The sequence below is a fragment of the Pseudomonas sp. EL_65y_Pfl1_R83 genome (assembly GCF_963970695.1).
In the GTDB taxonomy this organism is placed as follows: domain Bacteria; phylum Pseudomonadota; class Gammaproteobacteria; order Pseudomonadales; family Pseudomonadaceae; genus Aquipseudomonas; species Aquipseudomonas tritici.
Genome location: NZ_CAXAQI010000001.1, coordinates 339,808 through 397,305, shown reverse-complemented (window position 1 = coordinate 397,305; position 57,498 = coordinate 339,808). Strand labels below are relative to the sequence as shown.

Genomic DNA, 57,498 nt, shown 5'->3' with positions numbered 1-57,498 from the left:
TCAGCAATGCCAGAGGCAGCAGGCACGGCATTATGTAGGTCGGCAGCTTGCCGTTGCTCAGGCTGAAAAAGCCCAGCGGTAGTAGCAACCACAGGGCCAGGAAGGTGATCGCCGGCTGGCGCTTTTCCTGCCAGGTCTTGCACAGGGTGGCGGGCAGCAGACCTGCCCACGGCAGGCAAGACACCGCGATGATCGGCAGAAAGAACCACCACGGACGCACGTGTTGCGCGTTGTCGGCGCTGAAGCGGCGGATGTGTTCATTCCAGAAAAAGAAGCGCCAGAAGTCGGGTTCCTGAAGGTGGATCGCCAGTGCCCACGGCAGGCACACCAACACCGCAACCGCCATCGCCAGCGGGCCATAGCGCAGCAACTCGCCCAGGCGGCGTTGCCAGAGCATGTAGGGCACTGCAATCAGCACTGGCAGGGCCCAGGCCAGGAAGCCTTTGGTCAGGAAACCCAGGCCGCAGGCCAGGCCCAGCACGGCCCAGGCGTATAGGCGAGCACGCGTCGTGGCGCTTTCAAGTGCAAACCACAGGGCGACCAGGCTCAGGTTGACCCACAAGGTGAATTGCGGATCAAGGTTGGAGTAGCCCGCTTGCCCGGCCACCAGGCCGAAACTCAGGTAGAGCAAGGCGCAGGCGAAGCTTTTGCGCGGATCATTCCACAAACGGCGGGCAACCAGGTAGGCAAGCAGCACGCTCAGGCCGCTGGCCACGGCTGAGGCGATGCGCACACCGAACAGGTTTTGGCCAAACACTGCCTGGCCCAGGGCGATCAACCAGTAGCCGCCGGCGGGTTTTTCGAAGTAGCGGATACCCATGAAGTGCGGCGCCACCCAGTTGCCGCTTTGCAGCATCTCCTGGCTGATCTGGGCGTAGCGGGTTTCGTCCGGGGTCCACAAGCCGTGCAGGCCCAGAGGCAACAGGTAAAACGCGATAAAGGCCAGCAACACTACCGGCAGGGGCTTTAATCGATTCATGAACACGTCGCTCCCTGACGCTTAGTGGCGGATGTTTGAAGTAATGAAGTAATAACGGAAATGGCCACAGCCTTCATTGAGTTACGGGAAATAGTCATGACGTCCTTAATGAACAGGCGCAACTAAACATGCCAGAGCAGGGCTGTCTTTTTGCTGAACAGGCCGAAGGGTAAGTTAATAGAGTTGTTTCAGCGCGGCGGGCCAGTCGGGATTGTTGACGATGCCCAAGGTCTTGAATTTACCGTGGGGCAATACCTGTACGAACAGCGCACTGCCGTACTGGGGGAACGTGGCGTGGGGAAAGCCCAGGGTGGCTTCAAAGTCGGCAATGCAACCGCTATGGGTGACGAAAACCAGATTGCGTCCTGGGGTTTTGTGGCTGAGCAGTTCTTCACCCATCGCCGCGCCGCAGACGGCTTGCTGGCCGGAGGTTACTTCGTTTTTGCCAAACATGAAGCGCAGCGTCTGAGCCGTGCGGATAGCGGGGCTGGCCAGTGTGTCGCTGCCCTCCATGCCCAGTGCTTTAAAGGCGTTGCCCAGGGTTTCCGCCTGTTGGCTACCGTTGATCGTCAGGCCTTCCACGGGGCCCAGGCAAGGGTTGGTCGAGCGGTCGCAGCGCTCTTCGTGACGCACCAGCACGATCAGGTCACCGTCGCGCCAGAGGGGCAACACGTGGGAAGTCAGCAGGCGATCACTGACGCCCAGGTCGCGTGGCGAGGCGTGCCAGAGCAGGTTGCCGGCGACCAGCAGGCCGACCACGAATAGCCCCAGCCATAGCGGTCGCAGGCGCTTGATAAAGGCCCGGCGCGAGCGCGGTTTGGTCAGGGTAAGGTCAACCACTTCATTCACCATGGGCATTGTTGGCAGTGTCGTGTTAGTTGGTCGCAACGTGTTGGCGAATGCCCGTAGTGGTGCCGGAGGCTGTCACAGGTGGGCTGTCTTTTCGCTGAACATGTTGTGGTTAAACGTTGTCAGGCGTGGCAACTAACAAGTTGCCGACGAATGACCCATGGCCGGCAATTTAAAGTGCAGTGAGTGGGCAGCCGGTGAAATCAATGTGAAAAATTTGCGTGGCTGGGAGCCGCAACCGTTATTCTCGATTGCCGCCCATCAAACGAGTGTTGCCATGTTGCAGGTGCAAGGAGTGTCTAAAAGCTACGCCACCCCCCAGGGTTCGTTAGCGGTGTTGGCCGGTGTCGATCTGCTCCTGGCCGAGCGCAGCAGCCTGGCGTTGATGGGCGAATCGGGCAGCGGCAAGAGCACCCTGTTACACCTGGTGGCCGGGCTGGATCGGGTGGATGGCGGCAGTATCCAGGTGGGTGAGCAGCGCCTCGATCAGCTCAGCGAGGCGCAACTGGCCCATTGGCGGCGTACGCAAATCGGATTGGTATTCCAGCAGTTCAACCTGATCGGCAGCTTGCGGGTCGAGGACAATCTGGCGTTCCAGGCGCGGCTGGCGGGGCGGTTTGACCCCCAGTGGCAGGCGCAACTGGTGGAACGCCTGGGCCTGGGTGATCTGCTCAAGCGCTACCCGGAACAACTCTCCGGTGGTCAGCAGCAACGGGTCGCGGTGGGGCGGGCATTGGCGTCAAGGCCGGGCCTGTTGTTGGCCGACGAACCCACCGGCAACCTTGACGAAGCCACCAGCGATGAAGTCCTGCAACTGCTGCTCGACTTGCTGCGCGACAGCCCCACCAGCCTGTTGATGGTCACCCACAGCCCGCGCATTGCCGCACGGCTGGACCGGCAGGTGGTGCTGCACCGCGGCCGTGTCGTACCGGCAGGCGCCGCTTGAGATGGCGGTGTTTTATTGGACATTACGCGCGCTGCTCAGCCACTGGCGGCGGCATCCCGTGCAGTTCTTCAGCGTGCTCACCGGCCTGTGGCTGGCCACCGCGCTGTTGATTGGTGTGCAAGCGCTCAACAGCCAGGCGCGTGACAGCTATGCCCGCGCCAGCCAATTGATCGGGGGTGAACCGCAGGCCAGCCTCAGTGCACCTGACGAGGCCGCTTTCCCGCAGGCGGTGTTTGCCCAGCTGCGTCGTGCCGGGTGGCCGGTGTCGCCGGTGGTGCAGGGGCGCGTGCAGCTCAAGGGGCTGGAAGATGTTCGCTTGCAGTTGATGGGCATCGACCCGGTGTCGTTGCCCGGCAGTGGTGCGGTGGCGGGTCAGCGCTTGAGCCAGGCGCAGATGCTGGCGTTTTTCGAGCCGCCGGGGCGCACTTGGATCGCGCCGCAGACCTTGCAGGGCCTAGGGCTGTACGAAGGTCAGCAGCCGACTACCTTGAGCGGTCATACACTGCCGCCGCTGCAAGCCCAACCGGATATGGCGCCCGGCTTGCTGCTCACCGATATTGGTTTTGCCCAACCTGTGCTGGAGATGCCCGAGCGCCTGTCGCGCCTGCTGGTGGACAAGGCTTTTGCCGCCGGCCACCCCACGCCGCCCGCCGGATTGCAACTCAAGCAGGGCGAGGACAACAACCTCGCGCGCCTCACCGAAAGCTTTCACCTGAACCTCGATGCGCTGGGCTTCCTGTCGTTTGTGGTGGGGCTGTTTATTGTGCACGCCGCCATCGGCCTGGCCCTGGAGCAGCGGCGCGGGCTGTTGCGTACCTTGCGTGCCTGCGGGGTCAGCGTGCGGATGTTGATCGTCAGCCTGAGCGTCGAACTCGGCGTGTTGTCATTGCTGGGTGGCGTGCTTGGTGTGGCGAGCGGCTACCTGCTGGCCAGTCTGCTGCTGCCGGATGTGGCGGCCAGCCTGCGCGGCTTGTATGGCGCCGAGGTGGCGGGGCAGTTAAACCTGAGCCCGTGGTGGTGGGGCGCGGGGTTGGGCTTGAGTTTGTTCGGCGCTTTGCTCGCTGGCGCCAGCAGCTTATGGCGGGCGGCGCGCCTGCCATTGCTGGCGCTGGCCAACGCCCAGGCCTGGCATGAGGCGCATGGGCGCTGGTTGCGCCGTCAAGGTTGGGTGGCCAGTGCGGCGCTGCTGATCGCGGTGCTGGCGCTGTGGTTGGGCAATAGCCTGGCCGCCGGCTTTGTGCTGATGGCCGCCTTGTTGCTTGGCGCTGCACTCGGTTTGCCGGTGGTGCTCAATGGCCTGCTCAAGGCCGTGTTGGGGCGCAGCCGTTCGGTGCTCGGCCAATGGTTTCTGGCGGACTGCCGCCAACAGTTGCCGGCTTTGAGTCTTGCGCTGATGGCATTGCTATTGGCCCTGGCCGCGAATATTGGCGCGGGTTCCATGACCTCGGGGTTTCGTCACACATTCAATAACTGGCTGGAGCAGCGTCTCACCGCCGAGCTGTACCTCAACCCGCAAAACCCGACGCAGGCGCAGCAGCTCAGTCACTGGCTGGCGCAACACCCGTTGGTACAAACGGTGTTGCCCACCTGGCAGGTCGCGGTGCAATTGCAGGGCTGGCCGGCGGACTTGTTTGGCGTGGTCGACGACCCGACCTATCGCCAGCACTGGCCGTTGCTTGAGGCGACGAATGATCCGTGGGACCAGTTGCAGCGTGGCGATACCTTGATGCTCAGCGAGCAATTGGCGCGCAGGCTCGGTGTGCAGCTCGGTGATAGCGTGAGCATCCCCACGCCACACGGCGTGTGGGCGCCCAAACTGGTGGGGATCTACGCCGATTACGGCAACCCCAAGGGCCACGTGCTGGTCAATGCCCAGCACCTGTTGGCCCACTGGCCGACGCTGTCACCGGCGCGTTTCAACCTGCGGGTTTCACCGTCGGACGTGGCGCCGCTGGTGCGTGAGGTGCAACGCGCCTTTGCCCTGGAAGACAGTCGCATCATCGATCAACAGCAACTCAAGGGTTGGTCGAGCCAAGTGTTCGAACGCACCTTCGCCGCCACGGCCGCGCTGAACAGCCTGACGTTGGGCGTGGCCGGTGTCGCGCTGTTTATCAGCCTGTTGACCCAGAGCCAGAGCCGCCTTGGCCAACTTGCACCGCTGTGGGCATTGGGTGTCACGCGTCGGCAACTTATGCTGCTCAACCTCGGCCAGACCTGGCTGTTGGCGGTGCTCACGCTGGTGCTGGCTGTGCCGCTCGGCCTGCTGTTGGCGTGGTGCCTGGACGCCGTGATCAATGTGCAGGCCTTTGGTTGGCGCTTGCCGTTGCAGGTGTTCCCGTGGCAGCTGGCTCAATTGCTCGGGTTGGCGATGCTTGCGACCTTGCTGGCCTCGGCCTGGCCGTTGTGGCAGTTGTACCGCAGCCGCCCGGCGGATTTGTTGAGGACGTTTGCCAATGAAGATTAAGTGCCTGTTGTGGGCGTTTTTAGTGTTATTGGGCGCTTGCGACAAAGTCCCAGAGCCGCAGGAAAGCTTTGCCGGGCTGGGCAGTGACGCGGCAGATTTCGCCCAAGTGGTGCCCGGCAAAGTCTTCAGCTTCCCCGAAGACCATGGTTCCCACGCCGGCTTTCGCATTGAATGGTGGTACGTCACCGCGAACCTCAAGGATGAACAAGGCAATGTATTCGGCGTGCAATGGACGTTGTTTCGCAACGCCCTCAAGGCCGGGCCGACGCAAACGGGCTGGCACGACTCGACCATTTGGCTTGGGCACGCCGCTGTCACCTCCGCCACCCACCACTACGCCGCCGAGCGCTACGCCCGAGGTGGCGTCGGCCAGGCCGGCGTCCAGGCGGTGCCGTTCAACGCCTGGATTGACGACTGGAGTTTCGCCACCCGCCCCGGTGCCGCGAGCGCGTTGGCGGACATGCAGCTCAAGGCCAACGGCGCGCAATTCGCCTATGACGTGCACCTCACTTCCAGTCGCCCATTGGTGCTGCAGGGCGACGGCGGCTACAGCCGCAAATCCAACCAGGGCCAAGCGTCGTACTACTACAGCCAGCCGTTTTTCAACGCCAAGGGCAGCGTCAGCATCGACGGCAGGACCTATCAAGTCACCGGCGCCGCTTGGCTCGACCGCGAGTGGAGCAGCCAACCGCTGACCGCCAGCCAGACCGGCTGGGACTGGTTCTCGCTGCACCTGGACCGTGGCGAGCAGTTGATGCTGTTTCGTGTGCGACAAACCGACGGTGCGTCGTATATGACCGGCACTTGGATTGATCACGAAGGGCGTACGCAAACCCTGCACAACGCGGATATCCAGCTGACACCGCTGGAAACCACCCACATTGACGGCCGCAACATTCCTACACGCTGGTCGCTGAAAATTCCTGGCAAACAGCTGGATATCACCCCCCAGGCCGTCAACCCCAAAGCCTGGATGAACCTGAGTATTCCGTACTGGGAAGGCCCGGTGCAGTTTGACGGTGGGGTAGGTTATCTGGAGATGACCGGATATTAGCGTGGTTTTTGTAGGCTCTATTTCTTCGCTGTGTAGGTAACTTCCCAAATGTGAATCGGCCCCCCTGGACTTGTGTTCGGGGCGTGGGCGCTTGCTTATATTTCGACGCCATCTCTATTGCATCCTGGATGTAGGGCATGGCGCAGAGCTATATCAACGACCGCGCGACGGACTACCAGAGCTTGAAAATCCGGTTGATGGGCGGCGCCCTGAGCCGCCAGCGTTCCGACCATTTTGATGTGTTGAACCGGCATTTGCGCACTGGCTTTGTGGCTCAGGGCCAACTGGTGATTATTCCCGACAGCCACAGCGTGAGTTGTTCGGTCGAGGAAGCCTGGCTGATGCGCCATGCCGAAGAAGTCCGCCGAAATCTGGAGCTGAATGCCGCGGCCGGCACGGTGTTGCTCGAGAACTATGACTTGCTGCAGAGCTTCCTGGCGAATGGCTCGATGGGTATCGGCAGCGCGACATCGGCGTGGGCGCGGCACTTGAATGAAGTGGCGCAAACGCTGGAAGAAATCGAGCGGCTGCATCAGCGGTTGAAAGACGGTCGTTTGGACAGGGCGATGTTTATCCAGCAGCGCCAGGCGGTGTTTCGACGCTTAAATGTACAGCTGCAGGGTGCGGCACGTTTTGGTACGGGATTGCGGGGCAATGAGTCGTTGAAAAAGGTGTTGGGGATTTCGACCAAGAGTTATCTGCACAAGGGTGAAATCGCGGGGTATGCGAAGCGGATTCGGGAGATAGCGCAGATGTCGAAGTGGTTGGGTAAAGGGACTTATGTGGGGTTGGTGTTGGATACGGGGGCGGCGGGGTTGGAGATCAAGGAGGCATGTGTGGCGGGAAGGGAGGCGCAGTGTCGGAGGGCGAAGTATGTGGAGACGGGGAAGTTTACGGGTGGGGTTTTGGGGGCAGCGGGGGCTGGGGCGTTGGGTGCTGATCTAACTCGTCGTGCATGCAACATTTTTTTAGGTGTCGCGACTAGAGGAAGCGGTGCTCTGAACTGTGCAATTGTTGGGGGCGCTGCTGGAGGGTATGCAGGAGGCAATCTAGGGGGAGCAGGTGGTGCGTTCTTGGGCGGCAAGGTCATAGAGATAGATGGCGATTTGATCTTTCAACCAGAGGGAGCTTAACGATGTCTTGGTTTTTCACCTACACCATCGTGATGGTGATTGGGACGTTCGTTGTTGTGGGACTGATGTGTTATGCCACGCGTGCAAAACTCGACGAGCTGGAAAGTTACTTCAGTGAAAATGTAGAGGTGCTCAAACTTCAGCAACGCTGGAGAAACCGGCGGCTCGCTAGATTTAATCGTATGTGCCTCATGATCAGTATCCTGACAATGCCAAAACGCCACGTGAAAGACGGTTTTGTGACTGAGGCAGAGTTGGCCGCTATACCTTTAGCACTCAAGCGCTGGGCTGTATGGCTGTATCGTCTCGCGATATTTTTGGCCTCCTACTGGGGTCTTTGGATTACTTGGCTCTAAGAGCGTGTCCTTTTTTACACATTTCCCTGAAAAATACACTGTACATACATCCAGTAATATCATAGATTCCATCCCAGGTGATCGGATGTCACCTGAGCTTCACTTTTTAACTATGGATGGATAAAAAATGAAATCGAAAAAAGCCTTTATGCTGGGCGCGGCCATGGCGGCCTCCTGCTTCGTTTCGGCCTTTGCCCTGGCCGAGCAATACCCATCGCAACCGCTTCCAAAACTCAGTGCCCAGGCCGTCAAACAGGCTGCCGAGAAAGCCCTCAAGCCCGGTGGCAAGCTTGAGTCCAAACAGGTTTCCCCGCAGCTCCAGCAAAAGCTCAAGGCGGCGATGACGGTGAAATCGGCCGCTAAGTCCAAGGTGGCAGCCAGCAAGGCGGCGAAAATCACCACGGTTGCTACCGCCGACAGTGAACTGAAGAAACCCGATCAGGACAAACTCAAAGTCGCCGCTGCCGATTTTGTACCGCTGTTTCCGACGCTGGATGTCAACACCCTCTACACCATCACCGACGTGCAGACCGGCCAGGACTTTCCCTATCACTTCAACCTGCCACAAAGCGCCCGCGTGCTGGTGCAATTGATTGACCAAAGTGCCGGCGCCAACATGTCGCTGACCCTGTTCCGCGATGATGGCCAAGGCGACCCGCAACTGATCGATACCTCCGACAACCCGGGCAATGCCGATGAGTACCTGAGCGGTGTGCTGCCGGCAGGGGATTACTACTGGTACATGGTGGCCAACCAGGCCGACAACGCTCAATTCAGCTTTGGCGTGGGTGTGGAGACCAACATCGATGCCTATGAGCCCAACGACACCCCACAGACGTCGTTCGTACTGCCAGATGCCCTGAACAGAGTGACGGGCAACATCGACAACCCCAACGATATCGATTACTTCGCTTTTCAGGCCACTCGTGGCCAAAACGTGGCGATCGCCTTGAGCGACGACAAGAAGGGCGTGCGGGACCAATGGATCTTCGAGCGTCTGGAGGGGAACAACTGGGTAGTGGTGCCGGCTGATACCAGCCTGACGACCTCCGGTATCGCGCCGGGCTATGTGGCCCAGGTTCGTGTGCGGGCCAACCCTGCTGTGGTCCAGGACCCTACGGCTGAGTACAAGCTGACCTTGGGTTCGGCGCCGCACTTGAACGGCTTTGAGGTGAAGGGCGACAACGTGGTGCGGGTGCCGAACAACGTATTCTGGATGGCGACGCAGGCGGCACGGACCTTGACCTGGTCCACCAATTGGTTCGACTCCACTGGCGTGCCGCTGCTGGGGGTGACCCCAGTGCTACGTGTCGACAAACGCTTTGAGGGCACCGAGTTCCACTGGACCGACTTCAAGGCCACCACCAACAGTGCAGGTGCGTCCCTGTCCAGTGCCGCGCTGGGCGATTGCTTCGGCGAGTACCGTGTGGAGTACCCGGACAGCAGCTCCGGCGTCAAATACAACTGGGCCACTACCTTCAACTTCGGTGGCTGGCGTATCGAGCTGGAGGAGTTCCCAGGTGTGGGCGTGGGTGGCGACAACGTGCCTTACGTGACCCTCGGGCATATCTGCACACAGGACATCCTGCACTGATTCAACGTCGTAAATGAGAAGGGGTAGCCATAATGGGCTACCCTTTTTTTCGCTAACGGCCGTTTTATTGACCTGTTAATGCGAGCGCCAACGGCAAGCGCGCCATGCTCGTGCGCTTCAATGAACCCAGGTAAAGCCAGTCGCCATACTCCCGAGCGGTAGTGATGGGCGAGTAATTGCCTGCACTGCCATCCTGCAGATTGGCGATGACGTTACCCTCAGTATCCAGCCCCAGCACAAAAGCTTTGCGCTCGATGGGTTTGGGCACCACCAGCAGCGCGCGCACCATCACCTTGCGCAGCAGCGGGTAGCCGGCAAAGCTGTCCAGCAGTGGATTGCGCGGCGAGTACAGCGCCACCCAGAAACGGTCCCTGCCGTTGAAGCTGAGGTTGTCCGGCAAGCCGGGCAGGTTGTCGATGAACAAATCATGGGTGCCGGCTCGTTCGCCTTTGAGCCAATAACGGCTGATGCGATAGGCGCCGGTCTCATTCACCAGCACATAGTTTTCATTCGGACCCAAAGCCACGCCGTTGGCGAATTGCAGCTGGTCCAGCAACACATCGGTGTTGCCGTTGCTGAAGTCATAGCGCAGCAGCCGACCATCGCCGCCATGCTCGATCACCGCTTCACCGTCCTGCCCATAACCCCAGCGACTCGATGCATCGCTGAAGTACGCATAACGTCCGCTGGCGTCCACGATGACGTCATCGGTGAAGGCAAACGGCAGGTCATTGGCGCCGGTGCTGAGGGGGGTGAGTTGGCGTTGGGCATCCAGTGCAAGCAGTCCCTTGATCCCATCGGCAATGATCAGGCGACCATCCGGGTGTAGCGCCATGCCCAGGGGGCGCCCGCCGGTATTGGCCAGCACTTCCAGGCTGCGGCTGTCGGGTGAGGTGCGGATGATGCGTCCGTCATGCAGGCCACTGATCAGAAATCCCTGGGCATCCAGCAGCAAGGCCTCGGGCCCGGCGATGTCCTGGGCGCCGATCTTCTGCACACCCCTGAGACGCTGGTTCTCAGCGTAGGGACCGTCTTTCATCGAGGGCGCCTTGGGCGGCGTCCAATTCACCGGTTGCACCTTGGTCGGCATTAATAGCAGAAAGGCGATCACTGCCAGAAACAGCACAAACAGCAGATGGCGCAGTTTTCTTGGGCGGGTACTCATGTGGATTCCTGGTTGTTGTGGGGAGGCGGTTCCCAGTGCAGGGTGCCGAACAAGTAGTCCATCAGGGGAAGCACGATATTGAAATTACGCCCCTGCATCAGCTCACGGCGGTGATGCAGGGCATGCAGCCGGTGCATCTGGCGGATCCACGGCAGGCGCGCCAGCGGGTGATTGGCGGGCAAGTGCTCGCAGGCGTGAAACACTTCGTAAAGTAAATACCCAAGGATCATGCACCCGGCGAACAGCCCGGCGACGTTGGGGCTCAGTTGCTGAAGCAGCCACCAGGCGGGCAAGGTGATTGCCAGGCTGTGCAACACGATCAGCCAGGCCGGGAACAGGATAACGCGCCAGTCCCTCGGGCTGTCGAAAGTCATGTGGCCGGGGGTGAAGAAGCTGTGGTGATCGCCGGTGTGGCGCGCGTAGAACAAACGAGTCAAGGCATGTTTATGGTGGCCGAGGTGGCGGTGCACCAGGTAGATGCAGAGGTTGAAGAACACCAGCGTCAAGGGCACGGTCAGCCATTGCAATGCGGATACGTGGGCGGTGGATGACCACGCAAGGGCGATGCAGGCAACGCCGTAGCCGAACACGAAACTGGCGTGAAGCCAGGGGTTGTAGTGGGGCGCGACGTTAGCGCGGTAGCGGACGCGAAAGGTCTCGGTGGGGTGGCGCATGGCGGGCAGCTCGGTGTTTTTATTGTTGGTGGATGAGCTTAGTTGCTACTCGAATTTGTGCGAGTTTTTGCGTAGTACACAACGCTAATGTGGGAGCGACCGACCAGCGGCCCCTTGCGCCTGCCTAATTTCCTTGCTAGCTTCTCGCAAAATGTTAACGATAACATTTGCTCTAAAAATAAAAACAAAACAGAGACCCATGCCATGAAAATGCTTCCGAAAACCCTGTGTTTATTGGCTGTAAGCATCACCCTCGGCACCGCTTCCCCGGCGTTTGCCGACACTGCCAAGCCGATCCGCATTGGCGCGTCCTTCCAGGAAATCAACAACCCCTATTTCGTCACCATGAAAAACGCCTTGGAAGAAGCCGGGGCGACCATCGGCGCGAAGTTGATCATCACCGACGCCCGCCATGACGTGTCCAAGCAGGTCAGTGACGTCGAAGACATGCTGCAAAAAGGCATCGATATCCTGCTGATCAACCCCACCGATTCGGTGGGCGTGCAGTCGGCCGTCAAATCCGCCCACGCCGCCGGTGTGGTGGTGGTCGCGGTAGACGCCCAGGCGGATGGCCCGCTCGATTCCTTCGTCGGTTCGAAAAACTTCGACGCCGGCTTCCAGGCCTGTGAATACCTGGCCAAGAACATCGGCAACAAAGGCAATATCGCCATCCTCGATGGCATCGCCGTGGTGCCGATCCTGGAGCGTGTGCGCGGTTGCAAAGAGGCCGTTGCGAAGCACCCGGACATCAAGATTGTCAGCATCCAGAACGGCAAGCAGGAGCGTGACCAGGCGCTGACCGTCACCGAGAATATGCTGCAGGCCCAGCCCACCCTCAAGGGCATTTTCAGCGTGAATGACAACGGCTCCCTCGGCGCTCTGTCGGCCATCGAAGCCAGTGGCCTGGACGTGAAGCTGGTCAGCGTCGACGGCGCGCCGGAAGCGATCAAGGCGATCCAGAAACCCGGCAGCAAATTCATCGCTACCTCGGCCCAATACCCCCGCGACCAGATCCGCCTCGCCCTGGGCATTGCCCTGGCGAAGAAGTGGGGCTCGCAAGTGCCGGCCACCATTCCAGTGGACATCACCTTGATCGACCAGGCCAAAGCCAAGGATTTCAGTTGGTAAATCGTCCAGGCCCCACGCCATCCGTGGGGCTTAAGGTTTCCTTCTGAATACGAGGTCGGCGGTATGAGCAGTCTTCTGAAGCTGGAAAACATCTGTAAGCGGTACCCGGGCGTACAGGCCCTCAAGTCCATCAACCTGCAAGTCGAGCGCGGTGAGATTCATGCCTTGCTCGGCGAAAATGGCGCGGGCAAATCGACGCTGATGAAGATTCTCGGCGGCGTCGAGCATCAAGACGAAGGCCAGATCCTGATCGACGGCCAGGCGCAGCAATTCGCGACCTATCGCGATGCCATTGCTGCGGGTATCGGCATTGTGTTCCAGGAATTCAGCCTGATTCCTTACCTCACGGCGGTGGAAAACATCTTCCTCGGCCATGAGCTGAGCAACCGCTTCGGCCTGTTGCGCAAGCGCGAGATGGTCGAGGCCAGCGAGGCCTTGTTCAGGCGCCTGGGCGTGAGCATCGACCTGCAATGCGCGGTCAAGCACCTGAGCGTGGCCGAGCAGCAGTTTGTCGAAATCGCTAAGGCCCTGGCCCTGGATGCGCGCCTGCTGGTGCTCGACGAACCCACGGCCACGCTTACGCCCAGCGAAGCGGACCTGCTGTTCGAGATCATGCGCGAACTCAAGCGCCAGGGCGTGGCGGTGATTTTTATCTCGCATCACCTGGAAGAGATTTTCCAGGTGTGCGACCGCATCAGCGTGCTGCGTGACGGCGGCAATGTCGGCGTCACCGATGTGGCCGACAGTGACATCGACCGTTTGGTCGAAATGATGGTAGGTCGTCGCCTGGAATGCAGTTTTCCGCCCAAGCCGACCAGCGCACGCGGCTCGCTGTTGCTGGAGGTCAAGGACATCCAATTGGTGCGCAACGGCCCCCACAACAGCTTCCAATTGCACAAGGGCGAAATTCTCGGCTTTGCCGGCTTGGTCGGCTCCGGCCGTACCGAACTGGCGCTGGGCATGATGGGCGCGCTGCCGGCAGTGAGCAAAGAGGTCTGGCTGCGCGGTGAAAAAATCACCCTCGATGACCCGGCCCAGGCGCTGGCCCACGGCATCGGCCTGCTCCCGGAAAGCCGCAAGAGCGAAGGGCTGATCACCGATTTCAGCATTCGCGAAAACATCTCGCTGAACAACCTGCCCAAATACCAGAACGCCTCCGGCCTGATCGACAAAAGCCGCGAATGTGCGAGCGTCGAAGGCCTGATGAAACAGCTGTCGATCAAAGCCCCGAGCAGCGAAAGCCGGGTGTTCAACCTCAGTGGCGGCAACCAGCAGAAAGTCGTGATCGCCCGCTGGATCAATCACCACTGCAACGTGCTGGTGTTCGACGAACCCACCCGTGGCATCGACGTGGGGGCCAAGGCGCAGATCTACGCGCTGATGCGCAGCCTCACCGAGCAGGGCTACGCAATCATCATGATTTCCTCCGAATTACCGGAAGTCATTGGCATGTGCGACCGCGTCGCGGTGTTCCACAAGGGCGCCATCGTCAAGGTGCTCGAAGCGTCTGCCGTCAATCCTCAAGAGGTCATGCGCCATGCAACAGGGGGCTCAAGTGAATACGTCCATTAGCAGCGGCGACAGCAGCCGGCTGCGCCTGAACCTGGCGAGGCTAGTGCGTTCGCCGGCGTTTTATCCGTTTGTGGGGCTGGTGGTGGTGACCCTGGTGATGATCCTCGCCAGCGACACGTTCCTCACCGCCAGCAACCTGTCGAACATCGCCCGCCAGGTGTCGATCAACGCGATTATCGCGGTGGGCATGACCTGCGTGATTCTCACTGGCGGCATCGATTTGTCGGTGGGGCCGGTGATGGCCTTGTCCGGCACGCTTACCGCCGGGTTGATGGTCGCGGGGCTGCCGCCAGGTTTGGCGATTGGCGCGGGCATGTTGATCGGTGTGGCCTTCGGCATCGGCAACGGTCTGTTCGTGGCCTACCTGCACATGCCGCCGATCATCGTCACCCTGGCGACCATGGGCATCGCCCGTGGCCTGGGCCTGATGTACACCGACGGTTACCCGATTTCCGGGTTGCCGGAGTGGTTCGGCTTCTTCGGCCGCCAGAGGCTGTTCGGCATTGAAGTGCCGATCCTGATCATGCTGATCACCTACGCCGCCGCCTATGTGCTGCTGCAACACACGCGCATCGGCCGCTACATCTACGCTATCGGCGGCAATGAAGAAGCGGTGCGTTTGTCCGGCGTGCGCGCCGCGCGCTTCAAGTTGCTGGTGTACGGCATCAGCGGCCTCACGGCGGCGATTGCCGGGCTGGTGCTGACCTCACGCTTGATGAGCGGCCAGCCGAATGCCGGCGTGTCGTTCGAGCTCGATGCGATCGCTGCCGTGGTCCTTGGCGGCGCGTCGATTGCCGGTGGGCGTGGGGTCATCGTCGGCACGTTGCTCGGCGCCCTGCTGCTCGGCGTATTGAACAACGGTCTGAACATGCTTGGCGTTTCGCCCTACGTCCAAAGCGTGATCAAGGGCGGGATCATTCTGCTGGCGATTTTTATCAGCCGTCAGCGCCATAAATAAACTCCTAACAAGAACGGGATCAGACACCATGGATAAGCACACCGAAATGCAAGCCGTCGTCTGCCACGGCCCCAAAGACTACCGCCTCGAACGCATCGGCAAACCTCAGGCACGTGCCAATGAACTGGTGATCCGCATCGCCGCCTGTGGCATCTGCGCCAGTGACTGCAAGTGCCACTCGGGCGCGGCAATGTTCTGGGGGGGTGACAACCCGTGGGTCAAGGCGCCGGTCGTGCCGGGGCACGAGTTTTTTGGCTATGTGGTGGAAGTCGGCGAGGGCGGCGAAGAGCACTTCGACGTCACGGTAGGCGACAAAGTGATTGCCGAGCAGATCGTGCCCTGCGGCAAGTGCCGCTTCTGCAAATCGGGCAAGTATTGGATGTGCGAAGTGCACAACATCTTCGGCTTCCAGCGTGAAGTGGCCGAAGGCGGCATGGCCCAGTACATGCGCATTCCCAAGACCGCCATCGTGCACAAGATCCCTGAATCGGTGTCGCTGGAAGACTCGGCGCTGGTGGAGCCGATGGCCTGCTCGATCCATACCGTCAACCGTGGCGATGTCCAGCTTGACGACGTGGTGGTCATCGCCGGTGCCGGCACCCTCGGCTTGTGCATGGTCCAGGTCGCCGCGTTGAAAACCCCGAAAAAACTGGTGGTGATCGACATGGTCGACGAGCGTCTGGAACTGGCAAAAAAATTCGGCGCTGATGTGGTGATCAACCCGTCCCGCGACAACGCTCGCGAGATCATCAACGGCCTCACCGACAACTATGGTTGCGACGTGTACATCGAAACCACTGGCGTACCGGCCGGCGTCACCCAGGGCCTGGACTTGATCCGCAAGCTCGGGCGCTTTGTCGAGTTCAGCGTGTTTGGCGCCGAGACTACGGTCGACTGGTCGATCATCGGCGACCGCAAGGAGCTGGACGTGCGCGGTGCCCACCTCGGGCCTTACTGCTACCCGATTGCCATCGACCTGTTCGAACGTGGCCTGGTCACCTCCAAGGGCATCGTCACCCACGATTTCCCCTTGGATGACTACGCCGAAGCGTTTGAGCTGGCCAACTCGACCAAGTCAATCAAGGTGCTGTTGAAGCCGGTGGCCTGAGCATGAACTACGTGATGGGTGTCGACATAGGAACCCAGAGCACCAAGGCGCTGCTGGTGGATGGTCAAGGCACGATCATCGCCCAGCACAGCCAGGGGTATCGCGTGGATACCCCGAAAGTGCGCTGGGCCGAACAATGGCCGCAGGTCTGGCTGGACGCCGTCGAAGCCTGTGTCGCGCAGTGCATGGGCAAGGCGGGCGTGGCGGCGCAGCAGGTCAAGGCGCTGTGCATCAGCAGCCTGTATGGCGGTTCGGGAATTGCGGTGGATGCACAGATCACACCGCTGCACCCGTGCCTGATCTGGATGGACCGCCGCGCCGGCGAGCAGGTGGCCTGGGTGCGCGAGCAGGTGGACCTGGAACGCTTGTTCGAGGTCACCGGCAACTCGGTGGACAGCTACTACGGTTTCACTAAGATGCTCTGGCTCAAGCAGCACCAGCCTGAGGTGTGGGCGAACACCCGCTACTTGCTGCCGCCCAACAGCTATATCAACTTGTGCCTCACGGGTGAGTTGGCGGTGGACCATAGCAGCGCCGGCAATATCGGTGGTGTCTACGATGTGGCCGCGCGCGGCTGGTCCGGCGAGATGCTCGATGCTCTGGGCATACCGCAGGCGATGATGCCTGAACGCTTGGTGTATTCCGGTGAAGTGGTCGGTGGCTTGTTGCAAGACTGGGCATTGCGCCTGGGCCTGCAGGCCGGCACACCGATTCTGGCCGGTGGCGTCGATGCGGCCATGGCCACCTTGGCAGCGGGCGTGACTCAGCCGGGCAATCACGTGGCGATGGTCGGCACCAGCATGTGCTGGGGTTACCTGAACCAGCAGGTGGATGCACATCACGGCTTGGTGAGCATGCCCCACGTCTACAACGGCCACCGGGACCTTTACATATTCGGCGGTGCGATCACCGCCGGTGCCTCGGTCAGTTGGTTTCGCGAGCAGTTCTGCCAGGCTGAAGAGCAACAGGCCAAGGCCACCGGCCAGGACAGTCTGGCGCTGCTGGAACAGAGCGCGATGAGCATTCCGGCGGGCAGTGAGGGCCTGTTGTTCCTGCCTTACCTGATGGGCGAGCGCAGCCCGGTGTGGGATGACCGCGCAAGTGGCAGTTTTGTCGGCTTGAACCTGTATCACAGCCGCATTCACCTGTACCGCGCGGTGCTGGAGGGGGTGAGTTTTGCCCTGCGGCATAACATCGAGGCGGGCACTCGCGGGGCGCATTCCCTGGACCCGCGTTTGATCGTGGTGGGTGGCGCGAGCCATTCGGATTTGTGGATGCAGATCATCGCGGATATTACGCAGTACCCGGTGTACACCATCGTTCAGGAGGTGGAAGCGGCGTTGGGTGCGGCGTTGTTGGCGGCGCATACGGTGGGGTTGGTGAGTGATGGGGAGATGGATAAAGGGTGGGTGCAGTTGGCGCTGCGGGCGGAGCCACAGCGGGAAAATATCGCAACCTACGACCAAGCGTTTGCCGAGTATTTGAAGCTGTATCCCGCCCTGAAACCGATCATGCACACCCTGCAAACGAACTGATTCAACACAGCCCAAAAATGTGGGAGCGAGCAAGTCGAACCGTCGCACCGCCGCTCCCACAGGGGATCTCCATTGTTCTTGAGATTGTGATCTATGAACGCAGCCTTCGACTTCACCCACCACCGTATCCTCGTCACCGGCGCCAGCAGTGGCATCGGCCGCGAGATCGCCCTGCAGTTGATCGCCAGCGGCGCTGACGTCTTTGCCCTCGGCCGCGACGCCCAAGCCCTGGCCCAACTCGGCTGCCACACCCTCTGCCTGGACATCGCCGACAGCACCGCCCTCGACAAAGCCCTGCAAGACCTGCCGCCGCTGCACGGCCTGGTCAACTGCGCCGGCATCTCGCGCCTGGAACCCGCTGCCATGATTAGCGCCGACGCGTTCGACCAAGTGATGAACGTCAACGCCCGCGCCGCCGCGCAAGTCGCCAGCCGCGTGGCCGCCAAAATGATCAAGGCACATATCGCCGGTAGCATCGTCAACGTCTCCAGCCAGGCCTCGCTGGTGGCCCTGGACGATCACCTCGGCTACTGCGCGTCCAAGGCCGCGCTGGACGCGATCACCCGTGTGCAATGCGCCGAGTGGGGCCGTTTTGGGATTCGCGTCAACAGCGTCAATCCTACGGTCACGCTCACACCGATGGCGACCATGGCCTGGTCCGAGCCGGCCAAGCGTGATCCTGCGCTGGCGGCTATTCCGTTGGGACGCTTCGCTGAAACCGTGGAAGTTGCGCTGCCGGTGCTGTTCCTGCTGAGCCGCGCCGCCAGCATGATCAGCGGTGTCAGCCTGCCCATCGACGGCGGCTATACCAGCCGCTAGCCGTTTTCCAACTGGCCGGCTATCACCACCTTGTCCCGTGGTTTGAACGGGTCTTCGAGGTGGTCAAGCAACAGGCGTACCGCGCTGCTGCCGGCCAAGGACGCGTCGTGGGCCACGCAGGCGATGGGCACGCCGAAGATATCGGCGAAGGGCAGGCGGTCGATGCCGCAAATGGTCAGGCTGTCGTGGGGGATGTTGTGCATGCGCAACGCGCGCAGGGCACCGAGGGTGATCAACTGGTTGAAGCCCATGATCGCATCCGGCGCCGAGTGTTCGGCCAGGTAGTCGAGGGTGTGCAGGTACGACGGCATCAGCGTGTAGTCGCCGGCCTGCACTTCGACCTGCACCTGGGGATGTTCGGCCAGCACTTCGTGCAGGCCCTTGAGGCGTTCGACGGTGATGCGTGAGTGTTCGGGCCCCGTCAGCACCAGCAGGCGCTTGAGGTCGGGCGTCTGGCGCAGCAGGTAGTGCGCGGCCTGGATGCCGCTGTGGTAGTTGTCCAGCACCACGCGGCTGAACGGGCTGTCGTGGATCGTGCGATCGAGCAGCACCACCGGGGTCTTGCCGTTGCCCAGGCGTTCAAGGTAGTCGGGTTGGTAGCTCGGCTCGTCCGAGACCGGCGACAGGATGATCCCCGCCACGCGGTAGCCCAACAGGGTGTCCACGGCTTTGCTTTCCAGTTCTTCCAGCTCGTCGGTGTCCACCAGCATGATGGTGTAGCCGTGCTGCTTGGCCTCGCGGGAAATCGCCTTGATCATTTCGCTGTAGAACGGGTTGTCCACTGAGGCGGTGATCACGCCGATGATCAGGCTTTCACTGCGCTTGAGCCCGCGCGCGAAGGCGTTGGGCACATAGTCCAGCTCCCGCGCTACTTCGAGGATGCGCGCCAGGGTGGCCGGCTTGACCAAGTCAGGTTTGCTCAGCGCGCGGGACACCGTGATGGTGGTCATGCCCACGCGTTTGGCGATGTCGCTGATGGTGACGGACTTTTTCTTGTTCATCGGCAAGGCTGCAAAAGGAAACCCCCGCAGGCTAGCATGCGCGCGGAGTGAGGGTGATTCAAATCAAGGGGTCCCAGCGCTGCGACCAGTCACTTTCAGCCTTGACCACTTCGCGCAGGAACCCCAGCGCCTGTTGCAACACCGCCGAATCTCGCGCCCTTGAATACACCAGGTAAGTGGGAAAGCTGAACTCCGGCGCCTTCGGCACGCGCTGCATCACGCCGCTGTCGAGGTAGCTTTGCACCACGCGGGTACGGAAATAGCCGGCGCCACCGTTCTCCAGGATGTACTGCAACGCGAGTGGCCCGAGGTTGAAACTCAGCGCGGCGCGGGCCTTGTCGGGCAGAGCGGCGTCATGCTGCTGGCGAAAGCCTGGGCCCCAGTCGATATACACATAGGGGGCTGGATTGCTCACCAGTTGCACCAGGATCAGTTTTTCTTCCAGCACCTGCTCCACCTGCAACCCCGGCCAGTACTGCGGTTGGAACACCAGCGCGGCGTCGAGCACGCCCAGTTCCAACTGGCGCAACAGGTACTCGCCTTCACGGATTTCGGTACGCAGCGCATGGCCGGGGATATGTTGGCGCAGCGCCTGGGCCCAGCCGAGCATCAGCGGGTTGCACAGGCTGACCTCGCCACCGATGTGCAGCACGTTGCGATAGCCATCCGGCAAGGGCAGGTCACGCTTGGCGGCTTCCCAGGTTTGCAGCAATTGGTTGGCGTACACCACGAAGGCTTCGCCATCGGCGGTCAGCCTCGCGCCAGCACGGTTGCGCACGAACAGCGTGCTGCCCAACTGGCGTTCCAGGCTCTTGACCCGTGCGGTGATGGCGGTCTGGGTGACGTGCAGTTTCTCGGCCGCTGCAGCCAGGCTGCCGCAGCGGGTGATTTCGAGGAAAGTGCGTGCCAGTTCGATGTCCATGAAGCCCCCGGGGATGAATGGGGGCATTGTAATGGAATGCGGTCAAAACGGTGCGAGCGGGGTTGCTCGCGAAGGCGGTGGGTCAGCCATGCATGTATTGACTGATTCGCCGCATTCGCGAGCAAGCCCGCTCCCGCAGGTGATTGCATTTCAGGCTGGGGTTTTGGGTGTCTGCAAGTGCGTGGTAGGGAATGCTTTGGCATACACCTGGCACACCCGTAAAACCGTTTCATCCGCAAACCGCGCGCCTACCACATGCAAGCCCACCGGCAGCCCATTCGCTGCTAACCCACACGGCACTGAGGCTGCCGGTTGTTGGGTCAGGTTGAAGGGGTAGGTGAACGGCGTCCACTCTGTCCACTCCTGAAAATCCGAGCCCGGTGGCACGTCGTGCCCGGCGTCGAACGCGGTGATCGGCATCATCGGCGATACCAGCACGTCGTAATGTTCATGAAAGGCCGCCATGCGCGCTACCAGGGCTGCGCGTGCTTCGAGGGCGGCGCTGAAGTCATCCAGGCTCAACCGCTCACCGCGTCGTGCGATGCGCAGCAAACCAGGGTCGAGCAACTGTTTTTGCGCCTCGCTCATGGCGCCGGTCAGGCGTGCGGCGCCGGCTGCCCACAGGGTGCTGAAGACTTCCAGCGGGTCGCTGAAGCCGGGGTCGATTTGCTCGACATGGGCGCCCAGTTGTACCAGCCCTTCCACCGCTTGAGCGACGACCTTGGCCACGTGCGGGTCGACGTCCACGTAACCGAAGTTCGGGCTATAGGCGACGCGCAAACCCTTCAGATCCGTACCCGGGGTCAGCCATGGTGTGGTGCGTGGCGCGCCGATCAAGCCATCCCGTGCATCCGGTTGGGCGATGGTCTGCAGCATCAACACGCTGTCCTCCACGGTACGGGTCATCGGCCCCAAGTGTGAAAGGAGGGTCATGGAACTGGCCGGCCACTGCGGCACATAGCCAAAGGTCGGCTTGATACCAAAGGTGCCGGTAAACGCACAGGGAATCCGAATCGAACCGCCGGCATCGCTGCCTTGGTGCAGCACGCCCAGGTTCAACGCCGCCGCGGCCCCAGCGCCACCGGACGAGCCGCCCGCCGTGGTGCGTGTGTCCCAGGGGTTGCGGGTGATGCCGTACAGCGGGTTATCGGTGACGCCTTTCCAGCCGAATTCCGGGGTGGTGGTTTTGCCCAGCAGCACCGCACCGGCCTTGCGCATAAAGGCCGGGAAGGGCGCGTCGACCTCCCACGGCCCGTCGGCGGATGAGGTGCGCGAGCCCTTTCGAGTGGGCATGCCAATCGTCAGCGTGAGGTCTTTGATCGACGCCGGCACACCGTCCAACGCGCCGCAGGGTTGGCCGTCGAGCCAACGTTGTTCCGAAGCGCGCGCCGCGTTCAGCGCGCCTTCCGGGTCCACATGGCAGTAGGCATTCACTACCGGATTGAAACGTTCGATACGCCGCAAGGCGTCTCTGGTGACTTCCACCGGCGACAGGCGCTTGTCGCGAAAATGCTGCAGCAGTTGCACTGCCGTCAATTCGCCGATCTCACTCATGCCACATCCCCCTGAGCCGCCTTGACCATGGCGCGCAGCAATACCGCGCAGCCCGCCGCCAAGTCATCCGGCGCGGCGTTTTCGATTTCGTTATGGCTGATGCCGCCTTCGCACGGCACAAAGATCATCCCGGCGGGGCCCAGTTCGGCGACGAAAATCGCGTCGTGCCCGGCGCCGCTGACGATATCCATATGGCTCAAGCCCAAGACAATCGCCGCGTCGCGCACCGCGTTGACGCAGGCCGGGTTGAAGTCCAGCGGTGGGAAGTCGGCTGTCGGCGTCAGCTCAAAGGTGAGGCCGTGCGTTTTGGCGGTGGCTTCGATCACGCCGCGCACTTCATCGACCATCGCTTGCAGCGTGTCCGCATGCAGATGGCGCAGGTCGATGGTCATGTGCACTTGGCCAGGAATCACATTGCGCGATCCCGGGTGCAGGCTCAGGCAACCGACCGTGCCACAGGCGTGGGGTTGTTGTTGATGGGCGATACGGTTGACCGCGCTGACCACCTCCGCGGCGCCCACCAGGGCATCCTTGCGCAGGTGCATCGGCGTCGGGCCGGCGTGGGCTTCGACGCCGGTGAGGGTGAGGTCGAACCACTTCTGGCCCAGGCAGCCCATGACCACGCCAATCGTCGTGGCCTGGTCTTCCAGCACCGGGCCTTGTTCGATATGTGCTTCGAAATACGCACCCACCGGGTGGCCGACCACCGCGCGGGAGCCGGCATAGCCGATGCGTTGCAACTCGGCGCCCACCGACAGGCCTTGGTCGTCGAGCTTGTCGAGGGTGTCCTGTAAATCGAATTTACCGGCAAACACACCCGAACCCATCATGCAGGGCGGGAAGCGCGAGCCTTCTTCGTTGGTCCATACCACCACTTCAATCGGCGCATCGGTTTCGATGTTCAAGTCATTGAGGGTGCGGATCACCTCCAACCCGGCCATCACCCCATAGCAACCGTCGAACTTGCCGCCGGTGGGCTGGGTGTCGATATGGCTGCCGGTCATCACCGGGGGCAGGGCAGGATTGCGTCCGGCGCGGCGCGCGAAAATATTGCCGATGGCGTCGACACTGACGCTGCACCCGGCCGCCTCACACCATTGCACAAACAGGTCGCGGGCCTGGCGGTCCAGATCGGTGAGGGCCAGGCGGCACACGCCGCCCTTGGCCGTGGCGCCCAGCTGGGCCAGGTCCATCAAGGATTGCCACAGGCGGTCGCGGTTGATCAGCGGGGCGTTGCTCTTGAGCGGTTGCGCAAAACTATTCATCAGCAGTCTCCGGTCAGGCACTCAGGGCCAAATAGCGGTTTTTGATGGTTGGGTCGGCGCGGAAAGCGGCGGCGCTGCCCTCGTAGACCACGCGGCCTTGTTCGAGCACGTAATGGCGGTCGGCGAGCTTGTCGCAGACCATCAGGTTCTGTTCCACCAGCAACACTGGCAGGCCGTCGTCCTTGACCTTGCGCAGGATCTTCACCAACTCGTCGACGATCACCGGGGCCAGGCCTTCGGTGGGCTCATCAAGGATCAGCAACTTTGGATCGTTGAGCAGCGCACGGGCGATGGCGAGCATCTGTTGCTCGCCACCAGAGAGCGCATGGCCGGCGTTTTTACGCCGCTCCTTGAGGCGCGGGAACATGCCGTAGACATCTTCGAGCTGCCAGCGGCTGGTCTTGCGTGCGGCGATGCGCAGGTTTTCTTCGACGGTCAGCAGGCGGAAAATTCCGCGGTTCTCAGGTACCAGCGCCAGGCCCTGGCGAGCAATTTCAAAGACCTTCTGGCCCACCAGTGCCTGGCCGTTGAAATGGATCTGGCCCTGGCGTGGGCAAATAATCCCGAGGATGCTGCGCAGCGTCGTGGTCTTGCCGGCACCGTTGCGCCCGAGCAGCGTCACCAACTCGCCAGGGTTTACGGTCAGCGACACGCCCTCCAGCACGTGGCTCTTGTCGTAGTAGGAGTGGATATTGTCGACGATCAGCATCAGGCAGCCTCCCCAAGGTAAGCACTGCGCACACGTTCATCGGCCCGCACGAATTCCGGCGTGCCTTCCACCAGGATCTGCCCGTGGCTCATCACTGTGATGCGTTGGCTGATGGACATGACAATGCTCATGTTGTGTTCGATCAACAGCACCGTGTGGTCGCGGCCGAGGTCGCTGATCAGCTGGGTCATGATCGGGATGTCGTCGATGCCCATGCCCGAGGTGGGCTCGTCGAGCATCAACAGTTTGGGTTTGGAGCAGATCGACATGCCCACCTCCAGCACGCGTTGCTGGCCGTGGGACAACTCGCCGGCCAGGGTATCGGCGCGGGCGGTGAGTTGCAGGCGCTCCAGCACTTGATCGGCCATCTCCAGGTGTTCGCGCTTGCTGTCCACGCGGCGCCAGAAATTCAGGGCGCGTGCACCATCGCGGCCTTGGGCGGCCAGGCGCAGGTTTTCGCGCACGCTGAGGTTCTGGAACAGGCTAGTGAGCTGGAACGAGCGCGCCATGCCCAGGCCGACACGGGCATGGGCAGGTTTGCGCATCAGGTTCCTGCCGTCGAAATGAATCGCCCCGGCGGTGGCCTGGCGTTCACCGGTGAGGCAGTGGAACAGGCTGGTCTTGCCCGCACCGTTGGGGCCAATGATGGTGTGGATGGTGCCGGCTTCGACCTTGAGGTTTACGCCATTCACCGCATGGAAGGCACCGTAGGCCAGTTCCAGGTCGTTGGTTTCGAGCAGGATGCTCATAGCCCTTCCTCCTTGGCGACAGCGGCGGCCTTGCGACCGCCTCGCACGCGTTCAAACAGCGACACCAGGCCGCCCCACAAACCACCGCGCATGAAGATCACCACCAGGATCAAAATCAACCCTAGCAGCATCAGCCAGCGCGGCCACAGGTCGGAGAGGAAATCCCCCAGCAACACGATGGAACCGGCGCCCAGCAACGAGCCGAACAACGAGCCCGTGCCGCCGACGATGGTCATGATCAGGATGTTCTCGGACATCATCAGGTCGATATTCGACAGCGGCACAAAGTGCAGCAGCATCGCGTACAGCGCCCCGGCAATCCCGGTGACCGCGCCGGACAGTACAAACACCAGGATCTTGAAATGCCGCGTGTCGTAGCCGATGGCCGAGGCACGGGTTTCGTTTTCGCGGATCGCCATCAGCGTGCTGCCGAACGGTGAGGCGATCACCCGGCGTGCGCCGATAAAGATCAGCAGGAACAGCACCGCGACAAAGCCGTAGAAGGCGCGGGCGTCGGCCAGCGACAGCAACACGCTGTCACCGAGGCGGATTTGCGGGCGTGGCACGCTGAGCAGGCCGTTGTCGCCGCCGGTCCAGTCACTGAGCGTATAGGCGACGAAGTAAGCCATTTGGCTGAACGCCAGGGTCAGCATCACGAAGTAGATGCCGGTGCGGCGGATCGCCAGGGCGCCCACCAATAAGGCCAGGAACCCCCCGGCGACGGCGGCGCCGAGCAGCGCCGTGAACAAACCCATTTGCAGGTGGATCATCAGCAACGCCGCACAATACGCGCCGGCACCAAAGAAGATGCCTTGGCCGAAGGATAGTAGCCCGGTGTAACCCAGCAGCAAGTTGCAGGCGAGGGCGGCCATGGCAAAGATCAGAATCTCGGTGGCCAGGGTCGCCGAGGGCAGTATCAACGGCAGGCCAATCAGCACTGCCAATACCCACAGCAACATCGCGCGCGATTGCGTCTTGGCAAACGGCAGGGGGTTTTTCTCGCTCATGTCAGGCTCTCCCAAACAGGCCGTAAGGACGTACCAGAATCACCACGGCCATTGCGCCGTAGATCATCAGGCTCGCGCCCTGGGGCCAAAGTGTGGTCATCAGGCTTTGCACCACGCCCACCAGCAAACCGCCGACCAGCGCACCGCTGAACGAACCCATGCCGCCGATCACCACGACCACAAACGCCACCCCGAGAATTTCCGGGCCGACGAAGGGCTGGGCGCCGCGCAACGGTGCGAACAGCACACCGGCCATGCCGGCCAGGGCTACGCCAAGGGCGAAGGTCATGGAGAACAGGCGGAAGATATTCGTGCCCAGCAGCGACACGGTCTCGGTGCTTTCACTGCCTGCCCGCACCAGGGCGCCGAAGCGCGTGCGTTCCAACAGCAACCACAGGCCCAGGCCAACCAGCCCGGAAAACACGATGAGGAAAAGGCGGTAATAGGGGTACACGAAGTCACCCACCACCAGCACGCCGCGCAGCAGTTCTGGCACGGCGACGCTCTTGCCCACCGGGCCCCAGATCATCACGCTGGCTTCCTGGATGATCAACGCGATGCCCAAGGTCACCAGGATCTGGAACATGTGCGGCAAGTGGTAAATCCGTTGAATCAATAATCGCTCGATAGCCCAGGCCAACGCGGCCACCACCAGTGGGGCGATGAGCAACGCCAGCCAGAAGTTGCCGGTGAGGCTCACGGCGGTGTAGCAGATGTAGGCGCCCAGCAAGAAGAACGCGCCGTGCGCGAAGTTGACGAAGTTGAGCAGGCCGAAAATGATCGTGAGACCGACCGCGATCAGGAAGTAGATCATCCCCAATCCGAGGCCGTTGAGTATCTGGAACAGGTAAAGAGAAAGCATGCAGGAACCCTCTGCAGGAGGCCGCTTGCACGGCCCTGCGCTACCAAATTCAGGGGATCAGCCGAGCGTGCAGCCCGTGGCTTCTACCGGCGGGAACGACTGGCCGGCACTGAGCACCTTGGCCAGGTCGTCCTTGTCGGCCATGTCGCCGGTGGCCTTGCCGATCAGCAGGTAGTAATCCTTGATCACCTGGTGGTCGCTGGCGCGGATCGATTCCTTGCCGGTCGGCCCTTCGAAACTCAAGCCCTGCATGGCTTTGGCCACGGTTTTGCCGTCAAAGCTGGCGGTGGAAATGATGGTTTCGAGCATGACCTTGGTGCTGATGTAATCGGCGGCCAGCGGGTAGGTGGGGTTGATGCCGTACTTCGCCTGGGTCAGCTTGACCAGTTCACGGTTGAGCGGGGTGTCGACCTGGTGCCAGTACTGTGCGCCGAGGTACACGCCTTCAAGCACATCGCTGCCCAATTCCTGGAATTGGTCGAGGCCGGCGGACCATACCAGCAGCACTTTCATGCGCTCCTTGATGCCGAAGTTAACCGCCTGACGCAGGGTGTTGGACGACTGGCTGCCGAAGTTGAGCAGCACGAGCACATCGGGCTTGGCGGCGATGGCGTTGGTCAGGTAGCCGGAGAATTCTTGTTCTTGCAGTGAGTGGTAGCTGTTGCCAATGTGTTCCAGGCCGTTTTCCTTGAGCACTGTTTTTGCGCCTTCGAGCAGCGCTTCGCCGAACACGTATTGCGGGGTGATAGTGTACCAGCGCTTGGCGTCCGGCAGCAGTTTGATCAGCGGCACCATGGTTTCACGGATCGCGCCGTAAGTGGGCACCGACCAGCGGAAGGTCGCGAGGTTGCAATCCTTGCCGGTGACTTCATCGGCGCCGACCGGGGTCATGAACACACCGCCGACCTTGTCCACTTCCTTCGCAACCGCCAGTGCCGACGACGACAGCGTGCAGCCTTGGAAGAACCGCGCGCCGTCCTGCTGGATGGCTTCCTGCACCTTGCGCACGGCCTTGCCGGCGTTGCCTTCGGTGTCGATGACTTTGTAGTTCAGTGGGCGCCCGAGGAGTTCGGGGTGCTGTTCCACCGCCAGGCGCGAACCCATGTCGGCAAATTTGCCATAGCTGGCAAAGGCGCCAGACATGGACTTGAGGCCGTAAAAGGTAAAGGGCTCGGCGGCGAATGCCGACCGGATACTCAGCGGGAGGCTGAGGGCGGCGGCTGCGGTGAGACTGGCTTTCAACAACGTACGACGCTGCATGGGGTGACTCCCTGGTTTAGTTATTGGCAGGAGTGGCAAGGGCGATACGGTGGAGCAAGGGCCTGTGGGCAGGCCTGTTATTGGATAACGCAGGTGTTGGTTGGAATAGGTCAATCTGTGATGTCTTTAGGGGCGGTGATCGAACTCCAGAAGAAAGTGCGGGCTGACTTCACCTTCCAGCGCCGTCATATGGTGTTCCGCATCGCACATATGCTCATGCATCAAACCGCGCACCGCGCTTTCATCCCCGGCACGGAAGGCGATCAGCAACTGCTTGTGATAATCCAGGTTGGCCGCGTCGAACTGCTTGCGCTTGGGCTTGTAGGCCTTTTTCAACACCACCAGGTCGCGCAGCAGGTCGTTGAGAAACTGCGCCATAAAACTCAGCAACGGATTGGGGCAGGCCTTGGCCAGCAGGTTGTGGAACTCCAGTTCCGCCAGGCGTTGCTCGCGCTGGCCGGCCTCGCTGTCTTCCGGGGCGCTGCAGAAATCCACGTTGTCTTGCAGGGCCTGGTAGTCGTCTTCGCTCAAGCGCCCAAGCACCGACACCGCGAGTTCCACTTCGATGACTTTGCGCAGTTGGTACACCTGCTCGCCATCCAGGTGCTGGAAGTGCAGGTAGTTGCGCAGCGCGCGGCTGGCTGGCTCAGTGCCGGCCTGGTTCAGGTAAGCACCACCGCTGGGGCCGGTGCGTGTGCTCACCAGGCCTTCCACTTCCAGGGCCTTGAGCGCTTCGCGGGCCGAGCCCTTGGAACACTGGAAGCTTTCCATCAGCTCACGTTCGGTGGGTAGACGGTCGCCGGGCTTCAAGGCGTCGGTGACGATGGAGCGCTTGACCGACTCGACAATCACATCGGACAGCTTCTGGCGTTTGCGTCGGAGCGGGCGACTTAGCATGGGTTCGATTTATCGTATTAATGCGGATAAATAGCACTTAATAGCGATCCGGATGCAGCGTCAACGCCACGTGTCGTTTTCGGTGGCAACAGGTCGCAAACGGGTGGCGGCTCTGCGGTTACCTGAGTCAAGGCAACGCGTGGACGGCGGTGGCTGCTTGCCAAAGACCAGGAAGTCTGCGACCCAGCGGTTGATGCAACTGCTGGCGGCTTGCTTGACGGGTTCCTTCAGCCTCAGTTGCTCGACCGGCGGAGGCGCTTCCTCGGCCTGTTGCGCGTTGACCAGCACCATGCGCGCCACGCGCTCGGGAAACAGCGCAGCGTAACGGCTACCCAAGCGAGCGGCGTTGTCGTTGCCCAGGTAGAGCAGTTGGGCGTCGCCAAGTTGCGTGCGGACGTACTCCATGTCCTGAGCGGCCTGTTCGATGCCGTTGTCGTTGCTGAGGTCGCGGGGGCTGAGTTCGATCACGTCGTAACGGTTGACCAGCGTGCGATAGGCTGGGTTGGCATAGGCGCCCCAGAGGCTGGTCAGGTGAATGACAAAGGTGCCGCCCCGGTTGTTTGCGGCGGCGTCGCCAGCCTGGGCAAACACCACGCCCTCCCGGTTCAACGGGTCACGGGCGCCGACGCGCGTCAGGTAGAGACGCAAGCTGCCTTGCCGGGGCACGGCGTAATTGCGCGGTACGTTCACGATGCCGCATTGGGTGCGTTGCAGCACCTTGGGGTCCAGGCGCTCAACGGTGGGCAGGTGACAGTCCAGCAGCCAGTCGATGGTGGTGGGAGGGATCAGTGGTTGGGCAGGGGCAAGGCTTGCGGTCAGCCAGAGACAGGCGCACGTCAGGTAGTTTGCAACAGTCATCGAGAGGTCCTGGGCGGCCGTGTGATAGCGGCTTTTTTACCAAGGATCTCAGGTCGAAGAATGTAGGGCGAGAAGACAGCTAATGTACGAAATCGGAGTTTTGTTTATCGGATCTGTGCCTGCCAGCCACCGCCCAGTGCCTTGTACAGCGCGATGCTGGCCTGCAGGCGTGACAGCCGCAGTTGCACATTCTGGTCTTGGGTCGCGTACAGCGTGCGCTGGGTTTCCAGCACCGTGAGCAGGTCTTCGGCACCTGCCTGGTAGCGGCTTTCGGCGATCTGGAACGCTGTCCGGGCTTGGTGCAACTCTTCACTTTGCCAGTCGCGTTGCTGGTCGAGGCGGGTGATGCGGCTGAGGGCTTTTTCCACATCGGCAAAGCCGTTGATGATCGAACCGCGATAGGTTTGCAGCAGTTCTTCCTGGCGTGCGCGGGCCTTATCGCGTTCAGCGCTTAAACGGCCGTTGTTGAAGATCGGGCCGACCAAGCCTGCAGTCAGCGTGTAATAGGGGCTGCGCAACACATCCATGGCCTTGTAGGCGTCGGAACCCAGGGTCGCGCCAAGGGTGACGGCGGGCAGCATGGCCGCGCGGGCCACGGTGACATCAGCCTGTGCCGCCGCCAGTTGCGCCTCGGCCTTGGCGATGTCGGGCCGGCGGCTGAGCAATTGGCTGGGCAGGCCGGCGCCGATGCTCGGCCAGGTCAGTGCCTGAAAGGGCTCGGCGCCCAGGTCCAAGGCCTGCACCGGTTGGCCGAGCAGGGCGGCCAGGGTGATCTGCGATTCTTCGGCCAGTTGCTGGATCAGCGGCAGCTGGCGTTGCTGGCTGGCCACCAGGCTTTTTTGCTGGGCCAGTTCCAGGGCCGTGGCGGCGCCGGCGTCATAGCGCGTCTGTACCAGGTCGAGCACGTTGCGCGCATTGGCCAGGTTCAGCTCGGCGATCTGCTGGCGCTGGTGGGCGGCGAGGGTTTGTGCGTAGCGGTCGGCCACGCTGCTGAGCAGGGTCAGTTCCACGGTGGCCTGGTCAAACTCGCTGGCGCGCAGGCTGTGCAGGGCGCTGTCGCGAGCGGCGGCGCGGCCACCCCAGAAGTCCACTTCGTAGCTGGCGGTGAGGTTGGCGCCGAAGTTGTCGACGGCGTCGTCGCTTTGGGACGCATCCAGGTTCGGTCCACCTGAGCCGCGTATGAGTTTCTGGTGACTGGTCTCAAGGTTGAACTTCACCTCGGGCAACACCGGCGCGCCGGCTATCACCGCACTGGCCTGGGCCTGGCGCACACGGGCCGTGGCGGCGGCAACGTCGAAACTGTCACGGCGGGCCTGCTCGACCAGTCGGTTCAACTGCGGGCTGGCGAAGTGTGTCCACCATTGCTGGTTGGTGGCCTGGGCGGCGTCGCGCTCGGCGTATTGCCAGGCGGCAGGCGGCGCAATAGCCGTGTCGATGGCCGGTGGGTTGCCGGCGCAGGCGCTGAGCAACACGCACACACCGGGCAAGTAAATGGATCGTTTATTCACGGGTCAACGCCTTAACCGGATCGAGCCGGGCAGCTTTACGGGCCGGCATAAAGCCGAATACGACGCCGGTGACCAGCGCGCAACCAAATGCGCCACACACCGCCACCAGGGAAAACTGCACCGCCACCTCGGCCAGTACCAGCACGCCACCCACCATCAGGGCCAGGGCGATGCCGCACAGGCCGCCGACCACCGAGAGCATCACCGCTTCGGTGAGGAACTGGCGCAGGATGTCGCGCTGGCGTGCGCCGGTGGCCATGCGGATACCGATTTCGCGGGTACGCTCGCGCACAGTCATCAACATGATGTTCATCACGCCGATACCGCCCACCAACAGGGAGATCGCGGCAATCGAACCAAGCATCAACGACAGCGTGTTCTGCGTGTGGGCTTCGGCCTGGATCATCGCCGCGTTGTTGGTCAGCTCGTAATCGCGCTTGCCGTTGTGCAGCGTCTGCATCAACTGGTCGATGGCCAGCTCGGCCTCGTGGACCTTGCGCGCATCAGCCGCCGCGATCACCACGTATTCGGGGTTATAGCTGCCGAACAGGCGCACGCTGGCGGCGGTATAAGGGATGGCAATGCGGTCGTCGCTGTCCTTGTTGCCGGAGCTGGCGCCTTTTTCCGCCAGCACCCCGATCACCTGGAACGGCACGTTCTCAATCAGGATGTACTGGCCGATGGGGTCGACCTCGCCCTTGAACAGTTTCTCGCGTACACGATGCCCGATCACCGCCACCGTGGCGGCGGCGCGCTCGTCCTCGGCGGTAAAATAATTGCCCTCGACCACCGGCCAATTGAAAATCTCCGGGAAGTTGGTGTCATTGCCGCCCACATAGGCCATGTAGTCGACATTGCCAAAACGCACCCCGGCTTCGCTGCCGTTGACCGGCATGATGCGCTGCACCTGGGGCAGCGCTGCCAGTGCGTGGACGTCATTGAGCGACACGATTCCCGGCGGCGTACGCGGGTTGGGCGACGAGCCACTGAGGTAGATGATGTTGGAACCGAACGCGCCCATCTGCGCCATGACCTGGCGCTTGCTGCCTTCGCCCACCGCGAGCATCACCACCACCGACGCTACGCCGATAATGATGCCCAGCAGGGTCAACGCCGTGCGGAAGCGGTTGATCCACATCACCCGCCAGGCAGCTTGCACGGCATCCACCAGTTCGGCTTTCCACGCGCCATTGTGCTCGGCGCCGTCGGCCAGGCGTTGGCGCAGGTCAACGGCTTGCAGGGCGCCGTTGGCTAATGCAGGAGCAACTTCGCTGCCATCGGCCGAGTCACTGATGATCAAGCCATCGCGAATCTCGATAATGCGGTTGGCCCGCGCCGCCACTTCGCGGTCGTGGGTGATCAGGATCACCACGTGGCCTTGGCTGGCCAGTTCGTCGAGCAGGCTCATGACCTCGGCGCCGCTGTGGCTGTCGAGGGCGCCGGTGGGTTCATCGGCCAGGATGATGTGGCCACCGTTCATCAATGCGCGAGCGATGGACACGCGCTGCTGCTGGCCGCCGGAAAGCTGGTGCGCACGGTTGCCGGTGCGGTCGGCCAGGCCCAGGCGCGTGAGCAGCGCGTTGGCGCGGGCATGGCGCTCGGTGGCGCTGATGCCGGCATAGATCGCCGGCATCTCGACGTTTTCCTGGGCCGAGCCGGAGGGAATCAAGTGGTAGCCCTGGAACACGAAGCCAAAGGCTTCGCGGCGCAGCCAGGCCAGTTCGTCAGAGTCCAGGCGCGCGACGTTTTCCCCGGCGAACAGGTAGTCACCGACGCTTGGGCGGTCGAGGCAGCCGAGGATATTCATCAGCGTGGACTTGCCGGAGCCCGAGGCGCCGACGATGGCAACGAACTCCCCGGCATGAATCGATAGGTCGATGCCGCGCAACACGTCGACCTGCGGGCTTTCGCCGCCGCCGTAGGATTTGCGGATGTTCTTGAGTTCGATCAGGGGCGTGGTCAACTCAACCCCCGTTGCCGTCGGCCGGGCCGATCAACAGTTGATCGCCCTCGTTCAGGCCGTCGAGCACTTGAACGCGCAGGCGGTCACTGATGCCCAGTAGCACGTGGCGTTCTTCGATACGCCCGCTTTTGGTCACGACCCGGGCGATCTGGCGGTCGGCACTGGACGTGCCCCGCAGCGCGGCAACCGGTGCGGTGAGGGCGTCCTTGACCTGGCTGGCAACGAAAAACACCTGGGTGGTCATCTGCGCCATCAACGCGTTGTCGCTGTTGTCCACGTCCAGCAGCACGGTGTACAGCACTACACGGCCACTGCCGCTTTTACTGGAACTGTTGGGGCTGCCGCTGCCTTGGCTTTCATTCAAGGGCTTGGGCGGGATCGGCAGGATCTGCCGCACGGTGCTGGTCCAGCGCCGGTTGCCGCCGCTCAGGGTGGTGAAGTACGCGGTCATGCCCGGCTTGACGTGGCCGATATCGGCTTCCGAGACTTCCGCCCAGACGGTCATCGGTGACAGTTTGGCGATGCGCAGGATCAGCGGCGTCTGCTGCTGGGCATTCAGGGTCTGGCCGACGCGCGCGTCCACCGCCACGACGGTGCCGGTCATCGGCGCATAGATGCGTGTGTAGCCCAGCTCCGCTTCATCGCTGCGCAGGCTGGCCTGGGCTTGCCGGATCTGCGCCTGGAACATGCTGACCCGGGCCGCAGTGGCGCTCAATTCAGCTTTGGCGGTTTGTACATCTTCTTCACGGGTCGCATTACCGGCGGCCAGGCGTTGCTGGCGCTGGTACTTCTGGCGTGCCAACTGATGCTGGGCGTTTTGCTCCTGCAACTGGGCCTTGAGGTTTTCGATGGCGTACCGGCTGGCGTCGAGCTTGGCTTTTTGCGTGGAAGGGTCTATTTCCACCAGCAATTGGCCTTCCTGGACCTGGTCGCCGGCCTCGACGTGGATCTTGCGGATCTGCCCGGACGCCTGTGCGCCAACATCCACATAACGCCTGGGTTGCAGGGTGCCCAGGGCCGTCACGCTGTTTTCGATATTGCCGCGGGTGACGCTCACGGTGGTGAGGGTGTCACGCCCAGGCGGCAGCACTTGCCAGGCCGCGATGGCGATGATGGGGAGCAGGCACGCGATAGCCAGAAAGGCGCGTCGGGCAGGTCGAGGGCGTTTCATGCTTTGGTTCCAGCCAGGAAAGTTCGGACCGCAGTTGCGGGGAGCTGAAAGGTAGACGAGGGAATTGCGTGGGGATTTAGGCCGTTACATAAGCAGTTACAGCGCCCTTGAAGAAAAATAATCGTCCGTTGATGCAAGTGTGCTTTAAAAGTAGATGAGAATTACTATAAATTGCACGCACTCAAACTGCCATCACCCAAACGCTGTCTTTTTTGCACCCAAGGGCCTAATGCCGCCACCCGGCGGTCGGGAGTCATGTTGGAAAACTACTATCGCGAGCTGGTGTGTTTCCTCAACGCCAAGCTGGGCAACCGTCAGGTGGCCGAGGATGTGGTGCATGACGCTTATGTCCGGGTGCTGGAACGTTCCAGCGACACGCCCATCGAACAACCCCGCGCCTTTTTGTATCGCACTGCGCTCAACCTGGTGATCGACGCCCATCGCCGCAACGCCTTGCGCCAGGTTGAACCTCTGGATGTGCTGGATGCCGAAGAGCGCTTCGCCAGTTGCTCGCCCCACACCCACCACGACCACGGCCAGCGCCTGGAATTGCTCGAACGCGCCCTGGCCGAGCTGCCGCCAGCCTGTCGCGACAGCTTTCTGCTGCGCAAGCTCGACGGCCTGACCCACCTGCAAATCGCCGAGCGCCTGTGCATTTCCCGCGCCCTGGTGGAAAAACACATCGTCAACGCCATGAAGCACTGCCGGGGGCGGATGCGAGAGTGGGAAGCGCACTGATCACCTGTTAGTTAAATTTTATTTCACTGTCCTCGTTTCCTATCAACACATGACCTGTTGTGCAGGTCTTGAAAGGTATTCCCGCCCCACCGCCAAGGGGCTTATCCAGAGGACACTGGAATGACACAGGCTATTGCTTCGCCCGCGGTTCACGACCTGATCGGTATCGGTTTCGGCCCTTCGAACCTGGCGCTGGCCATCGCCCTGCAGGAGCGCGAAAAGGCCCAGGGCAAACTGGACGTGCTGTTTCTCGACAAACAGGCCGACTACCGCTGGCACGGCAATACCCTGGTGACCCAGAGCGAACTGCAGATCTCGTTCCTCAAGGACCTGGTGACCCTGCGCAACCCCACCAGCCCATATTCCTTCGTCAATTACCTGAAAGCACACGACCGCTTGGTGGACTTTATCAACCTGGGCACCTTTTACCCGTGCCGCATGGAGTACAACGACTACCTGCGCTGGGTCGCCGGGCAGTTCCAGGCCCAGGCGTGCTACGGCGAGGAAGTGCTGGCCATCGAGCCGATCCTGCATCAGCAGCAGGTTGAAGCGCTGCGCGTGATTTCCCGCGATGCCCTGGGCGAGCAGCACGTGCGCACCACCCGTTCGGTGGTGGTCAGCGCCGGCGGCACACCCCGTATTCCGGAGGCGTTCAAGGCGCTCAAAGGGGACCGCCGGGTGTTCCACCATTCTCAATACCTAGCGCGCATGGCCACGCAACCGTGTGTCGAGGGCAAAGCCATGCGCATCGCCATCATCGGCGGCGGCCAGAGTGCAGCCGAAGCTTTTATCGACCTGAACGACAGCTTCGCGTCGGTGCAGGTCGACATGATCCTGCGCGGATCGGCGCTCAAGCCCGCCGATGACAGTCCGTTCGTCAACGAAGTGTTCTCGCCGGCCTTTACCGACCTGGTGTTCCAGCAGGAAGGTGCCGAGCGTGAGCGCCTGGTCGCCGAGTACCAGAACACCAATTATTCGGTGGTAGACCTGGACCTGATCGAGCGTATCTACGGCATCTTTTATCGCCAGAAAGTCTCCGGCATCGCCCGCCAAGCGTTCCGCACCATGACGGTGGTCGAAAAAGCCACCCCAGGTCCGTTGGGCATCGAGTTGGTGCTGCGCAATAACGCCAGCGGCGAAACCAGCGTCAATCATTACGATGCGGTGATCCTCGCCACCGGCTACGAGCGCCAGACGCACCGCGCCTTGCTGGCGCCGCTGGAAGATTATCTGGGCGAATTCGAGGTGGCGCGCGATTACCGCATCGTCACCGACGAGCGTTGCAACGCTGGCATCTACATCCAGGGTTTCAGCCAGGCCAGCCACGGTTTGAGTGACACCTTGCTGTCGGTGCTGCCGATTCGTGCGGATGAGATTGCAGCGTCGCTGTACGCACTGGACCGTGGGCGTGGCAAGGGACGCTCGGTGCGTGACGTGTTGCTCGCCACCGCGAGCTGAGTTCCAGCTACAAGCTTCAAGCTTGTAGCTTGTAGCTACCCTCTGATACTGTACAAAAAACCAGTATCGGTGGCCCTCCATGCAGTTGATCGAAAAACTCAGCATCCTCGCCGACGCCGCCAAGTACGACGCGTCGTGCGCCAGCAGCGGCGCGCCCAAGCGTAGCTCCGAGGGCAAGGCGGGGCTGGGTTCTACCGATGGCATGGGCATCTGCCACAGCTATACGCCCGATGGGCGATGCGTGTCATTGCTCAAGGTGTTGCTCACCAACTTCTGTCTCTACGACTGCCAATACTGCGTCAACCGCCGCTCCAGCGACGTGCCCCGCGCGCGTTTCAGCCCGGAGGAGGTGGTCACCCTGACCCTGGACTTCTACCGGCGCAATTGCGTCAGCGGGCTGTTTCTCAGCTCTGGCATCATCCGTTCGTCCGACTACACCATGGAGCAGTTGGTGCGGGTCGCCAAGCTTCTTCGCGAAGATCACGACTTTCGCGGCTATATCCACCTCAAGACCATTCCGGATGCGGACCCGGCGCTGATCGCCGAAGCCGGGCGTTATGCCGACCGCCTGAGCGTGAATATCGAACTGCCTACCGAGACCAGCTTGCAGACCCTGGCGCCGGAAAAACAGATCGTCTCCATCAAGCAGGCCATGCAGACCATCTACACCGGCGAGCAGACCGTGCTCAATGAGCCGCGCGCACCGCGATTCGCCCCGGCAGGGCAGAGTACGCAAATGATCGTCGGCGCCGACGACACCGATGACAGCACCATCCTCCACGGTGCCGAAGCGCTTTACGGCAATTTCAAGCTGCGGCGTGTGTATTACTCGGCGTTCAGCCCCATCCCCAACAGCCCGAAGAGCGTGCCCCTGGCTGCACCACCGCTGATGCGCGAGCATCGCTTGTACCAGGCCGATTTCCTGCTGCGCAGCTACGGGTTCAGCGCCAATGAACTGTTCGCAGGCCCCGGCCACCTGGCCCTGGATATCGACCCCAAGCTGGCCTGGGCCCTGGAACACCGCGAGGTATTCCCCCTGGACCTGAACCGCGCCGAGCCGACCTTGATTGCGCGCATTCCGGGCATTGGCCTGCGCACCACCCAGCGCCTGGTGGACCTGCGGCGTGAACGCAAGATCCGCTTCGAAGACCTGGCGCGCATGCGCTGCGTACTGGCCAAGGCCAAGCCGTTTTTCATCACCAGTGACTATCACCCGCAACAGGCCGAAAGCACCAGCGTGCTGCTACGTGAGCAATTGCGCGACCGCCCCGCACCGCAGCAAATGGGGCTGTGGGGATGATCAGCCTGGAATGCGACAACCTGTTCAGCACCTGGCGCGACCAGGCGCGATGGCTGCTCAGCCATCAGGTCGATCCCAGCCAAGTGAGTTGGGGCGAGGCCGAGGTAGCCGATCTGTTTGCTACCGACCAGTCCATCCCCGAAGGCCTCGGGCCGTTCCAGACGCGGGTGCCCAAGGCGCTGTTGGATCTGCTGGAGTCGGCCGCCTGCTACCACGGCGACCAGCGCTGGAGCCTGCTGTATGAAGTGTTGTGGCGTGTGAGCCATGGCGATCGTACTGCGATGCTGGCAGGGGACAAGCTGGGTAGCGAGTTGCAGCGGCGGATCAAACAGGTCAGCCGCGAGGCGCACCATCTGCATGCGTTTGTGCGGTTTATCGCATTACCTGCTGGGGCGGGGTCGGAGCTGCCGGAATATGTGGCCTGGCACGAGCCTGCACACGACATTCTGAAATCCGCCAGCCAGCATTTCATCGGGCGCATGGGCCGTCATCGGTGGATGATCGCCACGCCGCTGGACGGGGTCTACTACGACGGAGAGCAGCTTATTCATCAGCGCGAGTGCCCCGAGGCGTGGCGGCACCTGGCGCAGAATGTAGAGGATCCGCACAGTGCGATGTGGCTGACCTATTACAGCCACATCTTCAATCCGGCGCGGTTGAACCCCAAGGTGATGGAAGGGCATTTGCCGAGCCGGTTCTGGAAGAACTTGCCCGAGGGCAAGTTGATCCCAGGATTGATCACTGAGGCGCGGACGGGAAAGCAGAAGGATGGGCAGGCGAAGTTGATTGGGGCAAAGGCCGGTCGCCAGATTGCCAGCCCCCACCGAGCGCGGTGACCAATCGCACGCTTGCCTGTCACTGACGGGTCTGTACCGCCTGCAATGTTCGTTGTGCCACGGGCCGTCACGGGCCTGTTCGCGGTAGACCGTCGGGAGGTTTACCGAAGGCACGGTTTAGGTCGGCGCCATTGAGCAACCTTGCAACGCCAGCAGCGTCAGGGCTGCGACAGGTTTAGGAAGTCGCAGCGACTCAGGGCTTCAATTGCATGCCTGGCTAGGCGTGATGCACCGCTGCCTTGTGGGGATTGGCGGGTTTTACGTGGGGGTGATAGTGCCGGCGGGTAATGCGCAACACCCCCCACAACATGGCGCCGGCTACCGCCAGCCAACCGCAGATCAACAGTAAAATCGTTGTTGCAAGGCTCATTCGGGCCTCCTTTCGCCCCGTACGGGGCACACACAGTCTTCTCAAGTGACAGTCTAGCTAGGCGGAGGTTGCCTGCTATTGACCAATGGTCGTGTCTGTCCAACTTCTTTGCTCTATCCACTCCCTTTACTAAGCCTGCGGGCTATACCCGCGTGGCAGAGCGTCCTATGATCAGGGCCCTCACCGGCAGTTGATCAAGAGAGTAGAAAATTGCGGTTACGGTCGAACCTTAAAATATCCGTGTTGCTCGCCTGTGCCCTGGGGCTTGCGGCGTGCTCTGCGACCCCGTCGAGGCTGGTGGGCCTGCCGGAGCGTGTCGAGCTCAATGGCGTGCCGACTTTTCGCGGCGAGGCTTATCAGAGCGGTCCTACGGCTTTAGCCAGCATGCTGTCGCAACAAGGCATTGTCATGACACCGGGCTTGTTGGATAAGCCGCTGCGTTTACCGGGCGCCGAAGCGGACCTTCAACGCAACATGCAGGTGCTGGCGCGTGAATACGGGCTGATGGTGTACCCGCTGGATGCAGAGCTGACGGCGGTGCTGGCGCAGGTGGCGGCGGGTTACCCGGTGATGGCGAGAATTGGCGGCGGGGTGTGGTCTGACGCGCACTACGTGGTCGTGGTCGGGTTCAATCAGCAGAAAAGTACTGTGCTGCTGCGCTCCGGGATGGACCGGCGCCTCTTGATGAGCTTTAGCGCCTTTGAATCGAAGTGGAAGAGCGCGGGGAGTTGGGCAATCGTCACCCAGCGCCCAAGCCAGTTGCCGGCCAATGTGGATGCTCAACGCTGGCGTGATTCGGCTAATGCAACGGCCCAGGCCGGGCAGGAGCGGGCGGCGGCGCAGGCGCTTAAAGTGTTGGTGGAACGCAAGTAAAGAAAACCGACGATCCAGTGTGGGGGCGGGCTTGTGTGGGAGCTGGCTTGCCTGCGATAGCATCACCTCGGTGCCACTGAAACACCTCAGTGCCTGCATCGCGGGCAAGCCCGACTCCCACACAAGCCAGCGCCCACATAGGCAGTACGTGTTTAGCGACGCACTTGTGCAGCGTTCGGGCGGTTCTTCAGGTTCTTATCAGCCTTGTAGCGCAATGCCACATCCGGCACCGAGCCGCTCTTGCCGGTTTCTACCCAGTTACGAATCCGGCTGGCATCGGCGAAGTGAGTGAATTTGCCAAAGGCATCCAGGATCACCAGCGACACCGGGCGGTTACCCATGCTGGTCACCAGCACCAGGCAGTGGCCGGCCTGGTTGGTGAAGCCGGTCTTGGTCAGCTTGATGTCCCAGTTGGCGCGGTTGATCAGGTGGTCGGTGTTGGAGAAGCCCAGTGTGTAGCTGGGCTTGCGGAACGAAACGGTCTTTTCCTTGGTGGTACTCAGTTGGCTGAGCAGCGGGTAGTGGCGCGCGGCGGCCAGCAGTTTGCTCAGGTCACGGGCGGTGGACACGTTATGAATCGACAGGCCAGTAGGCTCGACGTAATGGGTGCTAGTCATGCCCAGCGCCTTGGCCTTGGCGTTCATCGCCGCGATAAACGCTGGGTAGCCGCCTGGGTAGTGGTGGGCCAGGCTGGCAGCGGCGCGGTTTTCTGACGACATCAGGGCGATCAGTAACATCTCTCTGCGCGGCATTTCGCTGCCGATTTTCACGCGGGAGAACACACCTTTCATTTCCGGCGTGTCCTTGATGTTGATATCGATGTACTCATCCATGTTCTGCTTGGCTTCGAGCACGATCAGGCCGGTCATCAGTTTGCTCACCGAGGCAATGGGCACCACCACGTCGGGGTTGCTGGAATAGATGACCTTATTGGTCTGCAGGTCCACCAGCATTGCGCTGCCTGAAGCGATTTGCAGCTTGGAGGTATCACGCGGAGCCTGGGTGGTTTCGGCTGCTTGCGCGAAGGTGCCTGTGAAAGCAAAAAATAGGCTGACAAGAGAGAGACGAATTTTCACGCGGATGAACTCGCTAAAAAAGTAAGGAAATACCGTTCGGGAACGGGTTTTTGATAAATGCCGTTACATTTTAGGAGTATGGATCAGAAACTGTCGAATGTTCTTCTAAAGCCAGATGAAAGTTCCTAAAAACTAAGTAAAAAGTTTTTTGCGGGCAATAAAAAACCCTGCGATAAGGCAGGGCTTTTTCAGTACGCCTGGTTATCAATCGTGCAGGGTTTCTGCGGCGTACAAGGTATTTTCCAATAGGCAGGCACGCGTCATCGGGCCAACCCCACCGGGTACTGGAGTGATCCAGCCAGCGCGGGGCAGGGCGGTTTCGTACACCACGTCACCCACCAGTTTGCCGTCTTCCTGGCGGTTGATGCCCACGTCGATGACGATGGCGCCTTCCTTGATCCACTCACCCTTGACCAGGCCCGGCTTACCGGCGGCGACGACGACCAGGTCGGCGCGGCCAACATGGCCGGCGAGGTCTTTGGTGAAGCGGTGGGTGACGGTCACGGTGCAGCCGGCCAGCAGCAGTTCCATGGCCATCGGGCGGCCGACGATGTTGGACGCGCCGACAACCACGGCATCAAGGCCATAAAGGTCGACACCGGTGCTTTCCAGCAGGGTCATGATGCCTTTCGGAGTGCACGGGCGCAGCAGCGGGATACGCTGGGCCAGGCGGCCGACGTTGTAAGGGTGGAAGCCGTCGACGTCCTTGTCCGGGCGGATGCGCTCCAGCAATTTGGACGCGTCCAAGTGCTCGGGCAAAGGCAGTTGGAGCAGGATGCCATCGATCTTCGGGTCGTCGTTGAGACCGTCGATCAGGTCGGTAAGCGCCTGCTGGGTGGTCTCGGAAGGTAAGTCGTAGGCCTTGGAAATAAAGCCGACCTCTTCACAGTCTTTACGCTTGTGCGAGACATAAACCTGGGACGCAGGATCGCTGCCGACCAGGATCACCGCGAGGCCAGGCGTGCGCAGGCCTTGCTGGCCACGCTCGGTGACGCGTTTGGCGATCTGCTGGCGCAGGCTGGCGGCGATTGATTTGCCGTCGATAAGTTGTGCAGTCATTACGCGTGATTAACCATCGAGAGGGGGAAGAAAAGTGCGCGCATTCTCGCATGCCATGACGTGAGGGCAAAGGCGCTTGGTCTGCAAATTGCCCTAACCCCTTAAATAAAATCAGTTTTTTTCAAAAAAGATTTGACGGGTTTCCAGGCCATCTATACTATTCGTCGCACTTGTCGGGCACAGCCTAGCACTGGTTAAGAAGGTCGAGCAGAATAGAGTGTTGTTCTGTAAGGCTGGAAGCACTTAGTTTGTAATCCTCCAAGAGTACAGATTAATCAGGCGCCCGTAGCTCAGCTGGATAGAGCATCCGCCTTCTAAGCGGATGGTCGCAGGTTCGAGTCCTGCCGGGTGCGCCATTAGGCAGCTTTGGCACAAGTAACGCTAGATGGTGGGCGTAGCTCAGTTGGTAGAGCACGGGATTGTGACTCCCGTTGTCGAGGGTTCGATCCCCTTCGTCCACCCCATATTTTGAAAAGGCGCCAGATTAATCGTCTGGCGCCTTTGCTTTAAGAGCTACAAGCGCGGATGTGGTGGAATTGGTAGACACACTGGATTTAGGTTCCAGCGCCGCGAGGCGTAAGAGTTCGAGTCTCTTCATCCGCACCAAACACGGCTTGGCCATGTCGAAAGGCAGGGCAGGGCTCAACAAAGAAGTAGTTTGGTTTCTTTGTTAACGCAATATGGTGGGCGTAGCTCAGTTGGTAGAGCACGGGATTGTGACTCCCGTTGTCGAGGGTTCGATCCCCTTCGTCCACCCCATATTCGAAAGGCGCCAGATTTAACAGTCTGGCGCCTTTTTTGGTTTCAGCGGTACGAATATTCGGCGGCTGCAGGTAGTGGGTCGCGACGGCAGGGCGTTTCGTCGTATTTATGTATCTCGATGATGCCGCACTGCCTGCTGGCCCTGTTTGAGGGGTTGGCCGCCAAGGGGGATAGACGACTTCTTCTATATATAGAAGAGGCGGCGCAGAGCCCTGGCGTACTTGGCTGTATTTGTCACCGGGGCGAGGTGCGTCAGTGCCTTCGTACCGATAAATTGCCGGCTGTTTTCGGGCGTATTTTCAGTAGGGTGACTTCTTGAGTTTGACCCACTAGAATGCATGCCCTTGATTGGGGTCGGAAATGGCCGGCTAACGTCTGTGCAACGAGGAATATCCATGCAAGTTTCTGTTGAAAATACTACTGCTCTCGAGCGCCGCCTGAGCATCACCGTTCCGGCAGAGCGTATTGAGACTGCGGTCAACAAGCGTCTGCAGCAGACTGCCCAAAAGGCCAAGATCGCTGGTTTCCGTCCAGGCAAAGTGCCAATGAGCGAAATCAAGCGCCGTTTTGGTGCTGATGCGCGCCAGGAAGCTGTTGGTGACGTAATCCAGGCTTCTTTCTACGAGGCAGTGGTTGAGCAAAAGCTGAACCCAGCAGGTTCGCCGTCGATCGAGCCTAAGTCCCTGGAAGCGGGCAAGGACCTGGAATACGTTGCCGTATTCGAAGTGTTCCCAGAATTCGAAGTGGCCGGTTTCGATGGTATTGCTATCGAGCGCATGAGCGCCGAAGTGGCTGATTCGGACCTGGACAACATGCTGGAAATCCTGCGCAAGCAGAACACCCGTTTCGAAGTGGCCGAGCGTGCTGCCCAGAACGAAGACCAGCTGAACATCGATTTCGTTGGCAAGGTTGACGGCGAAGTCTTCGCTGGCGGCTCCGCCAAGGGTACTCAGCTGGTGCTGGGTTCCAACCGCATGATCCCTGGTTTTGAAGACGGCCTGGTTGGCGCCAAAGCCGGTGAAGAGCGTGTTCTGAACCTGGAATTCCCTGCTGACTACCAGAACCTGGACCTGGCCGGCAAGGCCGCCGAGTTCACCGTGACCGTCAATAGCGTTTCCGAGCCTAAGCTGCCTGAGCTGAACGAGGAGTTCTTCACTCAATTCGGCATCAAGGAAACCGGCATCGAAGGCTTCCGCACCGAAGTTCGCAAGAACATGGAGCGCGAGCTGCGTCAGGCCATCAAGTCCAAGGTCAAGAACCAAGTTATGGACGGTCTGCTGGCCGCCAACCCGATCGAAGTGCCTAAGGCCCTGTTGTCGAACGAAGTGGATCGCCTGCGCGTACAAGCTGTTCAGCAGTTTGGTGGCAACATCAAGCCTGATCAACTGCCGGCCGAACTGTTCGAAGAGCAAGCCAAGCGCCGCGTCGTGCTGGGTCTGATCGTGGCAGAAGTGGTCAAGCAGTTCGACCTCAAGCCTGACGAAGACCGCGTTCGCGAAATGATCCAGGAAATGGCTTCGGCCTACCAGGAGCCTGAGCAGGTTGTGGCTTGGTACTACAAGAACGACCAGCAGCTGAACGAAGTACGTTCGGTTGTGCTGGAAGAACAAGTTGTGGATACTGTTCTGCAGAAGGCTAAGGTGACCGATAAAGCGGTCTCTTACGAAGAAGCAGTCAAGCCGGCAGAAGCAGCACAAGCCGACTGATTGTCCAACTCGTTGGAAATACAACCATAAGCCAGCCTCGCGCTGGCTTATGCGTTTTCAAGACATGACTATTTGGGAGTAACTGCAGAGCATGTTCCGTAATTCCTATATTCAGCAGAACTCTGATATCCAGGCCGCTGGCGGCCTGGTCCCGATGGTTGTCGAGCAGTCCGCTCGTGGCGAACGCGCCTACGACATCTACTCGCGCCTGCTCAAGGAGCGAGTGATCTTTCTGGTGGGCCCCGTAGAGGATTACATGGCCAACCTGATCTGTGCGCAGCTGCTGTTCCTTGAAGCGGAAAACCCGGACAAGGATATCCATCTCTACATCAACTCGCCGGGTGGTTCGGTGACTGCGGGCATGTCGATCTACGACACCATGCAGTTCATCAAGCCGAATGTATCGACCACCTGCATCGGCCAAGCCTGCAGCATGGGTGCATTCCTGCTGACCGCAGGTGCTGAGGGCAAGCGTTACTGCCTGCCTAACTCGCGCGTTATGATTCACCAGCCATTGGGCGGTTTCCAGGGCCAGGCGTCGGATATCGAAATCCACGCCAAGGAAATCCTGTTCATTCGCGAGCGTCTCAATACGCTGATGGCCAAGCACAGCGGGCACACTCTCGAAGAAATCGAGCGCGACACCAACCGCGACAACTTCATGAGTGCCGAAGCCGCGCGTGACTACGGGCTGATCGACGCTGTGATCGACAAGCGCCCCGCTTAATATAAGCCGCTCAAAATAGGGCTGGTCGGCATGTCCGACCACTGGTGGGCTTGAAAAAGCCCGCGTAAGCCTTCATCTTGTGTTGCAAGCCTATCGGATTTGGATCGAACGAATGACTGACACCCGCAACGGCGAGGACAACGGCAAGCTGCTCTATTGCTCCTTCTGTGGCAAAAGCCAGCATGAAGTACGCAAATTGATTGCCGGCCCCTCGGTCTTTATCTGCGACGAGTGCGTCGACCTGTGCAATGACATCATCCGTGAGGAGGTGCAGGAAGCCCAGGCCGAAAGCAGCGCGCATAAATTGCCTTCGCCTAAAGAAATCAGCGGCATCCTTGACCAGTACGTCATTGGTCAAGAGCGTGCAAAGAAGGTTCTGGCCGTAGCGGTGTACAACCACTACAAGCGCTTGAACCAGCGTGACAAGAAAGGCGACGAAGTCGAGCTCGGCAAGAGCAACATCTTGCTGATCGGTCCTACAGGCTCGGGTAAGACCTTGCTTGCAGAAACCCTCGCTCGTCTGCTGAACGTTCCGTTCACTATCGCCGACGCCACCACCCTCACTGAGGCTGGTTACGTGGGTGAAGACGTCGAGAACATCATTCAGAAGCTGCTGCAGAAGTGCGACTACGACGTAGAGAAGGCCCAGATGGGCATTGTCTACATCGATGAAATCGACAAGATTTCGCGCAAGTCTGACAACCCGTCGATCACGCGGGATGTTTCCGGTGAAGGCGTGCAGCAAGCCCTGTTGAAACTGATCGAAGGCACGGTTGCTTCCGTACCGCCACAAGGCGGCCGTAAGCACCCGCAGCAGGAATTCCTTCAGGTTGATACGCGCAACATCCTGTTCATCTGTGGCGGTGCATTCTCCGGGCTGGAAAAAGTTATCCAGCAGCGTTCCACCCGGGGTGGCATTGGTTTCGGTGCAGAAGTGCGCAGCAAGGAAGAAGGCAAGAAGGTGGGCGAGTCCCTGCGTGAAGTCGAGCCTGACGATCTGGTCAAGTTCGGTCTGATCCCGGAATTCGTTGGCCGTCTGCCGGTCCTGGCCACGTTGGATGAGTTGGATGAGGCTGCTCTGATTCAGATCCTCACCGAGCCGAAAAACGCCCTGACCAAGCAATACGCCAAGCTGTTCGAGATGGAGGGTGTAGACCTCGAGTTCCGTACCGACGCACTCAAATCAGTGGCCAAGCGGGCACTGGAGCGCAAGACGGGTGCGCGTGGCCTGCGTTCGATTCTGGAAGGCGTGTTGCTCGACACCATGTACGAAATCCCCTCGCAGTCCGAGGTGAGTAAAGTGGTGATTGACGAAAGCGTCATAGAAGGCAAGTCCAAGCCGCTGTATATCTACGAAAACAGTGAGCCGGCTGCCAAGGCTGCGCCTGACGCGTAAGCGTTTCGCAGTTTCGGTATAAACAAGGGGTCCTTCAGGGGCCCCTTTGTTTTTACAGCGTTTTTTACTCCAAAACGTTTACTGCGTTTAACTGCTGGCAATAAGCTTGTTTTTTTTGCATGCAGCCCCCATCTTGGTTTCAAGTTTATTTTTCAACTGTCATAGAGGCGAAATCATGAAGACAACCATTGAATTGCCTCTCCTGCCGTTGCGTGATGTCGTCGTCTATCCGCACATGGTTATCCCGCTGTTCGTGGGTCGCGAGAAGTCTATCGAAGCCCTCGAGGCTGCGATGACGGGTGACAAGCAGATCCTGCTGTTGGCCCAGAGAAATCCTGCTGATGATGATCCAGGCGAAGACGCCCTGTATCGCGTGGGCACCATTGCTACCGTGCTGCAACTGCTCAAGCTGCCTGATGGCACTGTCAAGGTGCTGGTGGAAGGTGAGCAACGGGGTGCGGTCGAGCGCTTCATGGAGGTGGACGGCCACCTGCGCGCTGAAGTCGCGTTGATCGACGAAGTCGAAGCCCCTGAACGTGAGTCCGAAGTTTTTGTACGCAGCCTGCTCTCGCAATTCGAGCAGTATGTGCAGTTGGGCAAGAAAGTCCCGGCTGAAGTCCTGTCCTCCCTCAACAGCATTGATGAGCCAAGCCGCCTGGTCGATACCATGGCCGCGCACATGGCGCTGAAAATCGAGCAGAAGCAAGACATCCTCGAAATTATCGACCTGTCCGCCCGTGTTGAGCATGTGCTGACGCTGCTGGATGGCGAAATCGACCTGTTGCAGGTTGAGAAACGCATCCGGGGCCGTGTGAAGAAACAAATGGAGCGCAGCCAGCGCGAGTACTACCTGAATGAGCAGATGAAGGCCATTCAGAAAGAACTCGGCGACAGCGAGGACGGCCACAACGAAATCGAAGAGCTGAAAAAGCGCATCGATGCCGCCGGCCTGCCGAAAGACGCCCTGACCAAGGCCAGCGCCGAGCTGAACAAGCTCAAGCAAATGTCGCCGATGTCGGCTGAAGCCACTGTGGTGCGCTCCTACATCGACTGGCTGGTGCAGGTGCCGTGGAAGGCCCAGACTAAGGTGCGCCTGGACCTGGCTCGTGCTGAGGATATCCTCGACGCCGATCACTACGGCCTCGAGGAAGTTAAAGAACGCATCCTCGAATACCTCGCCGTGCAAAAGCGCGTGAAGAAAATTCGTGGGCCGGTGTTGTGCCTGGTGGGTCCGCCAGGCGTGGGTAAAACCTCGTTGGCCGAGTCGATTGCCAGTGCCACAAACCGTAAGTTCGTACGCATGGCCCTCGGCGGTGTGCGCGATGAAGCGGAAATTCGTGGTCATCGCCGGACCTACATCGGTTCGATGCCGGGAAGATTGATTCAAAAGATGACGAAAGTGGGTGTGCGCAACCCGCTGTTCCTGCTCGACGAAATCGACAAAATGGGCAGCGACATGCGTGGCGATCCGGCATCGGCCCTGCTCGAAGTGCTCGACCCGGAACAGAACCACAATTTCAACGACCATTACTTGGAAGTCGACTACGACCTGTCCGACGTAATGTTCCTGTGCACCTCCAACTCCATGAACATCCCGCCAGCGTTGCTGGACCGGATGGAAGTGATTCGTCTGCCGGGCTACACCGAAGACGAGAAGATCAACATTGCGGTCAAATACCTAGCGCCCAAGCAGATTTCGGCCAACGGCCTGAAGAAGGGCGAGATCGAATTCGAGCTCGAAACGATCCGTGACATCGTGCGTTATTACACCCGCGAGGCCGGTGTACGGGGCCTGGAGCGCCAGATCGCGAAAATCTGCCGCAAAGCGGTCAAGGAGCATGCGCTGGAAAAACGCTTCTCGGTGAAAGTCACCGCCGACTCCCTGGAGCACTTCCTGGGCGTGCGTAAATTCAGTTACGGCCTGGCCGAGCAACAGGATCAGGTAGGGCAGGTTACTGGCCTGGCGTGGACCCAAGTGGGCGGCGAATTGCTGACCATCGAAGCTGCAGTGATCCCGGGCAAAGGCCAGCTGATCAAGACCGGTTCGCTGGGTGACGTGATGGTCGAATCCATCACTGCCGCGCAGACTGTGGTGCGCAGCCGCGCCAAGAGCCTGGGTATCCCCCTGGACTTCCATGAGAAGCACGACACGCACATTCACATGCCTGAAGGGGCGACGCCGAAGGACGGCCCTAGCGCAGGCGTAGGCATGTGCACGGCCCTGGTGTCGGCATTGACTGGCATTCCGGTGCGTGCCGATGTCGCAATGACCGGGGAAATCACCCTGCGTGGCCAAGTATTGGCTATCGGTGGTTTGAAAGAGAAATTGCTCGCCGCCCACCGGGGTGGCATCAAGACCGTGATCATTCCTGAAGAGAATGTTCGCGACTTGAAAGAAATTCCTGACAATATCAAGCAGGATCTTCAGATTAAACCGGTTAAATGGATTGACGAGGTCCTGCAAATTGCGCTGCAATACGCGCCGGAGCCCTTGCCGGATGTGGCTCCGGAGATTGTCGCGAAGGATGAAAAACGCGAGTCAGATTCCAAGGAAAGAATTAGCACGCATTAATGCGATTAAGCCGGGGGGCTTCCTTGACAGCTTTTTAGAGCCCTTGTTATAAAGCGGCTCTTAAGTGTCTGTAGGCCATTCAGCACTGGCTTTTGTTTTTACCAAAAAACTTAGAATCATACTCAATAGAAATATAAGGGGACTTAGAGTGAACAAGTCGGAACTGATTGATGCTATCGCTGCATCCGCTGATATCCCGAAAGCTGCTGCTGGCCGTGCGCTGGATGCAGTAATCGAATCCGTCACTGGCGCTCTGAAGGCCGGCGACTCCGTGGTTCTGGTAGGCTTCGGTACTTTCTCTGTGACTGACCGCCCAGCTCGCACTGGCCGTAACCCACAGACTGGCAAAGCACTGCAAATCGCTGCTGCCAAGAAACCAGGTTTCAAAGCCGGTAAAGCCCTGAAAGAAGCCGTTAACTAAGCCTCGCTCAAGCCTTACCTACCCGGGTCGGACGCAGGTCTGGCCTGGCAGCGGAGCGGCAGCTGACCTACGTATCCATTGGGTCACTACGCAGGGGGTGTGGGTTAAAACCCCCGTCCGCTCCGCCAGTTACGAGAAGGCGCATCCTCGGATGCGCCTTTCTTCTATCCGGACTCTACCCACGCTCCACGGTTGCCTATTTTTGAAGTTCAACCGTTTCTGGGGGACGCATGCTGCAAAATATCAGGGACAATTCACAAGGCTGGATTGCCAAGACCATTATCGGGATCATCGTCGCATTGATGGCGTTCACCGGTATCGAAGCCATTTTCCAGGCTTCGGGTAACAGTAAACAGGACGTGGCCAAGGTCAACGGTGAAGAGATCACCCAGACCGAGCTGAGCCAAGCCGTCGACATGCAACGTCGCCAGCTGATGCAACAGCTGGGTAAGGATTTCGATGCTTCGCTGCTGGACGAAAAACTGCTGCGCGAGGCGGCCCTCAAGGGGCTGATCGATCGCAAGTTGCTGCTGCAAGGTGCGGCCGATTCCAAGTTTGGCTTCTCTGAAGCTGCGCTGGACCAGGTGATCCTGCAGACGCCGGAGTTCCAGGTGGACGGCAAGTTCAGCGCCGAACGCTTTGACCAGGTGATTCGTCAGTTGGGCTACAGCCGTATGCAATTCCGTCAGATGCTGACCCAGGAAATGCTCATCGGCCAGGTTCGCGCAGGTATCGCCGGCAGTGGTTTCGTCACCGACGCCGAAGTGCTGGCATTCGCCCGTCTGGAAAAACAGACCCGCGACTTCGCCACCGTCAACATCAAGGCCAACCCTGCCGCGGTGAAACTCACCGACGACGAGGTCAAGGCTTACTACGACCAGCACGCCAAAGAGTTCATGACCCCTGATCAAGTGGTTATCGACTACCTGGAATTGAAGAAGTCGTCCTTCTTCGACGAGGTCAGCGTCAAGGACGATGAACTGCAGGCTGCCTATCAGAAAGAAATCGCCAACCTCGCTGAACAGCGTCGTGCTGCGCACATCCTGATTGAAGTCAACGACAAGGTCACCGACGCACAAGCCAAGGCCAAGATCGAAGAAATCCAGGCTCGCCTGGCCAAGGGCGAGAAATTCGAAGCCCTGGCCAAGGAGTTCTCTCAGGATCCAGGTTCGGCCAACAGTGGCGGCGATCTGGGCTTTGCCGGCCCAGGCGTTTACGACCCGGAGTTTGAAACCGCGTTGTACGCGTTGAAGAAGGACCAGGTCTCGGCACCAGTGCGCAGCACCTTCGGTTGGCACTTGATCAAGCTGTTGGGCGTTGAGGCACCGCAAGTGCCGACGTTTGCCAGCCTGAAAGACAAGTTGACCAAAGACCTCAAGACCCAGCAAGTCGAGCAGCGTTTTGTCGAAGCGACCAAGCAATTGGAAGATGCGGCATTTGAAGCGTCCGACCTGGCCCAGCCGGCGTCCGACCTGAAGCTGACCGTGCATACCTCCGCGCCGTTTGGCCGTGAAGGTGGGGAAGGTGTTGCGGCCAACCGTGCCGTGGTCACCGCTGCGTTCAGCCCGGAAGTGTTGGATGAGGGTGCCAACAGCGCCGCCATCGAGCTGGACCCGGAAACCATCATCGTGCTGCGTGCCAAGGAGCATCTGAAGCCTGCGCAACTGCCGCTGGAAAGCGTCAATGCCGCGATTCGTACGCAGATGGCCAAGGAGCGCGCCAGCGCGGCTGCCAAGACTCACGCTGACGAGTTGATCGCCAGCCTGCGTGATGGCAAGACCCCGCTGAACCAGCCGGTCGACGGCCAGGCGTGGAAGGTCACTGAAGCGGCTACTCGTAGCCAGGAAGCGATCGACCCTGCCGTGCTGCAAGCCCTGTTCCGCATGCCCAAGCCTGCGGCCAAGGACAAGCCGACCTTCACCACTGTGACCCTGGCTGACGGTAGCCTAGTGATCGTGCGTTTGAACGGTGTCAACGAAGCCGCTGCACCAACGGACGAAGAAAAGGCGCAATACCGCCGCTTCCTCGCTTCGCGTATCGGTCAGCAGGACTTCGCGGCCTACCGCAAGCAGTTGGAAATCAAGGCTGACATCAAGAAGTACTGATGTCGGTTTGAACAAAAAAGCCCTCGGCCTGAACAGTCCGGGGGTTTTTTATGTGCGCTAGACTGGGCATTCACTGTCGCGGACCAAGGAGTTTTAAGCGTGTTCGATCAAGGAAGTGAGGGGGTGGTGATCCGCCGCGCCAGTGTGGCGGATGCCCCGGCGGTTTTGCAGGTGTTCGACGAAGTGATTGTCTGGTTCGTGACCAGGGGCAATCACGGTCAATGGGGAGCTGAGCCCTGGTCAGCCTCGCCGCGGCGGGTTGCGCAAGTAACCGATGCCTGCGCGATGCCGGGTGCGTGGGTGGCACAGGACAGCAGCGGCCAGGTCCTGGCCGCACTCGTGTTGGGCGAGCCCATGGCTTATGTGCCCGCAGCGACAGAACCTGAGGTCTATGTGCGGCTGCTGATCGCCTCGCGGGATCAGCGCGTACGGGGTATTGGTCGGCGCCTCATGGCGTTCGCCGACGACCGTGCCCGTTCTGCGGGAGTGAGGCGTTTGCGTGTGGACTGCTACGGCGGCGGGATCGGCGACCTGGTTCGGTTTTATGAGTCCTGCGGATATGAGCGCATTTCAATGTTCGACCTGGAGGGATGGCCGGGCCAGTTGTTGGGTCGAAGCCTGTAGTGCGCCGGCCAGGGCCAGCAGCATTAGCAGCACAACCGCCCACGGAAATGCGCCGACACCCCATCCCTGGAGCAACACGCCGCCTGCGAAACCGCCGCCCGCGATGCCCAGGTTCCAGACGGTCACCAGCATCGACTGCGCGGCATCCGCCGACTCGCCTGCCGACTTGGCCAGCGCTGTTTGCAGGAGCGCGGGCAGTCCGCCGAAGGCCAGGCCCCATAGCGCGACGGCGGTGTAGATGACCGCTGGCAGGTCGATCCAGAACGCCAGCGCCAAGGCGACCAGGCCAAACAGCGCGCAACTGATCAGCAGCAGTGCGCGCAACCACCGATCAATCAATACGCCTGCCAGCCAGATGCTCAACAATGCGGCGAGGCCGAACACCAGCAGCACCCGATCGATATCCGCAACAATTCCCGCCGGTACCAGCAGCGGGGCGATATAGGTATAGAGAATGTTATGGGCCAGCACGTAGGTGAAGGTCACCCACAGCACCGGACGAATGCCTGGCAATGTCAGCACTTGATGCAGCCCCAAGCGTTTTGTGCCGCGTTCGCCGGCAAAATCCGGAAGTTGCCAGCGCGCCCAGATCAGTAGCACCAGCGTGAGCCCGGTCATGATCGCAAAACTCAGGCGCCAGCCAACCACGGCGCCCAGAAAGGTGCCGGCGGGTACACCCAGTGACAGCGCCAACGGGGCGCCTAGCATTGCCACCGCAATCGCCCGGCCCTGCAGGTGTGGCGCAACCATTCGGCTGGCGTAACCCGCCAGTAACGCCCAGAGCAGCCCGGCGAATACGCCCGCGAAGAAGCGCGCCATCAAGGTCAGCCCGTAGTGGCTGGAAAGGGCGGTCACGCTGTTGACCAGCGCAAAGCCACTAATGGCCACCAGCAACAAGGGGCGCCGTCGCCAGCCTCGCGTCAACAGCGTCAGCGGGATGGCCGCCAGCAGTGACCCAATGGCGTAAAGCGTGACCAATTGGCCGACCAGTGCGGGCGACACGGCCAGGCCTTCGCCCATCTGCGGCAGGAGCCCGGCAGGCATGGCTTCGGTGAGGATGGTGATAAAGCCGGCACTGGCTAAGGCCAGCAAGCCGCCCAGCGGCAGTGTTTCTTTCTGGGGGGTAACTGGGGCATCGGTGAGGCACGTCATCGCATTTTATCCATGCAAAAGGTCAAGCTCCCAGAGTAGGGGGCTGTGGTCGGCGGAAAAACAGGCTAATGTTCCGAACTTATCGGACCTCAGTGTCCGTAATCTCCAAGGGCACATCATGGACAGTCTCGGCAGACTCTCGGTATTCGTGCAGGTGGCAGAGACCCGCAGTTTCACCGCCGCCGGGCGTGCGCTGGGGGTGTCGTCTTCGGCCGTCGGCAAAAGCATCGCGCGGATGGAAGAACGCTTGGGTGTGAGGCTGTTTCACCGCAGCACCCGCAGCATCACCTTGACCAGCGAGGGCGCGCTGTTCCTTGAGCGCTCGCGGCGTATCCTTGCCGAAGTCGAGGCCGCTGAGCGCGAGCTGACCGAAGCCAGCGCCACGCCCCGGGGCAAGCTGCGCATCAGCGTGCCGCAAGTGCGCGGTTTGTTGATGCCGGTGCTCAGCGATTTTATGCGGGCCTACCCGGATATCGAGCTGGATGTGGATTTTTCCGACCGCATGGTGGACGTAATCGAGGAAGGTTTCGACGCGGTGATTCGCACTGGCAAACCGGAAGATTCGCGCCTGATGGTCCGTCATCTGGGGCATTACCAATTGGTGCTGGTCGGTACACCGGCTTATTTTCGCCAGCATGGCACGCCGAAAGAGCCGCAGCATTTGAGCGAGCATGCCTGCCTGCGCCACAAGTTCTGCGCCACAGGCAAACTGGAACCCTGGCCGCTGCGCATCGCCCCCGGCGCCTCTGAACCCTTTTTACGCGCGTCTCTGGTCAGTACCACCATCGAGTCCCTCAACCATGTGGTGCACGAAGGGTTGGGTATCGCTTGCCTGCCGGACTATATGGTCAACCTCGCAGTGCGCGAGGGGCGCCTGCAAAGGGTACTGGATGACTATCTTGAACACCGGGGCAGTTTCTGGATGTTGTGGCCATCAAGTCGCCATGCGTCGGCTAAATTGCGCGTATTTATTGATCACCTGTGCGCCGGGCTTTTTCCTACAGGTGGCGTCTCGTAGGGCTGTGACGTTTTACCGACAGGAATGCGCGCGCCAAGGCCTCGTTCTGTTGCACAATACCGCCCTGACTGTTTTCCTCGGGATTTTCAATGTCGACATCATTTTACTTGCGTAGCCTTGGGGTGGCGCTAGTGTTGGCGGGCGCCGCGGGCTGCTCGTCACCCAAGACCGCTATCTATGAACATGAGAGTTTCGACGACTCCGGCACGTTTTCGCGGGATTACCCGGTCAGTGATGTCGCCGCGTGCGAAGCCGCGCGCCGTGCCCTACTTAGCCAGGGCTACATCATCACCAGTAACGATTCGAAAGTGGTCGTGGGTAACAAGAGCTTTCAGCAGACGGGCGAGAGCCACCTGCAGATTAGCTTCAACGTGGTGTGTGCCGATGATGGCAAAGGCACCAACCATTCAACAATGTTTGCCAACGCCTTGCAGGATCGCTACGCGCTGAAGAAGGTCAACAACTCCGCGAGTGTGGGTGTGGGTGTGCTGGGGTCCGTGTCGATGCCAATCGGCTCTACCGATGACTCGATGGTGAAAGTGGCCAGTGAGACCGTGTCCGCGCCGAAGTTCTACGATCGTTACTTTGCGCTGGTGGATGTGTTCCTGCCGCAAGAGGTGAAGAAGGCCGAGAATATCCCTGAGAAGCCGAAGGCTGACCTGGGGGTGCCGGAACCTAAAGCCGCCCCGGCTGCCGAGACGGTCGAGAAGGTCGAGCCGCCGAACGACCCGCCTGCCACTTCACAACCCGTGGCGCCGCCTGCCGAGGCCGCGCCGATTGCCCCGCAAGCAGAGCCTGCACCGGCTGCCACGAACCCGGAGCTGCCTGCGCCGACCGAAGCGATTCCGCCCCTGCCGACGCCTGCACAGTAACTCAGACCGCTGCGGGGTTCGTCTTGTCGACGTTGATCCCGTAGCGGCTGATTGCCTCGCTGACTTTATCGCGACCGATCACACCGTCATCCGCCAGCGCCTTCAAGGCCGCCAGCACGATGAAGTGCCGGTCCACTTCGAAGAATGCCCGCAGGGTTTCTCGGGTATCCGATTGCCCGAAGCCATCCGCACCCAATGCCACAAAGCGCCGGCCAGGTACGAAAGGGCGGACCTGATCGGCGAAAAGTTTCATGTAGTCTGTCGCCACCACCACGGGCCCCGTTTCACCGGCCAGGCATTGCTCCACATAACTTATCCGTGGCTCGCTCTCCGGGTGCAGCAGGTTCCAGCGCTCGGCCTCATGGCCATCGCGACGCAATTCGGTAAGGCTGGTTGCGCTCCACACGTTGCTTTGCACGCCAAAGTCTTTCTCCAGCAATTCAGCCGCCGCCATGACTTCCCGCAGGATTGAGCCACTGCCCATCAGTTGCACCTGAGCCTGCTCGCTGGCGTTCAATCGGTACAAACCCTTGAGAATTCCGTCTTCCACGCCATCAGGCATCGCTGGGTGCGGGTAGTTTTCGTTGAGCAGGGTGATGTAGTAGTAAATGTCCTCTTGGTCGACATACATCCGCCGCATGCCTTCGCGAATGATCACCGCCAGCTCGTAGGCAAACGTCGGGTCGTAAGACACACAGCACGGAATCACCGACGACAGGATATGGCTGTGCCCATCGTCATGTTGCAAGCCTTCGCCCATCAGCGTGGTGCGGCCGGCCGTGGCGCCAAGCAGGAAGCCGCGCGCCCTTGCATCGCCTGCCGCCCAGGCAAGATCACCGACGCGTTGGAAGCCGAACATGGAGTAGAAAATATAGAACGGAACGGTCATCAGGCCGTGGTTGCTGTAGGACGTACTCGCCGCGATCCATGAGGAAATGGCGCCGGATTCATTCAGGCCTTCCTGCATGATCTGTCCGTCCTTGCTCTCCTTGTAGTAGCTCAGTTGCCCGGCGTCCTGTGGGGTATAGAGCTGGCCGACGGCGGAATGAATACCGATCTGACGGAACAGGCTTTCCATGCCGAAGGTGCGCGATTCATCTGGCACGATGGGCACGATCAGTTTGCCCAGGTGCGGGTCCTTGAGCAGGGTGCCAAGGATGCGCACGAAGGCCATGGTGGTGGAGATCGCGCGTTCGCCGGTGTCTTTAAGCTGGGTGGCGAAGGCACTCAGTTCAGGGATTTGCAACGATTCGACCGCACTGTGTCGCGCTGGTACGTAGCCGCCGAGGGCCTGGCGGCGTGCAGCGAAGTAGCGGGCTTCTTCGCTATCCGCGGCAGGCTTGATGTACGGGATATCGGCGAGCTGGTCGTCGGCCACTTCCAGGCCGAAGCGGTCGCGGAAGGCTCTTACAGCGTCGGCGCCCATTTTCTTGAGTTGGTGGTTGATGTTCTGGCCTTCGCCAGCTTCGCCCATGCCAAAGCCCTTGACGGTTTTCGCCAGGATCACGGTAGGTCGGCCGCTGTGGCGCACGGCGGCGGCGTAGGCGTTGTAGACCTTGTCCGGGTCATGCCCGCCCCGTGAGAGTTTCCAGATATCGTCGTCGGACATGTCCGCAACCAACGCCAGCAATTCCGGATATTTGCCGAAGAAATGTTCGCGCACATAAGCGCCGTTCTGGGACTTGTAGTTCTGATAGTCGCCGTCAACGCATTCCATCATGCGCTGGCGCAGCAGGCCGCTTTGGTCTTTTTCCAGCAGCGCGTCCCAGCCACCGCCCCAGATCACTTTGATCACGTTCCAGCCGGCGGCGCGGTACAGGCTTTCGAACTCCTGGATCACCTTGGCGTTGCCGCGCACGGGGCCGTCCAGGCGTTGCAGGTTGCAGTTGACCACAAAGATCAGGTTGTCGAGTTTCTCGCGACCCGCCAGGGATATGGCGGCCAGGGATTCCGGCTGGTCCATTTCGCCATCACCGAGGAAGGCCCAGACTTTGCGCCCTTGGTGCTGCTTGAGGCCGCGCAATTCCAGATAGCGCATAAAGCGCGCTTGGTAAGCGGCGGTGATCGGGCCGAGGCCCATGGACACGGTGGGGAATTGCCAGAAGTCCGGCATCAGCCGCGGGTGCGGATAGGACGAAATGCCCTCGCCACCGGCCTCGCGGCGGAAGTTGTCGAGCTGCGCTTCGCTGATGCGGCCTTCCAGGTAGGCGCGGCCGTAGATACCAGGGGAGGAGTGGCCCTGGATATACACCAGGTCGCCGTCAAAGGTATCGGTGCGCCCACGGAAGAAGTGATCGAAGCCTACGTCATACAGCACAGCAGCTGACGCATAGGTCGCAATATGCCCACCAACGCCGGAGTGTTTGCCTGCGC

General features: G+C 60.7%; 49 protein-coding genes and 4 tRNA genes (2 of these 53 cut by a window edge). 30 read left to right on the top strand and 23 right to left on the bottom strand.

Annotation, left to right across the window (positions count from 1 at the left end; all coding sequences use genetic code 11):
* Both arnT and AACY08_RS01810 read right to left on the bottom strand, forming a co-directional pair.
* Positions 1-979, bottom strand: the 5' portion of a protein-coding gene (arnT, locus tag AACY08_RS01815; protein ID WP_339467590.1) for a lipid IV(A) 4-amino-4-deoxy-L-arabinosyltransferase. The gene continues 677 nt to the left of window position 1, outside the view; 979 of the gene's 1,656 nt are visible here — the first part of the coding sequence; it begins with the start codon at positions 977-979; its stop codon lies off the left edge, out of view.
* Positions 980-1,153: 174 nt separating this feature from the next.
* Positions 1,154-1,831 (bottom strand): histidine phosphatase family protein, encoded by a 678-nt coding sequence (locus AACY08_RS01810; protein WP_339467745.1) that lies wholly within the window; start codon positions 1,829-1,831, stop codon positions 1,154-1,156.
* Between the two features lie 274 nt (positions 1,832-2,105).
* On the opposite strand from AACY08_RS01810, the gene AACY08_RS01805 reads away from it, so the two are divergent.
* From AACY08_RS01805 to AACY08_RS01780, 6 genes are all read left to right on the top strand, one after another.
* Positions 2,106-2,774 (top strand): ABC transporter ATP-binding protein, encoded by a 669-nt coding sequence (locus tag AACY08_RS01805; protein ID WP_339456990.1) that lies wholly within the window; start codon positions 2,106-2,108, stop codon positions 2,772-2,774.
* A 1-nt stretch (position 2,775) separates the two neighbouring features.
* A complete protein-coding gene (locus AACY08_RS01800; protein ID WP_339467589.1) occupies positions 2,776-5,238 on the top strand; it encodes an ABC transporter permease in 2,463 nt (820 codons plus the stop codon).
* Entirely contained in the window at positions 5,228-6,292 is a 1,065-nt protein-coding gene (locus AACY08_RS01795; protein WP_339467588.1) for a lipocalin-like domain-containing protein, read from the top strand. The genes AACY08_RS01800 and AACY08_RS01795 overlap by 11 nt, the downstream gene beginning before the upstream one ends.
* A gap of 137 nt (positions 6,293-6,429) precedes the next feature.
* The gene (locus tag AACY08_RS01790; RefSeq protein WP_339467586.1) at positions 6,430-7,425 is read left to right on the top strand and encodes a hypothetical protein; all 996 of its coding nucleotides are present in this window, start codon (positions 6,430-6,432) and stop codon (positions 7,423-7,425) included.
* Between the two features lie 2 nt (positions 7,426-7,427).
* A complete protein-coding gene (locus AACY08_RS01785) occupies positions 7,428-7,781 on the top strand; it encodes a hypothetical protein (protein WP_339467584.1) in 354 nt (117 codons plus the stop codon).
* 127 nt (positions 7,782-7,908) lie between these two features.
* A complete protein-coding gene (locus tag AACY08_RS01780; RefSeq protein WP_339467582.1) occupies positions 7,909-9,375 on the top strand; it encodes a hypothetical protein in 1,467 nt (488 codons plus the stop codon).
* Positions 9,376-9,439: 64 nt separating this feature from the next.
* Here the strand turns inward: AACY08_RS01780 and AACY08_RS01775 are convergent, their stop codons facing one another.
* Both AACY08_RS01775 and AACY08_RS01770 read right to left on the bottom strand, forming a co-directional pair.
* Positions 9,440-10,540: an SMP-30/gluconolactonase/LRE family protein gene (locus AACY08_RS01775; RefSeq protein WP_339467580.1), complete on the bottom strand. Its 1,101-nt coding sequence runs from the start codon at positions 10,538-10,540 to the stop codon at positions 9,440-9,442.
* Positions 10,537-11,214 carry a sterol desaturase family protein gene (locus AACY08_RS01770; protein ID WP_339467577.1) on the bottom strand — a complete coding sequence of 226 codons (678 nt, stop codon included), beginning with the start codon at positions 11,212-11,214 and terminating at the stop codon, positions 10,537-10,539. The genes AACY08_RS01775 and AACY08_RS01770 overlap by 4 nt, the downstream gene beginning before the upstream one ends.
* Before the next feature lie 204 nt (positions 11,215-11,418).
* On the opposite strand from AACY08_RS01770, the gene AACY08_RS01765 reads away from it, so the two are divergent.
* From AACY08_RS01765 to AACY08_RS01740, 6 genes are all read left to right on the top strand, one after another.
* On the top strand, positions 11,419-12,342 hold the full coding sequence (locus AACY08_RS01765) for a substrate-binding domain-containing protein (protein ID WP_065880947.1): 924 nt from the start codon (positions 11,419-11,421) through the stop codon (positions 12,340-12,342).
* Positions 12,343-12,405: 63 nt separating this feature from the next.
* Entirely contained in the window at positions 12,406-13,914 is a 1,509-nt protein-coding gene (locus tag AACY08_RS01760; RefSeq protein WP_339467576.1) for a sugar ABC transporter ATP-binding protein, read from the top strand.
* Entirely contained in the window at positions 13,880-14,872 is a 993-nt protein-coding gene (locus AACY08_RS01755; protein WP_339427870.1) for an ABC transporter permease, read from the top strand. Before AACY08_RS01760 ends, AACY08_RS01755 begins: the two co-directional genes overlap by 35 nt.
* A 28-nt stretch (positions 14,873-14,900) precedes the next feature.
* Positions 14,901-15,980 (top strand): alcohol dehydrogenase catalytic domain-containing protein, encoded by a 1,080-nt coding sequence (locus AACY08_RS01750; RefSeq protein WP_339467575.1) that lies wholly within the window; start codon positions 14,901-14,903, stop codon positions 15,978-15,980.
* Between the two features lie 2 nt (positions 15,981-15,982).
* Positions 15,983-17,515: an FGGY-family carbohydrate kinase gene (locus AACY08_RS01745; protein WP_339467572.1), complete on the top strand. Its 1,533-nt coding sequence runs from the start codon at positions 15,983-15,985 to the stop codon at positions 17,513-17,515.
* A 93-nt stretch (positions 17,516-17,608) separates the two neighbouring features.
* Positions 17,609-18,334 carry an SDR family oxidoreductase gene (locus AACY08_RS01740; protein WP_339418021.1) on the top strand — a complete coding sequence of 242 codons (726 nt, stop codon included), beginning with the start codon at positions 17,609-17,611 and terminating at the stop codon, positions 18,332-18,334.
* Here the strand turns inward: AACY08_RS01740 and AACY08_RS01735 are convergent.
* The 14 genes from AACY08_RS01735 to AACY08_RS01670 form a co-directional block, all read right to left on the bottom strand.
* Positions 18,331-19,335, bottom strand: a complete 1,005-nt coding sequence (locus tag AACY08_RS01735) for a LacI family DNA-binding transcriptional regulator (protein WP_339467570.1) — start codon at positions 19,333-19,335, stop codon at positions 18,331-18,333. The genes AACY08_RS01740 and AACY08_RS01735 overlap by 4 nt on opposite strands.
* Before the next feature lie 58 nt (positions 19,336-19,393).
* Positions 19,394-20,257 carry a LysR family transcriptional regulator gene (locus AACY08_RS01730; protein ID WP_339467567.1) on the bottom strand — a complete coding sequence of 288 codons (864 nt, stop codon included), beginning with the start codon at positions 20,255-20,257 and terminating at the stop codon, positions 19,394-19,396.
* Between the two features lie 150 nt (positions 20,258-20,407).
* Complete coding sequence (locus AACY08_RS01725) at positions 20,408-21,811, bottom strand: amidase (protein ID WP_339467566.1); 1,404 nt, start codon at positions 21,809-21,811, stop codon at positions 20,408-20,410.
* Positions 21,808-23,076, bottom strand: a complete 1,269-nt coding sequence (locus AACY08_RS01720) for a Zn-dependent hydrolase (RefSeq protein ID WP_339467564.1) — start codon at positions 23,074-23,076, stop codon at positions 21,808-21,810. The genes AACY08_RS01725 and AACY08_RS01720 overlap by 4 nt, the downstream gene beginning before the upstream one ends.
* 13 nt (positions 23,077-23,089) lie before the next feature.
* A complete protein-coding gene (locus AACY08_RS01715) occupies positions 23,090-23,785 on the bottom strand; it encodes an ABC transporter ATP-binding protein (RefSeq protein ID WP_339418011.1) in 696 nt (231 codons plus the stop codon).
* Positions 23,785-24,534, bottom strand: coding sequence for an ABC transporter ATP-binding protein (locus AACY08_RS01710; protein WP_339418010.1), 750 nt, complete (start codon positions 24,532-24,534; stop codon positions 23,785-23,787). The genes AACY08_RS01715 and AACY08_RS01710 overlap by 1 nt, the downstream gene beginning before the upstream one ends.
* Positions 24,531-25,541 (bottom strand): branched-chain amino acid ABC transporter permease, encoded by a 1,011-nt coding sequence (locus tag AACY08_RS01705; protein ID WP_339418009.1) that lies wholly within the window; start codon positions 25,539-25,541, stop codon positions 24,531-24,533. Before AACY08_RS01705 ends, AACY08_RS01710 begins: the two co-directional genes overlap by 4 nt.
* A 1-nt stretch (position 25,542) precedes the next feature.
* A complete protein-coding gene (locus AACY08_RS01700; protein WP_339467562.1) occupies positions 25,543-26,403 on the bottom strand; it encodes a branched-chain amino acid ABC transporter permease in 861 nt (286 codons plus the stop codon).
* Positions 26,404-26,460: 57 nt separating this feature from the next.
* Complete coding sequence (locus tag AACY08_RS01695) at positions 26,461-27,663, bottom strand: ABC transporter substrate-binding protein (protein ID WP_339467561.1); 1,203 nt, start codon at positions 27,661-27,663, stop codon at positions 26,461-26,463.
* A gap of 126 nt (positions 27,664-27,789) precedes the next feature.
* On the bottom strand, positions 27,790-28,560 hold the full coding sequence (locus tag AACY08_RS01690; RefSeq protein ID WP_339467559.1) for a FadR/GntR family transcriptional regulator: 771 nt from the start codon (positions 28,558-28,560) through the stop codon (positions 27,790-27,792).
* Between the two features lie 60 nt (positions 28,561-28,620).
* Positions 28,621-29,418 carry an alpha/beta fold hydrolase gene (locus AACY08_RS01685; RefSeq protein WP_339467558.1) on the bottom strand — a complete coding sequence of 266 codons (798 nt, stop codon included), beginning with the start codon at positions 29,416-29,418 and terminating at the stop codon, positions 28,621-28,623.
* 104 nt (positions 29,419-29,522) lie between these two features.
* Positions 29,523-30,926: an efflux transporter outer membrane subunit gene (locus AACY08_RS01680; protein WP_339467556.1), complete on the bottom strand. Its 1,404-nt coding sequence runs from the start codon at positions 30,924-30,926 to the stop codon at positions 29,523-29,525.
* Entirely contained in the window at positions 30,919-32,889 is a 1,971-nt protein-coding gene (locus AACY08_RS01675) for a MacB family efflux pump subunit (RefSeq protein ID WP_339467555.1), read from the bottom strand. Before AACY08_RS01675 ends, AACY08_RS01680 begins: the two co-directional genes overlap by 8 nt.
* 1 nt (position 32,890) lies before the next feature.
* Positions 32,891-34,060, bottom strand: coding sequence for an efflux RND transporter periplasmic adaptor subunit (locus AACY08_RS01670; RefSeq protein WP_339467554.1), 1,170 nt, complete (start codon positions 34,058-34,060; stop codon positions 32,891-32,893).
* Positions 34,061-34,315: 255 nt separating this feature from the next.
* On the opposite strand from AACY08_RS01670, the gene AACY08_RS01665 reads away from it, so the two are divergent.
* The 4 genes from AACY08_RS01665 to AACY08_RS01650 all read left to right on the top strand — a co-directional run bounded on the left by AACY08_RS01665 (position 34,316) and on the right by AACY08_RS01650 (position 38,392).
* Positions 34,316-34,798: a sigma-70 family RNA polymerase sigma factor gene (locus AACY08_RS01665; RefSeq protein WP_339467552.1), complete on the top strand. Its 483-nt coding sequence runs from the start codon at positions 34,316-34,318 to the stop codon at positions 34,796-34,798.
* 120 nt (positions 34,799-34,918) lie between these two features.
* Positions 34,919-36,256: a lysine N(6)-hydroxylase/L-ornithine N(5)-oxygenase family protein gene (locus AACY08_RS01660; RefSeq protein WP_339467550.1), complete on the top strand. Its 1,338-nt coding sequence runs from the start codon at positions 34,919-34,921 to the stop codon at positions 36,254-36,256.
* 79 nt (positions 36,257-36,335) lie between these two features.
* Positions 36,336-37,556 (top strand): putative DNA modification/repair radical SAM protein, encoded by a 1,221-nt coding sequence (locus tag AACY08_RS01655; protein ID WP_339427861.1) that lies wholly within the window; start codon positions 36,336-36,338, stop codon positions 37,554-37,556.
* Entirely contained in the window at positions 37,553-38,392 is an 840-nt protein-coding gene (locus AACY08_RS01650; RefSeq protein ID WP_339467549.1) for a TIGR03915 family putative DNA repair protein, read from the top strand. Before AACY08_RS01655 ends, AACY08_RS01650 begins: the two co-directional genes overlap by 4 nt.
* A 217-nt stretch (positions 38,393-38,609) precedes the next feature.
* Here AACY08_RS01650 and AACY08_RS01645 read toward each other — a convergent pair whose 3' ends face one another.
* Complete coding sequence (locus AACY08_RS01645) at positions 38,610-38,762, bottom strand: hypothetical protein (RefSeq protein ID WP_339467548.1); 153 nt, start codon at positions 38,760-38,762, stop codon at positions 38,610-38,612.
* 210 nt (positions 38,763-38,972) lie between these two features.
* Between AACY08_RS01645 and AACY08_RS01640 the strand changes: the two genes are divergently transcribed.
* Positions 38,973-39,635, top strand: a complete 663-nt coding sequence (locus AACY08_RS01640; RefSeq protein WP_339467546.1) for a C39 family peptidase — start codon at positions 38,973-38,975, stop codon at positions 39,633-39,635.
* Positions 39,636-39,787: 152 nt separating this feature from the next.
* Here AACY08_RS01640 and pbpG read toward each other — a convergent pair whose 3' ends face one another.
* Together pbpG and folD are read right to left on the bottom strand one after the other, a co-directional pair.
* Positions 39,788-40,711: a D-alanyl-D-alanine endopeptidase gene (gene pbpG, locus AACY08_RS01635; RefSeq protein WP_339467544.1), complete on the bottom strand. Its 924-nt coding sequence runs from the start codon at positions 40,709-40,711 to the stop codon at positions 39,788-39,790.
* A gap of 204 nt (positions 40,712-40,915) precedes the next feature.
* On the bottom strand, positions 40,916-41,770 hold the full coding sequence (gene folD / locus AACY08_RS01630) for a bifunctional methylenetetrahydrofolate dehydrogenase/methenyltetrahydrofolate cyclohydrolase FolD (protein ID WP_314563020.1): 855 nt from the start codon (positions 41,768-41,770) through the stop codon (positions 40,916-40,918).
* Positions 41,771-42,049: 279 nt separating this feature from the next.
* Between folD and AACY08_RS01625 the strand changes: the two genes are divergently transcribed.
* From AACY08_RS01625 to AACY08_RS01575, 11 genes are all read left to right on the top strand, one after another.
* A tRNA-Arg gene (locus AACY08_RS01625) sits at positions 42,050-42,126 on the top strand.
* A 32-nt stretch (positions 42,127-42,158) separates the two neighbouring features.
* Positions 42,159-42,234 (top strand) — tRNA-His (locus tag AACY08_RS01620).
* Positions 42,235-42,291: 57 nt separating this feature from the next.
* A tRNA-Leu gene (locus AACY08_RS01615) sits at positions 42,292-42,376 on the top strand.
* A gap of 77 nt (positions 42,377-42,453) precedes the next feature.
* Positions 42,454-42,529: transfer RNA gene (locus AACY08_RS01610), tRNA-His, on the top strand.
* Positions 42,530-42,927: 398 nt separating this feature from the next.
* Positions 42,928-44,238 carry a trigger factor gene (gene tig, locus AACY08_RS01605; protein WP_339417991.1) on the top strand — a complete coding sequence of 437 codons (1,311 nt, stop codon included), beginning with the start codon at positions 42,928-42,930 and terminating at the stop codon, positions 44,236-44,238.
* Between the two features lie 91 nt (positions 44,239-44,329).
* The gene (gene clpP, locus AACY08_RS01600) at positions 44,330-44,965 is read left to right on the top strand and encodes an ATP-dependent Clp endopeptidase proteolytic subunit ClpP (RefSeq protein ID WP_017848147.1); all 636 of its coding nucleotides are present in this window, start codon (positions 44,330-44,332) and stop codon (positions 44,963-44,965) included.
* Positions 44,966-45,077: 112 nt separating this feature from the next.
* Positions 45,078-46,361 (top strand): ATP-dependent Clp protease ATP-binding subunit ClpX, encoded by a 1,284-nt coding sequence (clpX, locus tag AACY08_RS01595; protein ID WP_017136464.1) that lies wholly within the window; start codon positions 45,078-45,080, stop codon positions 46,359-46,361.
* Between the two features lie 175 nt (positions 46,362-46,536).
* Positions 46,537-48,933 carry an endopeptidase La gene (lon, locus tag AACY08_RS01590; protein WP_339467542.1) on the top strand — a complete coding sequence of 799 codons (2,397 nt, stop codon included), beginning with the start codon at positions 46,537-46,539 and terminating at the stop codon, positions 48,931-48,933.
* Between the two features lie 148 nt (positions 48,934-49,081).
* Positions 49,082-49,354, top strand: coding sequence for an HU family DNA-binding protein (locus AACY08_RS01585; RefSeq protein WP_003174819.1), 273 nt, complete (start codon positions 49,082-49,084; stop codon positions 49,352-49,354).
* Between the two features lie 230 nt (positions 49,355-49,584).
* Entirely contained in the window at positions 49,585-51,459 is a 1,875-nt protein-coding gene (locus AACY08_RS01580) for a SurA N-terminal domain-containing protein (protein ID WP_339467541.1), read from the top strand.
* A 99-nt stretch (positions 51,460-51,558) separates the two neighbouring features.
* Complete coding sequence (locus AACY08_RS01575; protein WP_339467540.1) at positions 51,559-52,083, top strand: GNAT family N-acetyltransferase; 525 nt, start codon at positions 51,559-51,561, stop codon at positions 52,081-52,083.
* Here AACY08_RS01575 and AACY08_RS01570 read toward each other — a convergent pair.
* A complete protein-coding gene (locus AACY08_RS01570; protein ID WP_339467538.1) occupies positions 52,030-53,235 on the bottom strand; it encodes an MFS transporter in 1,206 nt (401 codons plus the stop codon). The genes AACY08_RS01575 and AACY08_RS01570 overlap by 54 nt on opposite strands.
* 118 nt (positions 53,236-53,353) lie before the next feature.
* Between AACY08_RS01570 and AACY08_RS01565 the strand changes: the two genes are divergently transcribed.
* Positions 53,354-54,253, top strand: a complete 900-nt coding sequence (locus AACY08_RS01565) for a LysR family transcriptional regulator (protein ID WP_339467537.1) — start codon at positions 53,354-53,356, stop codon at positions 54,251-54,253.
* 89 nt (positions 54,254-54,342) lie between these two features.
* Positions 54,343-55,125, top strand: a complete 783-nt coding sequence (locus tag AACY08_RS01560) for a DUF2242 domain-containing protein (protein WP_339437205.1) — start codon at positions 54,343-54,345, stop codon at positions 55,123-55,125.
* A 1-nt stretch (position 55,126) separates the two neighbouring features.
* Here the strand turns inward: AACY08_RS01560 and aceE are convergent, their stop codons facing one another.
* Positions 55,127-57,498: the 3' portion of a pyruvate dehydrogenase (acetyl-transferring), homodimeric type gene (aceE, locus tag AACY08_RS01555; protein ID WP_339467536.1), read on the bottom strand. The gene runs 289 nt beyond the window's last position; 2,372 of the gene's 2,661 nt are visible here — the last part of the coding sequence; the start codon falls outside the window, past its right edge; its stop codon occupies positions 55,127-55,129.

What these genes read in the sequence shown, in the direction of transcription:
- AACY08_RS01810 (WP_339467745.1), bottom strand. Translation starts at nt 1,831, where the DNA reads ATGGTGAATGAAGTGGTTGACCTTACCCTGACCAAACCGCGCTCGCGC.
- AACY08_RS01805 (WP_339456990.1), top strand. Translation starts at nt 2,106, where the DNA reads ATGTTGCAGGTGCAAGGAGTGTCTAAAAGCTACGCCACCCCCCAGGGT.
- AACY08_RS01800 (WP_339467589.1), top strand. Translation starts at nt 2,776, where the DNA reads ATGGCGGTGTTTTATTGGACATTACGCGCGCTGCTCAGCCACTGGCGG.
- AACY08_RS01795 (WP_339467588.1), top strand. Translation starts at nt 5,228, where the DNA reads ATGAAGATTAAGTGCCTGTTGTGGGCGTTTTTAGTGTTATTGGGCGCT.
- AACY08_RS01790 (WP_339467586.1), top strand. Translation starts at nt 6,430, where the DNA reads ATGGCGCAGAGCTATATCAACGACCGCGCGACGGACTACCAGAGCTTG.
- AACY08_RS01785 (WP_339467584.1), top strand. Translation starts at nt 7,428, where the DNA reads ATGTCTTGGTTTTTCACCTACACCATCGTGATGGTGATTGGGACGTTC.
- AACY08_RS01780 (WP_339467582.1), top strand. Translation starts at nt 7,909, where the DNA reads ATGAAATCGAAAAAAGCCTTTATGCTGGGCGCGGCCATGGCGGCCTCC.
- AACY08_RS01775 (WP_339467580.1), bottom strand. Translation starts at nt 10,540, where the DNA reads ATGAGTACCCGCCCAAGAAAACTGCGCCATCTGCTGTTTGTGCTGTTT.
- AACY08_RS01770 (WP_339467577.1), bottom strand. Translation starts at nt 11,214, where the DNA reads ATGCGCCACCCCACCGAGACCTTTCGCGTCCGCTACCGCGCTAACGTC.
- AACY08_RS01765 (WP_065880947.1), top strand. Translation starts at nt 11,419, where the DNA reads ATGAAAATGCTTCCGAAAACCCTGTGTTTATTGGCTGTAAGCATCACC.
- AACY08_RS01760 (WP_339467576.1), top strand. Translation starts at nt 12,406, where the DNA reads ATGAGCAGTCTTCTGAAGCTGGAAAACATCTGTAAGCGGTACCCGGGC.
- AACY08_RS01755 (WP_339427870.1), top strand. Translation starts at nt 13,880, where the DNA reads ATGCAACAGGGGGCTCAAGTGAATACGTCCATTAGCAGCGGCGACAGC.
- AACY08_RS01750 (WP_339467575.1), top strand. Translation starts at nt 14,901, where the DNA reads ATGGATAAGCACACCGAAATGCAAGCCGTCGTCTGCCACGGCCCCAAA.
- AACY08_RS01745 (WP_339467572.1), top strand. Translation starts at nt 15,983, where the DNA reads ATGAACTACGTGATGGGTGTCGACATAGGAACCCAGAGCACCAAGGCG.
- AACY08_RS01740 (WP_339418021.1), top strand. Translation starts at nt 17,609, where the DNA reads ATGAACGCAGCCTTCGACTTCACCCACCACCGTATCCTCGTCACCGGC.
- AACY08_RS01735 (WP_339467570.1), bottom strand. Translation starts at nt 19,335, where the DNA reads ATGAACAAGAAAAAGTCCGTCACCATCAGCGACATCGCCAAACGCGTG.
- AACY08_RS01730 (WP_339467567.1), bottom strand. Translation starts at nt 20,257, where the DNA reads ATGGACATCGAACTGGCACGCACTTTCCTCGAAATCACCCGCTGCGGC.
- AACY08_RS01725 (WP_339467566.1), bottom strand. Translation starts at nt 21,811, where the DNA reads ATGAGTGAGATCGGCGAATTGACGGCAGTGCAACTGCTGCAGCATTTT.
- AACY08_RS01720 (WP_339467564.1), bottom strand. Translation starts at nt 23,076, where the DNA reads ATGAATAGTTTTGCGCAACCGCTCAAGAGCAACGCCCCGCTGATCAAC.
- AACY08_RS01715 (WP_339418011.1), bottom strand. Translation starts at nt 23,785, where the DNA reads ATGCTGATCGTCGACAATATCCACTCCTACTACGACAAGAGCCACGTG.
- AACY08_RS01710 (WP_339418010.1), bottom strand. Translation starts at nt 24,534, where the DNA reads ATGAGCATCCTGCTCGAAACCAACGACCTGGAACTGGCCTACGGTGCC.
- AACY08_RS01705 (WP_339418009.1), bottom strand. Translation starts at nt 25,541, where the DNA reads ATGAGCGAGAAAAACCCCCTGCCGTTTGCCAAGACGCAATCGCGCGCG.
- AACY08_RS01700 (WP_339467562.1), bottom strand. Translation starts at nt 26,403, where the DNA reads ATGCTTTCTCTTTACCTGTTCCAGATACTCAACGGCCTCGGATTGGGG.
- AACY08_RS01695 (WP_339467561.1), bottom strand. Translation starts at nt 27,663, where the DNA reads ATGCAGCGTCGTACGTTGTTGAAAGCCAGTCTCACCGCAGCCGCCGCC.
- AACY08_RS01690 (WP_339467559.1), bottom strand. Translation starts at nt 28,560, where the DNA reads ATGCTAAGTCGCCCGCTCCGACGCAAACGCCAGAAGCTGTCCGATGTG.
- AACY08_RS01685 (WP_339467558.1), bottom strand. Translation starts at nt 29,418, where the DNA reads ATGACTGTTGCAAACTACCTGACGTGCGCCTGTCTCTGGCTGACCGCA.
- AACY08_RS01670 (WP_339467554.1), bottom strand. Translation starts at nt 34,060, where the DNA reads ATGAAACGCCCTCGACCTGCCCGACGCGCCTTTCTGGCTATCGCGTGC.
- AACY08_RS01665 (WP_339467552.1), top strand. Translation starts at nt 34,316, where the DNA reads ATGTTGGAAAACTACTATCGCGAGCTGGTGTGTTTCCTCAACGCCAAG.
- AACY08_RS01660 (WP_339467550.1), top strand. Translation starts at nt 34,919, where the DNA reads ATGACACAGGCTATTGCTTCGCCCGCGGTTCACGACCTGATCGGTATC.
- AACY08_RS01655 (WP_339427861.1), top strand. Translation starts at nt 36,336, where the DNA reads ATGCAGTTGATCGAAAAACTCAGCATCCTCGCCGACGCCGCCAAGTAC.
- AACY08_RS01650 (WP_339467549.1), top strand. Translation starts at nt 37,553, where the DNA reads ATGATCAGCCTGGAATGCGACAACCTGTTCAGCACCTGGCGCGACCAG.
- AACY08_RS01645 (WP_339467548.1), bottom strand. Translation starts at nt 38,762, where the DNA reads ATGAGCCTTGCAACAACGATTTTACTGTTGATCTGCGGTTGGCTGGCG.
- folD (WP_314563020.1), bottom strand. Translation starts at nt 41,770, where the DNA reads ATGACTGCACAACTTATCGACGGCAAATCAATCGCCGCCAGCCTGCGC.
- tig (WP_339417991.1), top strand. Translation starts at nt 42,928, where the DNA reads ATGCAAGTTTCTGTTGAAAATACTACTGCTCTCGAGCGCCGCCTGAGC.
- clpP (WP_017848147.1), top strand. Translation starts at nt 44,330, where the DNA reads ATGTTCCGTAATTCCTATATTCAGCAGAACTCTGATATCCAGGCCGCT.
- clpX (WP_017136464.1), top strand. Translation starts at nt 45,078, where the DNA reads ATGACTGACACCCGCAACGGCGAGGACAACGGCAAGCTGCTCTATTGC.
- lon (WP_339467542.1), top strand. Translation starts at nt 46,537, where the DNA reads ATGAAGACAACCATTGAATTGCCTCTCCTGCCGTTGCGTGATGTCGTC.
- AACY08_RS01580 (WP_339467541.1), top strand. Translation starts at nt 49,585, where the DNA reads ATGCTGCAAAATATCAGGGACAATTCACAAGGCTGGATTGCCAAGACC.
- AACY08_RS01570 (WP_339467538.1), bottom strand. Translation starts at nt 53,235, where the DNA reads ATGACGTGCCTCACCGATGCCCCAGTTACCCCCCAGAAAGAAACACTG.
- AACY08_RS01565 (WP_339467537.1), top strand. Translation starts at nt 53,354, where the DNA reads ATGGACAGTCTCGGCAGACTCTCGGTATTCGTGCAGGTGGCAGAGACC.
- AACY08_RS01560 (WP_339437205.1), top strand. Translation starts at nt 54,343, where the DNA reads ATGTCGACATCATTTTACTTGCGTAGCCTTGGGGTGGCGCTAGTGTTG.